Genomic DNA, 57671 nt, shown 5'->3' with positions numbered 1-57671 from the left:
CCTCGGCACCGCGCTGGACAACGTAGGAAACGCCGTTCATTTTCGTGGACTGACGTCTGTCCCAAAGCTTGTTCAGAGAAACGCCGTTGAACACCAGAGCCTTGGGAATAACGGTATAGGCGCAGCGGGTTCCGGTGAAGCCGGCCGTCTTGGAAAAGCTTCTGAACTCGATTGCGCACTTTTTCGCACCCTCTATTTCATAAATGCTGTGCGGCATATCCCCTTCTGTAATAAACGCCTCATATGCCGCGTCGTACAGAATGACAGACTGATTTGCAAGAGCGTAATCCACCCATTTTTTCAGTGCGTCCCGGCTGATGCCGACCCCGGAGGGATTGTTGGGGAAACAAAGATAGATTACGTCCACACGCTCTTTTGGCAGCTCCGGCAGAAAACCGTTTTCTTTCAGGCAGGGCATGTAAACGATTTTGCTCCACCCCTTGCCCTCGGTATACTCTCCAGCTCTTCCCGCCATGACATTGGTATCGACATAAACCGGGTAAACAGGGTCGCAAACCGCAACCACATTATCCACGTCAAAAATATCGCCGATGCTGCCGGTATCGCTTTTGGCGCCGTCGCTGACGAAAATCTCATCGATGTCAACCTGCACCCCGCGTTTTATAAAATCGTTTTCCGCAATAGCGGTACGAAGGAATTCATATCCGGCTTCCGGGCCGTATCCACGGAAGGTTTCCGCTTTGCCCATCTCTTCCGCGGCAGCCTGCATGGCTTTTACCACGGCCTTCGGCAGAGGGCGGGTAACATCCCCGATTCCCAGACGGATAATTTCCGTTTCCGGATGCTGTTTTGAAAATTCACTCACCTTTTTTGCAATATCTACAAAAAGATAGCTAGCTGGCAGTTTTACAAAGTTTTCGTTTACTTTAAACAAAACGCTACATTCCCTTCATTCATGATTTTCGTCAGACAGCGGCGGTGCTAAACATTCATCATCCCATCAAAGACGAACTCCGCCGGGCCGCGCATAAATACCTTATCTGTCTTATCATCCCACTTTATATGCAAATCGCCGCCCCTAAGATGGACGGTTACACTGCGGCCTGTTTTATGGTTCGCCGCACAGGCTACTGCCGCGGCACACGCTCCGGTTCCACAAGCCCAGGTTTCCCCGGAACCGCGTTCCCATACGCGCATATTCACTTCTTCGGCACTTAACACCTGAATAAACTCAATGTTTGCCCTGTGCGGAAAAATCCCATCGCACTCCAGCATGGGGCCGACTTTTTCTATTTCCACTTGATTGACATCATCGACAAACAGCACACAGTGCGGATTTCCCATGGAAACACAGGTCACGCTGTATTCCGCTTCGCCGAATACAACCGGCTCCCCAATCATCCGGTCTTTGGGATAAGTAACGGGAATTTTTTCAGTCTGAAACTCAGGGCTACCCATATCCACAGTAACGGATACGACCTTCCCATCCTCAATATCAAGATAAAGCGTTTTCACGCCGCTCATGGTATCTACTTTCAGAACATCCTTCTTTACAATTCCCCGTTCATATACATATTTACCGACACAGCGGATCCCGTTGCCGCACATCATGGCCTGCGACCCGTCCGCGTTATAAATGTCCATACGGCAATCGGCTTTGTCCGACGGTTCTATCAGAATAATTCCGTCCGAACCGATGCCGAAATGCCTGTCGCTGAGCTTAATGGAAAGCTCGGATGGATTTTGGACTTTTTCTTCAAAACAGTTGATATAAATATAGTCATTGCCGATGCCCTGCATTTTTGTGAACTTCAACAAAATCCACCTCCTATAAATTCAGAATAATCATTGCGGTTTCTATCATTTTCTTACACGCATCCATACTTTTCTTTTGAATGAAACGGTGAGCCTGCGGTTCTGTAAAGTTATTGCGTTCAATCAGAATGTTTTTCGCCTGTTCAATCACCTGTTTTTCATCAAAGTTACCCCCGGCGATTTTCTTTTTTATGGTCAGGCTGCTGTAATCTGAAATATTCAGAAGCATATTTACGGAAGAAATCAAATCCATCCGATTGATCGGCATAATTAAGCTGGCGCAGGACAGTGACTCGGAAATATCCATTTGCTGCGATTTTACAATAAACAGGAAATCGTAGTTGGAACCGACCATTCCGGGCAGGTTCAGCGCCGGCATATCCATCAGCTTAACGCTGCAGACCACAACGCCTCCATGATAATGTCTGTTTGCAAAATCGATTACCTGCGAGCCGGTTGTACACACACCACTGACATTCAAACCGCCGGTACGGAGTACGGCCGCTATTTTTTTAGCGTAATCCGCATTTGAATTCGCTACAAGAATACTGCTCATCTTTAACAACTCCGTAGAAAGGAATGTGGTGTTTTCAATTTAGCAAATCAGAATTTATTCAGATACTGATCCAGTTCCCACTCGGTAACCGCAGTGGAAAAATCATACCACTCTCTTTCTTTTGCTTCGGTGTACTTGTTAAACACATGATCCCCCAGTACCTTTTCAATAAAGGGGTCGGCCTTCATTTCACTGACTGCATTGCTGAGGTCTGTAGGCAGTGCTTCAATTCCCGCGGCCGCTCTTTCCACCACGTCAAAATCATAAATATTCGCCGCAACCGCATCCGGCGGCATCAGATCATTTTTAATTCCGTCCAGCCCGGCCGCGAGCAGCACCGCAAACTCCAGATAAGGGTTGCAGGCAGGATCGGGGTTGCGCAATTCTACACGCGTGCTTTCCCCTCTGGAAGCGGGCACACGGATCAGCGCGCTGCGGTTGCTTAAAGTCCACGCGATATTGCAGGGCGCTTCAAAACCAGGAACCAGTCTTTTGTACGAGTTGACGAGTGGATTGGTAATGGCGCACATGCCCTTGATATGCTTTAAGATCCCCGCAATAAAATTATATGCAATATGGCTCAGCCCGGTTTCGCTTTCCGGATCGTAAAACACGTTTTTGCCGTCTTTAAACAGGGACATATTGGTGTGCATTCCGGAACCACAGCGGCCATAAACCGGCTTTGGCATAAAGGTTGCACAAAGTCCGTGAGAGTCCGCACAGGATTTCACGACCATCTTAAATGTCAGGATGTTATCCGCCGCCGACATTGCCTCGCTGTATTTAAAATCAATTTCATGCTGCGCAAAGGCAACCTCATGGTGCGACGCTTCAATTTCAAATCCCATCTCCTCAAGAGTAAGGCAGATGTCGCGGCGGGCACTTTCACCCAGATCTGACGGTCCCAGATCAAAATATCCTGCTGTGTCATGGGTAACGGTTGTAGGGTGCCCGAATTCATCTGTGTTGAACAGAAAGAACTCGCACTCAGGACCCACGTTGAACGTGTAACCCATCTCCGCTGCTTCTTTCAGCGTTTTTTTCAGCACATAGCGGGGATCCCCTTCAAACGGCTCGCCGTTCGGTTTATAGATATCACAGATCAGCCGTGCAACGCGGCCGTGCTGCGTGTGCCACGGAAGAATAGTAAAAGAGTCCAGATCCGGACGGAGGTACATATCGGATTCTTCGATTCTGACAAACCCCTCAATGGAGGAACCATCGAACATGCACTTGTTATCAAGCGCTTTTTCAATCTGGCTGGTCGTAATGGCCACATTTTTCAAGGTACCTAAAATATCCGTAAACTGCATGCGAATAAATCTCACATTGTTCTCATCAATCATCCTGATGATGTCGTCCTTTGTATATTTACTCAAATCGATACCTCCCTAAAAATAAAAATAACAAGGGTGCTCTTTTACAGAACCTCCTTGTCTACATAATCTCGATAATAAATATATTCTATTATATTCTGTATGCAGTGTCAATCCTTTTCGAATTGAAAGGAGCTTTTCATTTTAATGCACAAATTTTCGATTGTTCCACCTTATTTTCCGTCTTTTTGCAGAATCCATACGTTTATCCTGCAAATTATAAGTCTTTTTTATTAAAAATGTAAAGAAATCATTGTTTCCCGGCTTTTGCTGTGCTAAACTGTTGAATTGAGAAGTATTGTTAAGTCGAATAATACCTTTCTCAATTATGTATAGGAGGATATACCCATGTCTTATGTTGACGAGCAACTCGCAAACGTAATCCAGCAAAACCCCAACCAGCCTGAATTTATTCAGGCGGTAACCGAAGTTTTAACGTCTTTAGCTCCGGTTATTGAGCAAAACCCGCAGTACCAAAAGGCCGGTATTTTGGAAAGGCTGACCGAGCCGGACAGACAGGTGAAGTTCCGTGTAGCCTGGGTGGACGACGCAGGAAACGTACGGGTAAACCGCGGTTACCGTGTTCAGTTTAACAACGCAATCGGGCCGTATAAGGGTGGTCTTCGCCTCCATCCGTCGGTAAACATCGGCATCTTGAAATTTCTGGGATTCGAACAGGTCTTTAAAAACTCTCTGACCGGTCTGCCGATCGGCGGAGGCAAAGGCGGTTCCGATTTTGACCCGAAAGGCAAATCCGACCGTGAAGTCATGGCATTCTGCCAGAGCTTTATGACGGAGCTGTGCCGTCACATCGGCCCGGATACCGACGTACCCGCCGGCGATATCGGTGTGGGCGGCCGTGAAATCGGCTACCTGTTCGGCCAGTACAAACGCCTCAGAAATGAATACTCCGGCATCCTGACCGGCAAAGGGCTTACCTACGGCGGTTCCCTTGCCCGTACGGAAGCAACCGGCTACGGACTGCTCTATTTCACCGATGCAATGCTCCGCAAAAACGGAAAATCCATCGAAGGCAAGATCATTGATATTTCCGGTTCAGGCAATGTCGCCATCTATGCCTGTCAGAAGGCACAGGAGCTTGGCGGAAAGGTTGTAACCATGAGCGATTCCACCGGCTGGATTTACGACGCTGAAGGAATCGACCTGAAGGCAATTAAGGAAATCAAGGAAGTCAAGCGCGGCCGCCTGTCCGAGTACAAGGCATACCGTCCGAACTCCGTCTACCACGAAGGCAAAGGCGTTTGGAGCACTCCGTGCGACATCGCTCTTCCCTGCGCCACTCAGAACGAGCTTCTGATTGATGACGCGAAAGAGCTTGTGAAAAACGGCGTGTTTGCCGTAGCGGAAGGCGCCAATATGCCGACGAGCATTGAGGCAACACAATACTTCCAGGCAAACGGCGTTCTGTTCGCTCCCGGAAAAGCATCCAACGCCGGCGGCGTCGCAACCTCCGCTTTGGAAATGAGCCAGAACAGCATGCGCCTTTCCTGGAGCTTCGAGGAAGTCGATGCAAAACTGAAGAGCATTATGGAAAACATTTTCACAAATGCCTCGGACGCCGCGGAAAGATATGGCTGCCCGAAGAATTATGTAACGGGCGCCAACATTGCAGGCTTTGTCAAGGTTGCTGACGCCATGCTTGCACAGGGTACCGTTTAATAACAAATACATTACTTTCAAAGAAGTGCCGACGGCCGGAACAATTCCGGTTGTCGGCACTTCTTTATTTATGGTACCTTCCGTGGTGGATGATCTGAAAAGCTCGGTAAATCTGCTCGCAGAGCATTACACGTGCCAGCTGATGAGGAAAAGTCATAGGTGACATGGAAAGCCGGAAAGCCGCATTTTGTTTTACGTCTTCACTCAGACCGAACGAGCTCCCGATCACAAAGCTGATTGCGCTGGTTCCGTTTACGGCGAGCATATCGATTTTTTCCGAAAGTTTCTCCGATGAAAGCTCTTTTCCTTCAATGCACAGCACGAACACAGCGGAATTCCCCACAGCAGAAAAAGCAGCCTCACCCTCAGCCTTCAGTGCGGACTTGATCTGAGCGGCTGACGGGTTGTCCGGCAGCCTGTATTCAGGAAGCTCAATAATCGAAAAATTACAGAACGCACGCAGCCTTTTTTCGTACTCCGCGCAGGCGTCCCTCCAATAGGCTTCCTTCAATTTTCCAATACAAATGATATTGACCGTAAGCATAATTCCACCTAAAAAATAATTCCTTTTCCCTCAATGTTTTCTTTCGGTGCCACAGAAAGCTGAAAGTCGATTTCTTCCTTCAAGCCCGCCAGGGTAAGAGAACACAGGGCTGTTTGAAACGCGAGCTCCGGCGTATTGTTTTCCGAACTTAAATGCGCCAGAACAAAACGAGTGGTGCCTTTCTGCGCAAGATCAGTCAGCTCGTCGGCACAGGCCTGATTGGACAAATGTCCCATGTCGGACAGAATCCTTTTTTTCAGCGGATACGGATAAGGTCCGTTTTTCAGCATACCGACATCGTGGTTGGATTCCAGCACCACCAGATCCGCTCCCGCCAGATGGTCGTGCACCGTGCCGGACAAAAAGCCTAAATCCGTTGAAAAGCCGACGGTTCGACCATCGTGGGTCTGTATCCGATACCCAACGCTTTCCGCACAGTCGTGGGAGGTGCGGAAGGGCTGAATAAACATACCCGCGCATTCCATTCCCTTGTCATCAATCACGTCCGCCTGAAAAGTCCCGTTGGCACACCCCAGATTCTCCAGTGCGCGCAAGGTTCCCGCCGAGGTATAAACCGGTATATGCTTACGGGAAGCCAGTACCCGCAGTCCCCGGATATGGTCAATATGTTCGTGCGTGATGAAAATCGCTTTCACCGACTCAATCCCTATCCCACAGGTTTCGAGCATATTGTTGAGCTGCTTTGCCGTTCTGCCCGTATCGATCAAAATGCCCGCGCAGGAAGAACCTATGTAATAACTGTTTCCGCTGCTGCCGCTGAAAAGCGGACATAATCTTGCCATTGACGAACCCCCAAATAAAGAAAAGGGAAAGACCGATGTCAATCCCCTTCAAATCGTTCCAAATATTCAGATTGCCTGTGCCACTGCCGGCTCAGGAACATGAATTCGCTGAATATCCGCCCCTAAATTTAAAAGCTTCTGCTCAACATTTTCGTAACCGCGCTCAATATGGTTGATATCTTCTATCTGAGTGGTACCCGAAGCAGCAAGTGCGGCAATCAGCATCGCCGCGCCGGCACGCAAGTCGGTTGCCTTTACAGGAGCCGCATTCAGATGATCCACGCCTTCAACGACAGCAAGTTTGCCGTCTACGGATATCTGCGCGCCCATTCTTCTGAGTTCTTCCACATAACGGAAACGATTGTCCCAGACGCTTTCATTAATGATGCTCGTTCCGCTCGCGATAGAGAGAAGCACCGCAATCTGCGGCTGCATGTCGGTCGGAAACCCTGGGTGAGGCATCGTCTTGATATTGCATTTATTCAAGGTTCCCGTTCTGCTTACGCGCACCGCGTCATCAAATTCTTCTACCTGAACCCCCATTTCCTCGAGCTTTGCGGAAATGGATTCCAAATGCTTGGGGATTACGTTTTTAACAAGAACATCACCGCCGGTTGCAGCGGCGGCAACCATATAGGTACCCGCTTCAATCTGATCGGGAATAATCGAATAAGTGGTTCCCGACAGCTGCGAAACGCCGTAGATTTTAATCACGTCGGTTCCGGCGCCTCTGATATCGGCACCCATTGAGTTCAAGAAGTTGGCAAGATCGACAATATGGGGTTCCTTTGCAGCATTTTCAATAACTGTCATCCCTTTTGCCTTTACAGCAGCCAACATAATATTTACGGTCGCGCCTACGGACACAACATCAAGGTAAATATTGGCTCCTGTTAAAGCCTGCGTATAGACATCCACCATACCGCCTTCCAGTTTGTAAGCCGCGCCAAGCGCAGCAAAACCCTTCAGATGCTGATCTATTGGGCGAACGCCGAAATCACAGCCACCCGGCATAGTGACGACCGCGTGGTTGAAGCGACCAAGCAAAGCGCCTAAAAGATAATAAGAGCCGCGTATATGCCGCGCCAGTTCATACGAAGCCACATGGGTATGGATGGGTCTTGGGTCAATTTCAATGGTGGATTTATTGATATTGCGAATTTTAGCTCCCATATCATACAAAATTCTTGTAATGGAAGCTACGTCAGTAATATTTGGAATATTTTCGATGCAGCACACACCGTCTGCTAAAATCGCTGCCGGAATGATTGCAATCGCAGCGTTTTTCGCTCCGCTGATGCTGACTTCACCGGTCAGACGATTGCCACCCTTAATAACGTACTTGTCCAATGCGGCACGCTCCAATCTAAAGTTAAACAATACTATTATTACATTTTTACGCAAAATATTAAGCGTTTCGGATGAATATATTGTTGTTAATATTTTGAAAGTAATCAACTAAAATATACGAAAAAAGCAGGAAGAAATAGCCAATTGTTTGTTTCATTGCACTCTAAATGATAATAATACACAATGATTGAAAAGTCAATAACTAACAAATCAAATAGACTGTTTTTGTAAATATTACTAAAAAACGCTCTGCTTTCCGTCCTGGAAAGCAGAACGCTTGCTGTATCTTTGAAAAAGCTACCGGCTGACGTAACTCAGAGGATTCACCTTGGTACCGTTTTTAATCACTTCAAAGTGACAGTGAGGTCCGGTAGAATTTCCGGTGCTGCCAACGAGGGCAATCGCCTGCCCTTTGGAAACCCTCTGACCGGAGGAAACCAAAATCTTGCTGGCATGGCCGTAAAGCGTCTGAATGCCGCCGCCATGATTGATTTTTACACAGTAACCGTAGCCGTTGCTCCAACCCGCCGATACCACAGTACCGCCGTCTGCGGCAACAATTGTTTTTCCATAGGCGCTTCCTCCGGAAATATCGATACCCGTATGGAAACTGCCCCAGCGCCATGTAAAATAGGTGGTAATCGTACGAAGGGACGGAACAGGCCACATCAGGCTGCCGCTGCTAACGCCGGAGCCACTGTATTTCGGGCGCTTTTTTGTTCCGGTAACAACAACTTTATCCGTTGAAGCAACAAGAACGGTTCTGCTGATGATATCGCGTTTCTGCTCCACACCGTTTACATAGTACACCTTATCAACGCATTTCTGCTTTCCGTTTACCCCCGCGGTTTTCACCTTAGAGTAATCGGTGTATTGGGAATCGTCTTTAATCGTGACCGTTTTATAGGAGAGCGGAACCTCATATGTTAGATTTTTAATCAGCTGAACGTTCAGCATTGGAACCGCAACCTCCAGGTTAATTAAGTCCCCCGGCATCAGGTTGTCCCCCAGCTGATTATTGTTGATCTTGTTCAACTCAGAAATAGTCGTATGATTTGCTTTCGCAATGGAAGTAACCGTGTCTCCATCCTTTACGGTATAGGTTACCGCGGCCTGAGAGGTACCGTTAATCAATTTATCCATTGACTCGGTTGCCATGATGGTCGTGGTGGGAAACAGTCCGTTGATAGTCTCCACATCCTGTGAAAAAGCCGCCGTGGCACTCGTATCACCGCTCTTTGCCTTGTTCAGAAGGTTCTGCAGCATATAGCGCAGATCTGCGCTGCTTTTCACCGCGCCGAGCAGTTCTCCGTTTACATACAAACCGCTGGCCTCTTCGATAATTCCGTTTGACTGCTGAATAATTTTATCGCAGACGGAATTAACCGCCATAAAGCTGTTGGCGTTGACCACTTCAAGCCGGAACGTCGGCGTAACGTTAAGATTGATATCACTGTCGGCTGTGTCGTGAACCATACGCTGGCTCACCATTTCGCTTGCCTCTTCAAAGGTCTTTTCATCCTGAATGGTAGCGACCTGCTGCCCGTCATAGGCAAGTACAAGGCCGTAATTCAATCCTGTCCAGAAGCGCACGGTGGCGCCTAAAAGAAGAATCGCTCCAATGGGAGCAACAATGTTCAAAACGGAAAACACAAAGCCCCTGTGACGGACAAAGCTTTTTCCGGTTACGGCAAGGTATTCCTTAATGACCCGTCCGTACCCCAGCTTTTTTGCTTGGGCGATTCTTGTGCGGGCAATGGAAAAACCTTCACGGATAGACTGAAATTCTTCCTTCAGGTTGGCAATCCGTTTGCCAACGGTAGCGGCATAGATTGATTTGCAGAGGTTTGTAAACGGTCTGAAAAAGCGTGAAAGCCTGCGCCCGACTCTCTTTAAAATCCTGACCGTCTGTATGCCGACAATATATAAATAATCCGCTGTTTTATTCAATAGGTCATGAGGGGAAGTTTTGCATGCACTTTTTGTTTTCTTTAGCTTTGGAAGCTGCATGAAACAAAATCCTTTCGGGTTGATAAATTGTTACAAGTTTGTAATACGTTTTTAATCATATAACAAATTCGCCCACTTTGCAACCCGTTGGCACCAAATTAACAAATATGCAACAATTTGGAAATAAAAATTCAGCTTAAATAACGGAGCTTTTCTTCGTTCCAGTCCGCAATAACGGTAAGAAAATCTTGAGCCTCTTTTTTTGCGCCGGCAAGATCGTGCTCAAGGTAATTTCCGCATTCTGCAGCCGCAGCACCCGGAATTTCGCCTTCAAAATCCGCTATAAAGGCAAAGGCGTCTTTCATCAGCTGAATCGCGCTTGGGTGGCTCAGAGCTCTGGTTAAAAAATAGAAGCCGGTACGGCATCCCATCGGTCCAAAATAAATGATATGGTCTTTGTATGCGCTGTTGCGTACAAAAGTCGCAAACAGATGCTCAATGGTATGCATGGAAGCGTTGGGCAGAAAAGGCGGAATATTCGCCCTTCTCATTCTGATATCATAGGTTACGATGTCGCCGTCTATACGGGAAGTGTAAATCCCCGGCATCAGTTTGGTATGGTCAACACAAAAGCTTGCGATTCTTTCCATTATAAATCTCCTTAAATAAAGAAAATATTGTCTGTCAATTGATCGTAGTCGTCTGTTTGTAAAAAGCCGCCGATCAGTTGAATACTATCCTTCACGGATTCCTCATAGAGATCCAGAAAGCTGTCATCACGCGCGGTTCCACTGTCAGCTGGCCAGTTCCACTCCTGATGCAGGATATTGGCGTAATCACAGTCATCGCCCTCACTGATCCCGCGGAAGTGGCAGGAAATCGTCCGTTTGCCGTTTCTTTCTCTTCGCTCAAGCAAAGCCTGTTTCAGAGTAGTACGGTCATTTAAAAGGCCGAATACTTTGCGGCAGTCCTTGGTCGCCTGATACAGGAGAAGTCCCGCGTCTTCAACCCCGAATAATCCGTGCAGCAAATACGCATACAGATCCGCAATGTGCAGCTGGACACTGCAGTCCTTCGGAACCGTTTGCTTCAGGTCAAATTCCGTTGGCAGTGCCGACTTTTCATACCGGAGCAGAATCACATCGAGCGCGGATTCTATCTGATTGTGAAGAATCTCTTCTCCCTGCGTGGCGTCCTGCGCAAGCAGCGCCAGAACACCCGACTGAACAAAGGGATGACAGATTCTGTCCAGAGAATAGTGACAAAGAAAACCGTCAATATAGGACAGGGTCATTTCCTTATTTGACTGCTTACGATAGCATTCCCGCATTAAAGAAAGGATTTTCGACGGGTTTGTCCGGTGCAGCTTTTCGGCGTAGGTTCTCAGATTTTCCCCCTTTTGCCAGGGAAAATAACGATGGCAGTACAGAAAATCCGGCCCCTGAGCTCCCCAAAAGAAGGCCTCGGGATTCCATTCCAAATTTGTTTCCGTCTTTTGCAAGTGTTCCAGAACTCTTTGCGCATGAAGAAAATGCGTAATTGCAGCAGGCATCGTTTCAGAACCACCTTCACAAAAATAAGAGCACAGTCATTACTGTGCTCTTTATTCTAACATATTCGCATTGTTTTTTAAAGAACTTTAGATAAAAAGTCCTGCAAACGTGGATTCTGAGGATTTGTAAAAAACTGATCGGGGGCGGCTTCCTCCACCACCTGACCGTCATCCATAAACAGCACACGGGTGGCAACCTCGCGCGCGAAGCCCATTTCATGGGTGACTACCACCATGGTCATTCCGTCGGCGGCAAGTTCTTTCATAACCTGTAAAACCTCTCCGACCATTTCGGGGTCCAGTGCGCTGGTCGGTTCGTCAAAAAGCATCACGTCGGGGTTCATGGCAAGCGCACGCACAATTGCGATACGCTGCTTCTGTCCGCCGGACAGCTGAACGGGGTATGCTTCCGCCTTATCTGCCAGACCGACACGCTCCAGCAGCTGTTTTGCCTGCTGCTCCGCCTGTTCCTGTGTCTTCAGTTTTAAGGTGATCGGCGCCAGCGTAATATTCTGAAGCACCGTCAAATGAGGAAACAAATTAAAATGCTGGAATACCATCCCCATTTTCTGACGGAGCTGGTTAATATCACAGTCCGGTACATTGATCTGTACTCCTTCAAACCAGACTTCACCGTCGGTCGGCTGCTCCAGCAGGTTCAGACAGCGCAGAAACGTGCTTTTTCCCGAACCGGAAGGACCGACAATAACGACCTTTTCGCCTTTTTCAATATTTTGATTAATGCCTTTTAAAACATCCAGTTTCCCGTTCAGGGTCTGAAATGTCTTGTGCAGATTTTTAACGGTTATCACTTCTGCGCAGCCTCCTTTCAAGCTTGCCGAGCAATGCGGTCAGGCCCATGACAATCAAAAGATAAATGCCCGCGACTGCCAGCAGGGAAGTATACGGATCATAGGTGATACTTCTGATGATGTCACCACCCTTGGTCAGATCCTGTATCGCAATGTAGCCCGCGACGGATGTTTCTTTCAAAAGGGCAATAAATTCATTGCCGATAGCCGGCAGAACATTTTTCAGAGCCTGCGGAAATACGATTTTCACCATGGTGTCGCGCTGGTTCAACCCCAGAGAGCGCCCGGCCTCAACCTGCCCTTTGTCCACGGACTGGATACCGCTGCGGATAACTTCCGCCACATAGGCGCCGGAGTTAATACCGAAAGCAAAAATTGCTGCGACAACCCGGTCCAAATTCACGGGCGGCTGAAAAACAATGTACCACATAATCATTAGCTGAACCACAACCGGAGTACCGCGTATAACGGTCAGATAGATACTGCACACCGCATTGAGAAATTTCAGCTTCGACTTGTCATTATTGTGCGTCACCTTGACAAGGGCAACAATGGTCCCCAGAATAATCCCTATAATAACTGCAAAGAAAGTAATCATAAGGGTATTGCCCAGACCAAACACTATGTTTGTATATCGGTTTTTCAATATAAAAGAATCATAAAATTTCTGCGGAAATTCCGAAAAATAAGCAAGCGGCAGTGCCGCCGTCAGTGCATACATAATTTACCCCCGTTTTTAAACTGAGAAAAGCAGGGCAGCCGATTTTTTCGCTACCCTGCATTTTGTTGTTAAGTGGGAAATCAGGCGCCCAGATTTTCTTTGTACTTTTCAACAATCTTGTCAAGCTCTCCGCTTGATTTCAATTCACTCAGAACGCTGTTCACTGTGTCAAGCATTGCCTTGTCGCCCTTCGGCACCGCAATGGCGTACTGCTCGGTAGTGAGCGCTTCCTCCAGCTTTGCAATCTTATCCGGATTTTTCTCAACAAATTTCTTAGCCGGGAAATCGTCAATAACAACAGCGTCGATCTTGCCATTAATCAAATCGGCAACAGCATCTACGCCTTTGGCATAACGCTCGGTAGAACCGACCTTAATTTCATTCTTTCCATCTTCGTTGGTGCAGTAGGTGTCGCCTGTTGTTCCCTGCTGTACACCGACTTTTTTGCCGTTCAGATCAGCGGGGCTTTTGATCGCGCTGCCCTTCAATACGATAATGGCCTGAGAAGCATCGAAATAGGTGTCGGAAAAGTCAACATTTTTCTTTCTGTCTTCGTCGGCTGTCATACCGGCCGCAACAAAGTTAGTTTTTCCGGAACCAAGCTCTGTGGTGAGAGCATCAAATGCAATATCGTTCACTTTCAGTTCAACGCCAAGCTTTTCCGCAATCTTATTGGAAATGTCAATGTCAATACCAATTATTTTGTCCCCGTCCTTGAATTCAAACGGCTCGAACTCCGCGTTGGTGGACATTGTAACAAATCCTGCCGCCTTAATCTTGTCTACACTGGTTGAGGCAGCCGTGCTGGCGGACTCACTGCCTGCCGCGCTTGCCGCCGCGGACGACGCGCTGCTGGACTGGCCGCATCCTGCTGCGGTAAACATCATTGCTGAAGCAAGTAAAAACGCTGCTATTTTAGAAAACTTTTTCATCTTGATTACCCTCCGTAAAAATGAAGTTTGATTTGTTTTGTTTAGTATGGTTTGTATTATAGCGCATAAATATGCAAAAATCAAGTATAATATAAATAAAAATTCATTTTAATGGAAATGTATGCAGTCAAGCTGTATTTTTAACCTGTTTTTGTGTATTATTCCATACCACATGTACCAAGCAGTGACCGCATATCTTCCGGAAGCGTACTGGAAAGATCTGTTCTCTTTCTAGTGATCGGATGAATAAAATGAATATTCATGCAGTGGAGTGCCTGCCTGGAAATTAACCGCAGATTTCCGCCGTATAAATCATCCCCCGCAAGAGGATGCCCAATATGCGCCATATGCACGCGAATTTGGTGCGTTCTGCCCGTTTTCAGCTGAAAAGAAACCAGCGAGTACCCGTTTCCGTTTTGCAGTGTTCTCCAGTGCGTGATTGCCCTTTCTCCCCGGTCGGTCACTTCCCGCTGAATACGGTGACCCTCTTTCAGACCGATCGGTTCATCAACTGTTCCCTCTCCGGTTAGGATTCCTTCGCACACGGCAACATATTCTTTCTCTATTCTTCCCGCAAGCTGCGCCGCGCAAAAAGAGTTTTTGGCTAATACAACCAGCCCTGTTGTATCTTTATCCAACCGGTATACAGGACGGAAGGAAAGCCGTTCCCCATGAGAAAGGAAATACGCAGCGGCGGCGTTGGCCAGACTGTCGCAATCATGGCCGGGCGTGGGATACATCGGCATAGCGGCAGGCTTATTGAGCACCAGCAGGTCGCTGTCCTCATAGACAACCGCAAGAGGAACGCTGAGCGGTTCTTGAAGCTTTGTGTCGTCAGGCATACGGATGCGCACCTCATCCTCCGCTTTCAGAATTTCCGTCACTATGGCGTGCTGACCGTTTCTGGTAATTCCCGCCGGTTCCCGTTTCAGCCGGATCATCAGCCGGGCGGAGATTCCGCAGTACGAACGCAGAAAGCTTTTTAGCCTGATTCCGTCATATTCTTTTGGCACTAAAAAAGAAAGCTCGCGCATAAATCCTCCTGCAAAAGAAAAAGACGGCGCAACCAACGCCGCCTTTCTATGCGAAACGGTTATTAGACTTCAACGGTCCAGCCGAATTCATCCTGAATCTTGCCCCATTGAATTCCCGTGAGGGTATCGTAGAGGCGCTGGGAAATCGGACCGATTTCTCCGTTGTTGATATTCATTACGTCGTCGCCCCATTTCAGATGCCCGATTGGAGAAATAACGGCGGCGGTGCCGGTACCGAAAGCTTCTTTGAGCTTGCCGTCCTGCGCGGCCTGTGCAAGCTCATCAATGGATAATTTCCGTTCCACGACGTTCATTCCCCACGATTTGAGCAGCTCGATAGCGGACATACGGGTGATACCCGGAAGGATGGAGCCCTGCAGCGCAGGGGTTACAATTTCATCGCCGATCACAAAAAATACATTCATGGTTCCGACTTCTTCAATATATTTGCGCTCCACGCCGTCCAGCCAGAGAACCTGAGTGTAATTCTGCTTTTCCGCCTCATCCTGTGCTTTTAGGGATGCCGCGTAGTTGCCGGCCGTCTTCGTATACCCCATACCGCCTTTGACGGCACGAACATAATTGGTTTCCACATAAATCTTTACCGGATTAAGACCTTCTGGATAATAAGCGCCGACCGGAGAGCAAAGAACAATAAAAAGGAGGTGCTGTGCCGGATGAACGCCAACATGAGGATCAATTCCGATAATAAACGGACGAATGTAAAGGGAAGTTCCCTCTGCGGATGGAATCCAGTCCTTTTCAATGGAAACGAGTTTTTCGATCGCTTTCTTGCTGAATTCTTCATCAATCAGCGGAATGCAAAGCCGGTCATTGGAAGAATTGAGGCGGGCCATATTTTTATCCGGCCTGAAAAGCAGGATCCTGCCGTCAACCGCTCTGTAAGCTTTCATTCCTTCAAAAACAGACTGGCCGTAATGCAGGCACATCGCCGCCGGCGATAGCTCAATCGGTCCAAACGGGACAATTCTGGCGTCGTGCCAGCCCTCTCCCTCATCATAGTTCATAATGAACATATGATCTGTAAAGATCGTACCGAATCCGAGTTTACTTGAATCGGTTGGCTTAGGTTGTGGATGTTCAGTCAATTCAACTCTGATTTCCTGCATTTCAAATGCCCTCTTTCAAATTAATTATCGACTATTATATCATCCTTTTCCAGTAATTTCAAGCTTTAGCATCTTAAAGTGACTTGAAAATAACGGGAAAAAGTCAGTTGTTGCGAAGCCCTTTCGGGTATCGGTTTTTCAGGCGTGCGTTGGAGCATTTTCCAAAGCCGGTCAGCACGCCGTCAACCGCAACGCCGGTAAAGCCATGACAGTCACCATCCGCCTCGATCTCTTCCCCACGCAGAAAAGCGCCAATCTGTTCCGAATCATGGGAAAAATTCATTACAGAATTCAGCTCCTGCGGCTTTGCGGACATAAACAGCGCATGAGCGGGTTCAATGCGGTTTTTCTTTGCCTCTCCAAGCAGCACACCGGCGCGGATAACCCCCAGCCCTTTCAGATACGGAAGCTCGTGCGGAAGCATCAAAAAAGAATCGCCTATCTGATCCACCGGGGAAGAAAGCGGTGCCTGAAAAATCTGATCATACAGGTCTTTTACCATTTCCAGTAAAACGGGTTTTTTCGGTGAATAAGGCGCGGGATAGGCGCTGTTAACGGAAACCCGCCGCAAAACGGCAACAAAGTGCCCTTCCCCTCCGTCCATGGGGAAAACTCTGCGAGCCTGCGGCAGCAAAGCGGGGCGTCCAAAGGATTCCCCCGAATCAGTCAGGATAAAATCGTTTCTTTCCTTCAAAAATTCGGATACCACACCCTCGTTTTCTTCAGGGGAAAAGGTGCAGGTGGAATAAACCAGGGTTCCGTTTTCCTTTAAGGCATGAGCAGCACTGCGCAAGATTGCCAGCTGACGGACGGCACAGGCTTCCACATGCTCCTGGCTCCAGTCCTGCAGCGCCTGTTCGTCACGGCGGAACATTCCCTCTCCCGAACAGGGAGCGTCCACCAGCACTTTGTCAAAATATCCGGCAAGGGCGCTGCAAAGGGTTTCCGGGTGACAGGAGGAAACGACCGCATTTTTCACTCCCATTCGTTCAATATTGGAAAGCAGAACATTGGCCCTGCTCTTGACGATTTCATTGGACCAGAGCAGCCCGTTTCCCTGCAGAAGAGCCGCAATCTGGGTGGATTTTCCACCGGGAGCGGCACATAGATCCAGTACCCTGTCACCCGGTTTGGGATTCAGCGCAGTCACCGCGCTGGCAGCGGAAGGCTCCTGAGAATAAAATGCCCCCGCGTGATGTAAAGCTAGGGAACCGATTTTCGGAGCGTGCGAAGGAATGTAATAGGACAGCGGAGAAAAAGGTGTCCTCTCCAAAGGAAACGGGAGCGAAGCTCTAAGCGTCTTTTCATCACATTTGAGTGTATTCAGCCGAATGCCGCGGTAATAGGGTTCACGGTAAGAAGCCAAAAAATCCTCATACTCCTCGCCAAGCATTTTTCCCATTTTGTTCTGAAAGCTCCCCGGCAATTCAATCAAAATCATCAACTCCTGTAAAATAATGTATATTCGTCGTAAAGATACTAATAATAGATGGCGAAGGGGGTGAATATCTTGGATAAACAAACTTCAAAACCGAGCAAGCAGAACTATTCTGCTACAGAGAGCACAAACCGCAGCTCTACCAATTCCACAAACGAGAGCACAAACCGTGGTTCTACAAGCGCTACCAATGAGACCACCAACCGTGCCAACAACAAAACCAATAACGGTACACAGGCAACAAACAAATCTTCCAATAATTGCAAATAACATCACAACAAAAAACAAATGTCCATTCACCAATGTGAAACAGGCGATTTTGTATAGAAATACAAGATCGCCTGTTTCTTATTTTTTTTTCGCGTTAGCGTGCGCAATCAATTCTTTCAGGGTTTTATCCTCCACTTTAACCTGGCGAAATCCCTCGCCGGAGATTTCACCCGCATCACCGATAATCATAAACGCGTCATGGTCGTGGGACCGGACAATATCCTTTACCTTAACTACCTCGTAACGGCGAACTGCGCAGAGCAGGACTTCTCCTTCGCGACCGCTGTACGCGCCGCGTGATTTCAGCACCGTGACGCCACGATCCATATCGGTTAAAATATCCTGAGCAATTTCGTCGTTTTTCACGGACATGATAAAAAGAAGTTTTCCGGTACCCGTGTCCGTACCGTAGAGCATAGCGTCAATCAAGCGGGTAGAAACGAAAATCGTTATCGTAGCGTAAAGCGCGCTTTCAATATTGCCATATACAAACGCAGAGGCAATTACAATCATCATATCAACACAGAGCATCAGCTTTCCCATGGAAAGATTGCGCAGCCGCCTGCCAAGCAGACGGGCCACAAGGTCGGTTCCGCCGGTGGTCCCTCCTCGCATAAAGACAAGGGAAAGCCCGATTCCTTCTATGATTCCGCCAAAGATGGCGGCAAGCATTTTTTCACCCGTATAAGCCGGCAGAATTTTCCCGACCATATCGATCGCAACCGACACAAACACCGTCGCCACAATGGTTTTCCCAACGAGCTTGTACCCGATTTCCATAATTGCCCAGATAAAGATTGGAATATTCAGCAGCAGGGCGGTCATACCGATCGGCCACTGGAACAGATAGTTAATCATGGTACTGACGCCGGTGATTCCGCCCGGTGCAATTTGGTTCGGAGCGGTAAACACATTGACGGAAACTGCGTAAATCAGGCTGCCGGCAACGAAAAACAGAATATCTTTTAAAATACCAATTGCTTTTTCCTTTGGAGTTTCGGAAAGCATAACAGCATCTCCCAAATCTTAATCGTCACACACCAAATTGAAAATCTCTCGCAGGCGTTCAATGTTACCGGAAAGATAAAGGTAGCCGAACAGAGCCTCAAAAGCGGTTGCGGCATGGTAATCCTCTACGGCCGCATTTTTGGGAACATGGTTCGTGTGCGCGTTGCGGCCGCGCTTAAAAACCTCCAGCTCTTCTTCCGTCAGAACGGAAAGAAGTTTCTGAGAAGCCTTTGACTGAGCACTGCAGCAAACCTGTTCAACCGATTTCTTATGAAGAGATTTGACCGGACAGTTCCCCTGGCACACGAGGCGTTCGCGCACAAAAAGCTCAAACACCCCGTCCCCGACAAAGGCAAGCGTCAATGGACTCAGCAACCTGGGATTACAGTCCGCAGGATATAATCGTTCCAAGTAAAGCACTCCTAGTCATTATAATGTCGGAAGTAACCGAAAATATTTATTCCATAAAGTCAAATTCGATGTCGTAAATACTGACGGTGTCGCCTTCCTCAACTCCGGCATCGCGAAGTGCTTCAATCACTCCGGAATTTATGAGTACGCGCTGAAAATACTGAAGGGATTCGTAGTCGTCAAAGTTCACTGAATTAATGACAGGGATCAGCCACTCGCCCTCTACCACAAAGACGCCGTCCTCCTTGGTTACCTTTACCTCATTGAGCCCGATTTCCTCCGCGGAAACCAGCGGCGCAGGATCCGGCTCAAATTGTCTGACCGGCGGCAGTTTACTGAGCATCTCTGAAATCTTGTTCAGCAGCGGGTCAACCTGGTAACGGATAGCCGCCATAATTGGGAAGAACTCATAGCCAAGTCCCTCTACATAATTTTTGAAATCCTCGATCTGTTCGTCTGTCGCGAGATCGCATTTGTTACCGGCAACAATCATCGGCCTTTCCGCCAAATCGGAATTGAATTTTTTTAATTCCGCGTTAATGGTCAGAAAGTCCTGTTTGGGGTCCCGGCCTTCGCTGCCCGCAATGTCGACAATGTGTACGAGCATTCTGCAGCGTTCCACATGCCGCAGAAACTGGTGCCCAAGTCCGGCACCTTCCCCGGCGCCCTCAATCAGTCCGGGAATGTCGGCAATAACAAACGATTTCCCCTCGCCCATGCGGACGACGCCGAGTACAGGAGTGATCGTTGTAAAATGATAGTTGGCAATCGTGGGTTTTGCTTCGCTCACAACGGACACAAGGGTCGATTTTCCCACATTCGGGTAGCCGACCAGTCCGACGTCCGCCAAGAGCTTCAGCTCCATGGAAAGTTCCATGGATTCACCCGGCATTCCGGCTTTGGCAAAGCGCGGAGTCTGCCGTGTTGCGGTGGCAAAATGAGTATTGCCCCAGCCGCCGCGGCCGCCCTTAGCAATGGTCTGCGGTTCATTGGTAGATAAATCCGCAACGATTCGTCCGGTAGCGGCATCTTTTAGCAAGGTTCCTCGGGGGACCCTGATAATCAGGTCGTCCGCTTTCCTGCCATAACAACGCTTCTGCATGCCGTCTTCGCCATTTTTGGCCACATATTTTCTCTTATAGCGGAAATCCGCCAGTGTGGAAAGATTGTCATCCACTTGAAAAACGATATTTCCACCCCGGCCGCCGTCGCCGCCGTCCGGCCCGCCGGAAGCGACAAATTTTTCACGGTGAAAGGAAACTTTGCCGTTTCCGCCGTCTCCCGCTTTGATTGTAATTTTCGCACTATCAATAAACATTCTAAGTTTTACCGCCATTTCTGTGAAATATTGCCTTCGAATTAGTATACCATATTTTGTTCAGAAAAGCCAAAAAATCCCGGGCGAAAACGGCCCGGGATTTTCATTCACCTGAAAATAGGCTTATTGCTCCACTGCGTAAACGCTGGCCTGCTTGCGATCGCGGCCAAGACGCTCAAACTTTACACGACCGTCAATCAAAGCAAACAGAGAATCATCGGAACCGATACCGACGTTTTCACCCGGATGAATATGTGTTCCGCGCTGTTTGACAAGAATGTTTCCGGCGAGTACAAACTGACCGTCGGCACGCTTCACACCAAGACGTTTGGATTCTGAATCACGGCCGTTCTTGGTGGAACCCATTCCCTTTTTATGAGCAAATAACTGTATATTGATTTTAATCATCATTTACACCTCCGTATAGCTTACATTAATATTTTGAGGATACTGTTCTTCAAGCTCCAGCATATGAAGTTTGAACCCCGCAAGAATACTGCGGCAGTCTTTTGCCTCATTCAACGAAATTCTGACGAGCATATATCCGTCTTCAACAGTGATCTGAGCGTTGGCTCTGACAATCTCCGTAATGGTATTGGCAGTCATATACGCCGCAGAAGAAACCGCCGCACAAATGATATCCCTGCCCGCTTCCCCATTGTGACCGCTCAGGGAAAATCCCAGAAGCGAGCCGTCAGGCCGGGTAAAAAACTCTGCACAAATCATGACAATTAAGCGTTAATTGCGGTAATCTGTACTTTGGTATAGGGCTGTCTGTGACCCATTTTGCGCTTTTCGCTCTTTTTGGATTTGTAAGTGAAGACTGTAATTTTCTTTCCCTTACCATTTTTGAGAACGTTACCGGTTACGGTAGCTCCCTCAACATAAGGTGCGCCCACTTTGAGTCCGTCGTCGCCGCCAAGTGCAACCACTTTAAAATCGACGGAAGAATTTTCTTCTGCTGCAAGCTTCTCAATATAAATGACATCGTCATTCTGTACCTTGTACTGCTTGCCGCCTGTTTCAATTACTGCAAACATGAATGAAAGGTCCTGCCTTTTCTCTAAACTCGCTATCATCGGGCGGGTTTCCCACTTATAAAGCCCGTAATATGCGGCTTAACAATATTATCATATTCCGTCAATTTTGTCAATAAATACGGTAAAATTCCTTACTTTCTGCGAACGGCCAGCTTTTTGGCAAACTCAATGAGATAATCTGCTTTTTCTCCAAAGCAGCTAAGCGCCTCCACTGCCTGTACCGTCAGTTCATCGGCGGCTTTCGCCGCGTCTTCCAGCCCCATCAGAGAAACATAGGTGCTCTTTTGATTTTCATTGTCACTGCCGACCGGTTTGCCCAGTGTTTCGGTATCCCCTGTTACATCCAGAATGTCGTCTACGATCTGGAACGCAAGGCCGATTGCCTTTGCGTAGCTTTCCGCAGCCTGCATCTGTTTGTTATCCGCGCCTGCAAGGGCACAGCCCATCTGTGCGGATGCCAGAATCAGCGCCCCGGTTTTATTCTCATCCATCTTTTTGAGGGTTTCCAGCGAAATGGCTCGCCCTTCGCTCATCAGGTCAATCACCTGACCCCCTACCATTCCGTACGCACCGGCAGCGCGTGCAAGGTATCCCGCCGCCTTCGCAGCGCGCCCGGCCCCGGCAAGCCGCACAGCTTCTTCGGAAAGCATCACTTCAAACGCCATGGTCAGCAGCGCATCTCCCGCCAGCAGGGCGGTGTCTTCGCCAAACACCTTGTGGTTGGACGGGCGTCCGCGACGCATGTCGTCGTTATCCATGCAGGGGAGATCGTCGTGAATCAGCGAATAGGTATGAATCATTTCAACCGCGCAGGCAAACGGCAGTGCGGCATTTTCCTCTCCTCCGCAAAGCCTGCAGAATTCCAGCACAAGAATCGGCCGGATTCGTTTGCCTTCTCCCAGCAAACTGTATCGCATGGCTTGAATCAGGTCGGCCTGTATGATATCTTCCTCAGGAAGATATTCCGCCAGTTTGGCGTCTATCCTTTCGAGCAGATGCTTCTCCCTTAAGTTAAGCATTTTTGTCACCGCCGGCTTCTTCAAATTCGGATATCTGTCTGATTTTCTGCTCGGCGCCTTCCAGTTTTCCGTAACACAGGGCAGCAAGTGCGGAGCCTTCCTCAAACAGTTTCAGGGAACTGTCAAGCGACTCATTGCCGTTTTCCAGCCGGTCAACGATTTCGCCCAGCTTCGTCATGGCGTCTTCAAAGGTCATTTTCTTATTCATGTTTTTCCTCCACGCTGTCAACTACACAGCCAAGTGTTCCTTCCTTCAGAAGCACCGAAATTCGCTCACCCGTTTTCAGATTAGAAGCGCGGGTGACAACATGTCCGTCCTGACCATATACAATCGAATATCCCCGGGAAAGAGTGGCCAGCGGGCTTAAGGCGTTCAGCCTGCCGCTGACTGACGAAAGCGCAGCCCGGGCATCCGCCGTTTTCCTGCTCATAGATCCGTTGAGCCTTGCAGTAAGCTGGTCGGTACGAATCCGCTCCAATTCAATCAAATTCAAAGGATTTTTAAAAATGTAGCCTGAGGTAAGCGCATTTAAATTCTGCTTCAGTTCGTCAAGCTTCTTATGCATAATTTTCTTCAGGCGCGAAAGATCATAGCGGATTGTGTATTCCAATTCCGCGCAATCGGGCACTGCGAGTTCCGCGGCTGCGGACGGGGTTGGCGCACGAAGGTCGGCCACAAAGTCACAGATGGTAAAATCGGTTTCATGCCCAACTGCGGAAATAACCGGAATCTTAGAAGCGACAACTGCCCGCGCAACCATTTCCTCGTTAAATGGCCAACGATCTTCCAGAGAACCGCCTCCTCGACCAAGAATGATTACATCGGCACACAAAAGCCGGTTGAACCGAGCAAGTGCGTCTACGATCTGGGGAGCGGCCCCTTCCCCCTGTACCAGCACGGGGCAGAAAACAATTTCCGCCAGAGGGTACCGGCGCGCGAGAATCGAGGTAATATCATGTACCGCCGCCCCGGTGGGAGAAGTGATGACGCCAATTCGTTCCGGAAAAACGGGAATCGGTTTTTTCCGTTCCGGGGAAAACAGTCCCTCGGCTTCCAGTTTTGTCTTCAGCTGCTCAAAGGCGAGGTTCAGCGCGCCAAGGCCATCCGGCTGCATATCGTCAATATAAAGCTGATACTGCCCCGTCGCCTCATAAACACTGACCCGTCCGCGCACAATCACCTTCATGCCATCCTGCGGTAGAAAGCGGATACGCCGGGCGCTTTGAGCGAACATCACCGCCCGGATTACGCACTTTTCATCCTTGAGGGACAAATAAAAATGCCCGGATTTGTAATGATTGGTGAAATTGGAGATTTCGCCGCCGACAAAGACGTGTGTCAGGTTCTCATCTCCGTCAAATTTAGACTTGATATAGGTGTTCAGCTGCGTAACACTCAGTACAACCGGAAAGTCCGCCATGGTGATTATGCCCCCTTTATCGAGGTTAAAACCGCAATTCCTGCGGCGTTGTCCGCTGAAAATTCCGGCGCGGCAAAAGCGGCACCGTATTTTTCCGTCATCGCACTGCGAATCAGGCTGTTGGACATCACTCCGCCCGCAAACAGCAAAGGAAGATTTCCGTATTGCTTCAGCAGTTCAGCCGTCATTCCGTCCAGCGCCGCCAAAATGGAGTACAGGCAGTAAGCAGCGATCTCTTCTTTCGGCATCCCTTTTTTCAGCATGTCGGCACAGCGGTTTTCCACACCGGAAAGAGAACAGTCCGCTCCTTTTAGCGACGGCTTGACACGAACTGCTTTATCAGTCTGTAAGGCCAGCTGTTCCAGAGCCTTCCCTGATGGAAACGCAAGGCCGAGCATAGCCCCTACCCTGTCCACTGCCTGTCCACCCTTCAAATCCAGTGACCGCGCAATGATCCGCGTGGAAAAGATCGCTTTTTCATCCGGCGTGACAAGGACTGCCTCCGTTGTACCGCCGGAAACATGGAACGCAATGAATTTCTCATGAAGCAGATTCAGTTTACCGGCGGAATACAACGCGGCGGCAATATGACCCGCCTGATGAGAAAAGGTATAAAAAGGTACTCCAAGAGAAAGCGCAATTGCCTTTCCGGTACCATATCCGACCGTAAAACACGGCATGTAGGAGCCTTCCAGGTCACGCGGACGGTCAGAAACACCGACCGCACCGACGGAAAGCTTGTCCTGAATCAGCGTTTCCAGCACCTGCGGAAGCTGCTGCACATGATGAAACACGGCGTCGCTCTGGCGAAGGCCCAGTTCCCCCTGTTTTACCGGAAGAAGCATTTTCTGCTGAAAAACCGCCCCATTCTGTAAAAGGGCAGCGGAGGTCGTATAATTGCTGGTGTCAATACCAAGTGTGTCAATCGGCTGTTTCATGGGCATCCTTCTTATCAAGCTCTTTTGCAACCGAACCCAGCACACCGTTTACAAACGGAGCGTCATCCGCCCCGCCGTATGTCTTCGCAAGATCGACCGCCTCATTGATGGAAACACTCACCGGAATATCCTTTTCAAACATTATTTCATAGATGGAGAGTTTCATGAGCGCCAGTGCCACCTTGGAAAGGCGGTTCATTTTCCAGCCACGAATATTTTTCTCTATCAGAGTGTTGAGGGTCTCTTCATTTTCCTCCACGCCAACGGCAACCTTTTCAGCAAAATCATCAATGATGATATCCCGTGACATCCCGGCTGCGTCTATCAGGTGTTCCGTTGTATCGTGATTGATGCTTCTTTCGAAAATCAGGGCAAACGCCTGCTCCCTCGCCTCGTGTCTTTTCATTTTCTTCCTCCGTTTTTCAGCCGTACTTTCCTGCATATGTCAGAATATTAAAAGAACCCCCCACTGGTTATGTGGAGGGTTTTAACCGCTGATTATATTTTCAAACATCCACGGGTACATTATACCACAATCTTTTTCAGAATCAAATATTTTATCTGAACAGAAAGGAATTGAAAATTCTATGTAGGCGATCAGGTCAAAAATTGCAGGCGCTATTTTACTTCAACGATTTTAATCTTGTCATAAGAGATGCCGGACTGTCCGGAAACAATATCTTTGATGACAATTGCGTTGTTTTGATTGGAATCGGTCGTCTTCACCACAACGTTGCATTCCGCGTTCTGCAAAAAGACAACACAGTCGGAAAAACCTTTAGCCTTAATCAAATTTTCAGCATTACTTTCTTTCAGAGTATTCTGCGCGATAACGGCCGCCTGAGCGACAGCGTCTTTTTTCGCCGCATCGTTGGATTTTGCGTCGGTCAGAACTTTTTCCAAAAGCTCAACCGCCGTATCCCTGGATTTTTGACGTGACAGACGCGCCTCGCTGAAATAGGTGGACGCAGGCGCGTTTGCCTGCACGGCCGAGGATGAGGATGAAGCGGCTTTGGACGAACCGGACACCGGAGCATCCGCAAGCTGGGCTTCCCCGAATTCATGGTCCGCCGTTGATGTAACCGCGTTGGTGGCAAGCAATTGATTGTTGCCCGAGAACTGCCAGTTTAAGTACACCGCCGCACCGAGCGCCACAATCAAAGCCGCAAGTACAAGCTGACGCTTTCCCATAGTCATAGAATGAATTCCCCCCGTTTAAAATTATTTTGCTTTTATAACGCATACCCGTACAGAAGTAATATCGAGCGCTGTTGTCACAGCGGAAATAATATCCTGCTGTACGACCGGATTGTCGCCGCCGTCACAAACAACGACAACACCCTTTATGATCGGCTGAACCTCAGTTACCGCTAGCGCTTTTTGGGCACCGTCGGCATCCTTAACAAGTATGTAAGTGGTCTCCGTGTTATCATTCGCTTCATTTTTAGTGGTGGAACCGTCGGATTTGTCCTCAGTAGTCTGATTGCTTTTTTTCTCTTCCGTAGCGTACACATACTGTGTGCTCCGTTCCAGTGTTACCAGAACCTTCGCCGCTCCCGCTCCCTGAATCCGGGTTACAAGATCCGTCAGGCTGGTTTCCAGCTCTTCGGCATACTGCTCGGCCGTAACCGTTGGCTGGGAAGATACGGTTTTGGTATTGTCGGTATGGTAATTGTTCAGATAGCTTGAAAGGAAGATAAAGGCAATTCCTACCAGGCCGGCTACAATGATAATCTTGCGGTAAAAATCGTTTCCCGCCAGCTTGGAAAGAATCGTCTCCTTTTCTTCCTTTAAGCCGCTGTCATTCGCTTTCATCGGAAGATACCTCCATTTTCAGTCCTAATGTTTTTTCCAGTTGGGCCGAAGCCTTTTCACAGTCCGCTCCATATCCTTTTGCCAGAATGACAACCACCTTGTTAATTGATATGCTGCCATCTTCGTTTGTATCCATAATCACATTAACATTTTTGCATTTTATATTGATATTATTTAACTCTGTCACCACAAGATTCGTTATGCTCTCCTGTGCGGCAGCGGAATACTGTTTTTCCACCGTTTTTTCAAGCTGTGAATTGGCCGGGCTGCCTGCATCCTCCTGAAAACTCATGGAAATCTTGGGCGCAATTTTTGCAAGCGGAACGATCAGCGCACAGATAACAAAGGCGCCGATTACGAATTTCACCATACGCTCCATAGAACCGTTTGGAACCAGTCCCTGCAGCATTGCGGCGACAAGGGCCGCCATGCAAATTGCGGCCGACCATTCCCTGACCGCATTCATGACGACGCACCTCCGATAATCAGCAGTATCACCGTGGAAACCATCAGGATCATCATGCAGCACAGGATGATGCTGAGAAGAGTCTCGATCACTTCACCGGAAGCTTTCAGCAAAGAGCTGATTTCCTTCAGCTCGAAGATGTCTCCGATTCCCACGCAGACCTGCAGGGTCAGCAGCCAGACAAGACATTCAATCAAAATCGGCAGGAACACAAAAAGACCTGCTAGCAGTCCGAAAGCGCTGACGCCGGATTTCAGCATCTTGACACATCCGTTGATGGTATGCAGCGCTTCCCCCAGTGCATTTCCTACAATGGGAACAAAACTGCTGACAACAAATTTTGCCGCACGGGTACCCGTCGTGTCCAGAGCGGTGGCAACAATACCGTGCATGGTGAGCAGCCCGGTGAAAATCGTCATACAAAAACCCATGATCCATTTTACAGACTTGCTGAACGCCTCGCACAGTCCGTTCAGGTTGATATTCGGAGATACCGCGGAGACAATGGAAAGCGCCAGAAAAATGTTCATCATCGGCACCAGAATACTGGAGGACAGCAAAGAAATTACATTGCCCGCCCCCATCATCAAAAGATTGTAGGAACCCGCTGTAGCGGGCTGCCCGGCTACAATCATAATGCCCGCAAGTACCGGAATACAGGCCAACAGAAACCCGGCCGCCGTCTTGATGATCGTTGCCGCGCTCGCAATACACGACACAATCGGATTTACGACAATCACACAGATACAGAGTGTGGAAACCATACCGATCACTCCGCCCAGCGGCTTTTCCCCGAAGGAGAGCTTCATCCCGTTCAAAAGCGCGCACAGAAGCATGACCGCGATTACCGAAACCGCCGCCCGGAGCGGTTCCCCCGTTTTCCCCGCTACTACGGAAAGAATTTGATCGAACATGTTTTTTGGCGTGATTGAGGTGATATTTTTCCAGTTGGTGTCTTCAATCCCCATGTTTTCCAGCGCTTTTCTGGTGTCGCTGGGCAGTTTGTCCGCAAGGTCCGCCGCGCCGCTCTCCTGCAGCTGACGGGTATAGTAATCATCCTGTTTTGCTGCGGCATGCACCGGCAGGGAAAAAACCGCCGCAAGAAATACCAGAACAGCGATACAGATTATTTTTTTCATCCTTATCCACCAATCAGTCCTACGGCTGTGCCGGCAATTTTTTCGAAAAGCGGCAGCGACAGCACCACAATTGCAATTTTCCCGGCGAGTTCCACCTTAGAAGCCAGCGCGCTTTCCCCGGCATCCCGGCAGGAATCGGCAGCGAACTGCGCCAAAAAACAGATTCCGAGGGATTTGAATAAAATCGCAGCGTACTCTGCGGAAAGCCCCGCCGATGCAAGAAGGGTATTGATCTGCTGGATGGCGGGTGTAATATTCTCCAGTATTGCAAACAGGAGGAGAACCCCGGCGCAGATACTGACGACAATGGAATATTCTTGGTGGTACCGTTTCAGCATCACGGCTAGAATCGCCGCAATGACCGCAATCCCTGCTACGGCTATCATATTCATGGCTATAAACCAAATATGGATTTAATAGACTTAAACAAAGTGTCTATTTGCTGGATAATCATCATGAGCACTACGATCAAACCGGCAATGGTCGTCATCATTGCCTGATCTTCCCTGCCCGAACGAATCAGCAGCTGGTTCAGCACCGCAACAATAATGCCGATTGCCGCTATTTTAAAAATCAAATCCACATCCATTTCTGATTCCTCCATCCTCAACATAACAGGAGTGCCGCCGCCATTCCGGAAAACACGCCGAACATTTGATACAGCCTTGATTTTCGTTCCTTTTCGCCCCTTGCCTCTTTCAGGTTTTGGGTTGTTAATTCATAGTAAAGGGCACAGTGTGAAAGCTGCCCGTCAATATCGCTTACTCCGAACCCGCTTCCAAATCCTTCCAGCAATTTTGTATCTCTCTCGTTGAAACCGCTGCTTCTCGCGCAGCTGCCGACCCCGCTCCTCCATGCTGACTGAAAATCACCGCACTTCTGAAAGGATTCTCCGCACTTTCGCAGAAACTCCAAATCGCCGCCGTGTCTCTGCACAATCTGCTCTACCGGAAGCGCGGAAAAACGGATCTCCGTCTGTGCGCAGGAAACGAAGCGAAGAAACCGCTCAAGCTGTTCCACCCGCATGGCAAGCCTATGCGACTCCATATACCCCGCAAGAGCTCCTGTGGCTATCAGAATCAACGCGCCCGTCAATTTTAGCAAGCAAATCACCTGCCTTGTAAATTCCTTGTATTGTACCCGGTTCCCTGTGCCCGTTGAGCATCGCCACATAGCCGAAGGCACCGGTTTTTAAAAGACGCACCGCCTGGTTTTTCATTAGAAACTCATCGATACTGCCTGAATGAATGGTAGAAATCATACTGACCCCGGCATTCAGGCATTGTTCTACCGCGATCACCTCATCATTCCCGCCAAGTTCATCACAGATAATAAATTCCGGGGACAGGCAGCGGATTGCCTGCATAATCCCCTCCGCTTTTGGGTATCCGTCCAGCACATCGCTGCAGACCCCAAGGTCGTTTTGCGGCACCCCCAGACAGGTACCGGCAAGTTCTCCGCGCTCATCCACCACAACGACCTTTCGGATATCCCCGCAGGTACCGCTGGACAGCTGGCGGGCAAGATCGCGGAGGATGGTTGTTTTTCCGCTTGCCGGCGGGCCGACAATCAAAAGTCCGGAGGAGATCTCTTTTTTCAGTGAATGAAACAGCTCGGTAGCTGACCCGGTGATCTCCCGCGCGATACGGATATTGATAGAGGAAATATCCCGTATACCGGTGATCTCCCCGTTTTGAAACACCGCGGTTCCGCTGATGCCAACCCTGTGTCCTCCGGCCAGCGTGACAAACCCGTTTTTAATTTCATTCTGATGGCTGTATATCGAATAGCTGCAGATATTTCGGAAACATTCTTCAATATCCTCCTTGGTGGAAAGCATGGTCTCGCCACCCGGATAGCACGCCAGTCTGCCGGTTTGATTCAAAAAGTAGATTCCGTTGGTACAGCAGATAGAAATCGGTTTGTTGACGCGGAGCCGGATCTCCTGCGCCTGTTTTTTTATATCGCCCGGCAAAAGCGAGAAATATTTAGCGATTCTGCCGCAGATTGCTTTTGCCGCCGAATCAAATCTTGAGTCACTGTAGTTATCCATATCCCTTGTCCTCTCTTTCAATAACATAGATATGGACAACTTGGCCGGGTTAGAACCAAAAAAATAACTCCGCAGGAGGATTTCCTGCGGAGCCGATTAGACATTTTTATTCTTTTGGAAGACGGAGTGCCGTCCATTTCTGCAGATTCATCTGCTGAAATTCGTCTTTGTCCGGGCTTTGTTCCCTTAGAAATACCCCCAGGTTATTTTTAATATTGGAATCTTTTACATTTCTGTATAATTTCAGGGCATAGGGTTTTGCAGCGTCCGGAGCGCCGTAAAGGATATCCACATCCACGCTTTCCAACGTACCGCTTTGATACCGGTCTATATTGTACTTCACGATTCTTCCGTCGATATTAGAATAACAGAGCAGTAAAAAGCTAACCGCACAGGTCAGCACGACACCGCGCGCCAGATTGATCTTCCGGAACCGTGAAAGGATAATGAGAACAAAAATCACCGCCAATACCACCATAAACCAACTGGTGTATACCCGTTTGGGAGTCAGTCCGTAACGGGTGATATACAAAACCATTTTACTGAGAGCGGACGCAATCAGCAGCAGCGTTTCCACTGAAAGTATCACATGAATTACTCTCATCAAACGGGATTCTTCTCCCTCCAGCCGAATCAGTACGGAAGAAACCGCAATTACGGCAAAATTTATCATGACGACTTTGCAGAGCTCAAAGAACCCCCTCCGCGCAAATTCCGCGAGCGTAAGCCCGTTCTGACCCTGTCCTGAAAAAGCGCTGAACAGCGAGGCTGTCTGCGCCCCGAAGAAAACCAGATACAAAAGACAAAGAAGCACTGTTCCCGTAACGGCAGCAGCCACGGGCACCACTTTGCATTTCTGAGAAAACCTTGCGGATTTTTCAGCCGTAATGGAATCCACCTGCCTTTTCTCAATATTTCCATACAGCAGTCCGAACAGATAACTCCCGGTCAGGAAGGCCGGCAGAAGCCGGAAGAGAAAGTTAACAACATGGGTATCTACATCAGCGGAAAACTGCTTCACCAAATTTTGAAATGCCCCATCCGCCTGCATCAGCAGCGAAAGAACGATCCCAAGGATCGGCAGCGCCGCCACCGCCCCGCAGAGGGAAGACAGAAGCACCCTGCTCTTTCTGTTCTTCACAGACGAACGCCGGATAATTTTAGAGGCGCAGCCGAAATTTAAAAAAGGAACCCTTAGCAATTGATTTACCATATCTGGCAAAAAGTATGTTCCGAGGGTTCCTTCCATTCTGCCGGAGGTCAGTACCGCGACCCAATAGACGGCGCAGCCCATCAGAAACAATAAATTAAGAAATTGCAGAGAAACATTGGTGAACAGGGAAAAGCTGACGGAGTCCAGCAAAACCAGTGCCAGCCAGAACCAGCTGTTCCGTGGAACCTTTCTTCCCCGGCTTTTTGTATACAGAAGCACCAGCGTACAAAACACGGCGGTAAACAGGGTAACACCCATTCCCAGGCCTTCCGGCGTAATCAGCCAGACAAAAAGATAACCGCACACCAGAAAAAGCAGGGCAAACACGGAATCCGCACCGGTAAACGGGATCGGGATTTCCGGCTTTTTGGCGGTGGGGATCTGGCTGTATCCCAGAGTGGGTGGCAAAACAGGCGCACCAGTGGTTACGGGTACCGAAACGGCCCCGTTTTCTTCAGCGATATTCATAGTAATCTCCTTTAATCCGTATCGGTATATTCCAAAATATCCGCGGGCTGACAATTCAGCTCACGACATAAAGCTTCTAAGGTGGAAAAGCGGATTGCCTTCGCCTTGTTGTTTTTTAAGATGGATAAATTTGCGGGTGTAATCCCTATTTTTTCTGATAGCTCGCCGGAAGTGATTTTCCGTTTCGCCATAATGACGTCTAAATTAATGATAATGGGCATATTTTTCCATCCTTTAAATCGTGAAATCATTTTCACTTTTCAGTTCGATCGCCTGTTCAAAGACGTTTTTAATCACCCGGATAATCAGTGCAAAAAAGGCACAGGCCACGGCCACGATGAAAAACGACGCGTAATAAAAGCCCGAACCAAAAGTGATGACGCCGACGGCAATACAAGTCCACGAGATCATTCGGAGCATTTTTGTGTTTACCAGCACAAATACACTGCCCGCGCGGATGTTTATGAGCAACGTGTTCAGACAGTAGAGCAGGAAAAATCCCGGCACCGCGCAAAGATAGATGGTAATGCGAAACGGCAAATGCAAAGCTTGAATTGCCGGTGCATCCCCGAAATACCAGCTGACAATCGTTGGCGCGGCACATACGCCCACCGCCAACAAAACAGCGAACAGTCTGGTACAAAAGATGGAAAGCGTCAATGATTTCGAATAATTCCACATACAGCAGAAGCCTCCTCTGTGATTTCATTTGTATTATATCACAGCGATTACTAATTATCAATATTAATTTATTGTTTATCGATATATTTTATTTGTTATTCAATAACTCATGTTGCAAATCAAACTATTGATACCAAATTCCTTTTCTGCGAATATAAAAACAGAAAGCAATTCTGATTACCGGAAAATGGCCGAAAAAAGCCGCGGAACACAAATCAGTGCTCCGCGACTTTCAAAGTTTTTTATTAAAATTCAGTCTTGAATCATATTGTTAAATTCTTCTTCGGAAATGACTGTTACCCCCAGCTGCTGCGCCTTTGTCAGCTTACTGCCGGCATCCTCTCCCGCCAATACATAGTCGGTCTTTTTGGAAACGCTGCCGGAAACCTTTCCGCCCATCTTCTCGATGATGGCACCCGCCTGTGTCCGGGTCATGGTCGGCAGAGTTCCCGTGAGCACAAAGGTTTTGCCGTAGAAACGGTTGTCATCCACCACTGTTTTACAGAGCATATTGACCCCCGCGTCACGCAGACGGCCAATCAGATGGGCTGTGTTGTCCAGTGTAAAAAACTGAACCACACTGTCCGCCATAATCTGGCCAAAACCGTCAATCGCGGCAATTTCCTCCGCGCTGGCGTGAAAAATGGCGTCCATATTCTGAAAATAGGAAGAAAGAAGCTTCGCTGCCTTTAATCCGATATGAGGAATTCCAAACGCATAGACAAGACGGTACAGGTCATTGTCCTTCGTCTTTTGGATCGCGTCGATCAGATTTTGGGATGATTTTTCGCCCTTTCGCTCCAAAGAAGCAATCTGGTCAAAACGAAGGGTATACAGATCTGCGGGCGACGTGAGCAGTCCCTGTTTAATCAGTTGCTCGATTACCGCCGGACCCAGACCGTCAATATCCATGGCGTCGCGGCTGGAAAAATGGATCATATGGCGCAAAAGCTGCGCCGGACATTCCGGATTGGTGCATCGCGTAGCGGCTTCACCCTCTTCACGGGCAACCTTCACACCGCAGGACGGGCAAACCTCGGGCATTTCATATGGTACGGAGTCTTGCATATGGGATACAACGGAAACGACTTCCGGAATGATCTCTCCGGCTTTTCTCAGAATTACCGTATCGCCGATACGGATATCCTTTTCACGGATAAAATCCTCATTGTGAAGCGTGGCACGGCTCACCGTCGTCCCCGCTAGGGTAATCGGTTCAAACACACCCGTCGGAGTTAAAACGCCGGTACGGCCGACATTGATTTCAATGCTGAGCAGCCGGGTTTCCTTCTCTTCCGGAGGATACTTAAACGCTTCCGCCCATTTGGGGAATTTGGAGGTACTCCCCAAAACCTCGCGCTGGGCAAAGGAATTCACTTTAATCACTGCGCCGTCAATGGAATAGTCCAGTGAGCCGCGCAGCTCGCCGATTCGATTGACTTCGGCTACCACTTCGTCTACCGTGGAGCAAGCTGTAAAGAAGGGTGGTACGGCAAAGCCGAGTTCTTTCAAAAAGTTCAATGCGTCGTCATGATTGTGAAGCTCTTTCCCCGTTACCTGCTGCACATTAAATACAAAGATGTCCAGCGTACGGGACGCGGTAACCTTTGAATCTTTCTGCCGGAGAGAGCCCGCCGCCGCGTTGCGGGGATTTTTAAAGGGCTTTTCGTCGTTGAGCTCCTGCCGCTCGGAAAGACGGAAAAAGCTTTCATGCGACATATAAACCTCGCCGCGAACTTCCAGAAACGGCAGCGCTCTGGTAAGCTGTTTCGGTACGGTACGAATCGTTCTGAGGTTATCCGTTACATCCTCCCCCACTGTACCGTCGCCGCGGGTGGAGCCCCGTACAAACAGGCCGTCACGGTACTCAAGAGAAACGGAAAGGCCGTCAAATTTGGGTTCTACAATGTATATGGGATTCTCTACAGCAGAACGCACTCTGCGGTCAAAATCAATCAACTCCTGCTCCGAAAAGGAGTCGTGCAGGCTTTCCATAGGAACGGTATGCACAACAGGCTGAAATTTATTGAGAACCTCCGCACCGACCTTCTGCGTGGGAGAGTCGGGCGTAACCAGCTCAGGGTACTGCTCCTCAAGCTGCTGCAGGCGGCGGTACATCATATCGTACTCATAGTCGTCAATTTCCGGCGCGTCTTCCGTATAGTATTTTTTATTATGATACTCAATTTGTTTTCTCAGTTCTTTTAACTGTTTTTTCGCTTCTTTAACATCCATCATAATCAATCCTCTCGCTACTAATAATAGCAGATTAACTAATATTTGCAACTACCTGAGGCACCTCGCCCACAATGATTGTTTCTGCAACGGGCACATTGGTTTCCACCTCCGTGGTCGTGTCAAATCCGGGCAGAAAAGAATACACGCTGGTATGTACGTTGAGAATGATCTGATGCTTGGTTTGGTTGATGCCGGCGGACTCAAAAGTACTTTTAAAATCCGCGTTCACGTTACCGGAAAGCGTCAATCTGAGCGGTACCTTCGGTCCCCAGCCGTGCAAAAGATCTCCCCCTGTGAGCGAGCCCAGAGGAACCCCAATGTCCAAGTGGCCGTCGTCGCCGATATCCTTCTGGACATCAGCAATAATTGCGGATTTCAATTCATTCATTTTTATCATTTGCGTCGTAATCGCCAAAACTTTGCCTTCGCCGTCCCGTTCCACCGTAACCAGATCTTTATAGGTGATACCGTTTTTGTTCAATTCCTGTGTTATAGCATTGTTGATGGTATCGACGGATTTAATCCGCGCCTGATTGGCGGTAATGGATTTGATAATGGGACGGAACTGGGAATCAATTAATATTATAAACGCAAAAAAGCAAACTATGACAATCAGCAATTTCCAGGAATTCCGCGTATGTGAACGGCTGCCATAGCCGAATCTATGCCACCTTCTCATAGCAACACCTCCCAAATCTTATATCTCCATAATACTCAGGAGGAATCAAAATGTGAAAAGACAGAAAAAAGGCGCAAAGAAACTTGAGTTCCTTTGCGCCTTCAATAAACAAAAATTACTCGGCAGGTACTTCTTCTGTCTGCTCAACAGGTTCGAGCAAAGCTCTGATGGAAAGGCTGACGCGTTTCTTGTCAAAATCAACTTCCGTAATTTTGGCTTTCACAACATCGTTCACCTTTAAAACATCCTGCGGCTTTTCGATTCTGTGGTCGGCGATTTGAGAGATATGTATCAAACCGTCGATACCAGGAATAATTCTTGCGAAAGCGCCGAAAGCGGTCATACCGACAATCGTAGCGTCACAGACTGTGCCAACAGGATAATCACGTTTAAGGACTTCCCACGGGTTGTCCTCCGCGCGCTTGTAGCCAAGGGAAATTTTTCCCTTCTCCTGATCGAGACCCTTAATATAAACCTTAACCGTATCGCCAACGTTGACAACTTCGGAAGGATGCTTGATTCTGCCCCAGGAGAGCTCGGAAATATGAATCATGCCGTCAATGCCGCCCAAATCCACGAACGCGCCGTAAGCGGTCAGGGACTTCACAACACCGGTATATTCCTTGCCTTCCTCAGCGGTCTCCCAGAATTTCTCTGCCTGTGCTTTTCTCGCGTCCTTCAGTACGGAACGGATAGAGCCGACAGCACGTCTGCGGCCGCGGTTTACTTCGATAATACGGAAATTTACTTCTTTCTTCAGCAGGTCTTCCAGCGCGTCGCCGCGGGAAGCAGTAGCCTGAGAAGCGGGGATAAATATGCGCACACCGTTTGTAACAGCGATAACGCCGCCCTTAATGACTTCAGTGACAACACCGGTCAGAACAGCCTCGTTCTCTTCCGCTGCGGTAACGGTTTCCCAGCCCTTTGCGGCGTCCAAACGCTTCTTGGAAAGCATGATGGTGCCTTCCTGATCGTTGGTACGCATGATGAGAAGATCCATCTCATCGCCTACTTTTACAACATCCTCAGGACGGACGTTGGGGTCCGCAGAAAGCTCTGCCGCCGGAATAAATCCAGCCTGTTTTCTGCCTACATCGACATAAACTTCACTGGGAGTAATGCCGACAACTACACCGTGTACCTTTTCATCTGTATTTAAATTCTTTAGGGATTCCTCAAGCATCTCCTCGAAGTTTCCCTCGGCATTATTCTCCATTAAGTTTTGACCAGCACCCTCGTTGATTTCTGACATGGTATCAAGTACCTCCTTTATAATGCTTGCCGGCGTTGAAGCACCGGCAGTAATGCCAATACATTCGGATTCTTTTAGAGCCGCCAGCGGAAGCTCGTCCGCTGTTTCTATAAGATAAGTGGTGCAGTTTTTCATGCACACATCACGAAGTTTTGCTGTATTGGAGCTTTCCCTGCCGCCGATCACAATCATCGCATCGCATTGTCTGGACAAAAACTCCGCTTCTGATTGACGCTTAGCAGTCGCATTACATATTGTATCAAAAATTGTTGCATTTGTATATACCCTTTTTATGATTTCCAAACAATTTTCCCATTCAGAGACGCTAAAAGTTGTCTGAGCTACCACACAAAGGGATTCTTCCCGGTTAATCGGAAAATGATCCATCATATTCTGCAGTTCGGCGGCATTTTTGAAAACATAACAGTTCCCCGAACAGTGCCCCCGGATACCCTCTACTTCCGGATGGTGGGAGTCCCCCGCAATCAGTACGGTTTTTCCTTCAGCTGAAGCTTTTGAAACAATATTGTGTATTTTTGTGACGAAGGGACAGGTCGCGTTGGCAAACTCTGTTTTTTTCTCCAGAAGACTGTCATAGACTGCCTGTGAAACCCCGTGAGAACGGATGACCATCGTTGAATCAGCGGGAACAAAATCCGGCGACTCCACGATCGTCACGCCGCGTGCGGCAAGCTGCTCCAACGTCTGAGGATTATGAATGATTGGTCCCAGAGTACAAACTTTTTTGCCCTGATCCAAAAGCTCGTTTACCATTTCCACTGCCCGGTTCACGCCAAAACAGAATCCCGCGGAACGGGCAACCATGATTTTCAATGTTTTTCCTCCAGCATTTCATTTATCTTATCCGCAATTTTCCCTGCCGCCGCGCGCAGAGAAGCGGAGGAGTGATCCGGCATATCAAGTTCCTCAAAAGGAATAAGCTCCCCAAAACGGACGGTAACCTGACAGAAAGGCTTTATCACGCCGTCGCAATAAATGGCTACCGGCAGTACGGGAGCCTGCGCTTTGTAAGCCAACATAGCTGCCCCCGCTTTCGGCCGAAAAGGCGAGTTGTCAAAAACACATTTCCCCTGCGGAAAAATCCCCAAAATCCCCCCGTCCTGCAGGATGTGAACGGCGGTTTTCAGCGACTGCGCGTCGGCACTGTCCCTCACAACCGGAAACGCGCCCATGCGGTACAGCCACCAGCGCACCAGTTTTCCGTGATTGTCAAAAAGTTCGGATTTCCCCATATAGCGAATCTGCCGCCGGAAAGGCGCGGCGAGAAAAAGCGGATCAATCACCGATTTGTGATTACTGCAAAGAATCAGTTTTCCGCTCTCCGGAATATTGTCCACTCCCTTGTACCGCACCCGATAAATCATGCGGGCAAAGGGAGCCGCCAGACGAAGGCAGAAAAAATACAGACTCATTTCAGACTCTCGCGGCAAGGAAAGTGTCCAGATCCCGTTCGCGCAGTTCCGCTATTTTTTCCATTACAAAGCGGGAAGCGTTGCGGTATTCGCTGCCGGAGCCGTTTTCAATGCCGAGTTCCTCCGGTTGAATCAGCTTTCCGTACGAAACGATGCATTTATGGAACATTTTCGGCACCCCGCCGTCCTTAGCGGTAATACAGCATGGCAGAATCGGAGCGTTGTATTTATAGGCAAGCATCACAGCGCCTGCCTTGGGCTGAAGAAACTCCCCCGTTTTGGAGCGTGTTCCCTCGATAAAAACACCGAGAGCCTGTTCGTTTTGAAGCAGTTCCGCGGCCTTATTGATCGCCGTCTTGTCACCCCTGCCCCTCTGTACGGGGAAAGCGCCCAGCGAAGAGAGCAGCAGACCCAAAGCCTTATTTTCAAACAGCTCCGCTTTGGACATAAAAAAGATCTGACGGTGCTGTGTAAAAGCCAGACGAACCGGATCCGAAATGCTGACATGATTACAGCACACAATTACTCTGCCGTCCTCCGGCATATATTCCGTGTTGTTAACCTTATAAGGAATAAAATATTTCAAGAATCCCTGAACAAAAATCTTGCCAAAATTATAAAGCGGCGTACGTTTCATAGTCTCACCAGTTTCATTTATTATATTGCAGATTTTTTTTAATTATGGAAGTCAGCTGCTCCACCGACTGTTCGAGCGTATTGCCTGTTGTGTCTACGATAATAGCGTTTGCGGCGGGAACAAGGGGCGCGACGGCACGATGAGAGTCGTTGTAGTCCCGCGTCTTCAGATCGCTCAGCACCTCGCTGTAATCAGCCTGTTCCCCTTTTTTAATCATCTGCTCGTACCTTCTTCTGGCGCGCTCCTCAGGCGAAGCAGTCAGGAAGATTTTGACCTGAGCGTCCGGCAGCACCACTGTTCCAATGTCGCGGCCGTCCATGATAACATCGTTGGTCTTCGCAATGTCTTTCTGCAGGGAAAACAAAAAATCCCTGACAGCGGGAATTGCCGAAACATTGGACGCCGCCATAGAGACCTCCGCCGTGCGAATGTCACAGGAAACATCCTCGCCGCACAAAATTACTTTTTGTTCGCCATTTTGAAAGGCGAGCGTAACATGAACCTGTTTAAGAAGCGGGGTCACAGCCTGAGAGTCCGATGTGTCCACTCCCTGTTTCAACATATAAAGTCCAACAGCACGATAAAGTGCGCCGGTATCTACATAAATATAGCCGATTTGTCTGGCTGCACGGCGTGCAATTGTACTCTTGCCCGCTCCTGCAGGCCCGTCAATGGCAATTGCAGTCATTCGTGATCCTCCTGCCTATTCAGTGAATTTGCCGCGAGGCGGCCGGTGCAAAAAGCAATCTGCAGGTTAAAACCGCCGGTGTACGCATCCACATCAAGCACTTCTCCGGCAAAATAAAGACCCTGAACCAGTTTTGATTCCATAGTCTTTGGATTTACTTCACTGGTTTTCACGCCGCCGGAAGTGACAATTGCTTCCTCAATCGGGCGAAAGCCGGAAATGGAAATCTCGTAAGCCTTCAGCAAGTTCACAAAAGCCCTGCGCATCTCTTTGGTAATCTGGTTGCATTTCGTTTCAGCGGGAATGCCCGATTTTTCGACCATAACCGGAATCATTTTGCTGGGAAGCAGCGCGGACAAAGAATTTGAAAAATCCTTGTTGCGGTTCAATTCAAAATCGCGCTGAATCCGGGCGTCAAGCTGCTCCGGGGTAAGCGCAGGCTTCAGATCGACGGAAATACGGTAACGTCCCGGTGACATTTCGCCCATATGGGCGCTGGCACTTAAAATCATAGGGCCGGAAACACCGAAATGCGTGAAGAGCATTTCCCCGAAATCTTCATATATATTTTTCTTTTTTACGGTATCAAATACTTTCAGGGCTACATTTTTTAACGAAAGTCCCATCATGCTCCGGCATTCTTCACCGTAAGCGACCAGCGGTACCAAGGAAGGACGCAGCTGGGTCACGGTGTGGCCGGCCTGTCTGGCCAAGCGATAACCGTCGCCGGTGGAACCGGTGCCGGGATAGGAAGCGCCGCCGCAGCAAACCACTACGGAGCTCGCCAAAATCTGAGAACCGCCCTGCAGTTCTACACCGAAAACCGTATGATCCTTTAAAATCAGCCTTTTCGCTTCGCCGGTTATAAGGTTGACCCCGCCGCTCCTGACAAATCCAACCAGCTTATCAACCACGTCTACCGCCTTGTCGGACTGCGGAAACACCCGGTTGCCGCGTTCCGTTTTGACAGGGAGACCCAAATCTTCAAAAAAGCGGATGGTGTCCTGCGGGGTAAACTGGTTGATGGCACTGTAAAGGAAACGGCCGTTGGACGGAACCGAAGAGATGAAGGTCTGTACATCGCAGCTGTTGGTAATATTGCATCTGCCCTTTCCGGTAATCATCAGCTTGCGGCCGGGCCGGGCGTTTTTTTCAAGCAGGCAGACACGCAGTCCGTTGCTCGCGGCAGTTCCGGCGGCTATCAGGCCGGCAGCTCCTCCGCCAATAATCAGCGCGTCATAAGGCCGGTTCAATGGATTTATCATCTACCTTTTCGTATACTCCGTATTCATCCCAAATATCTTCCAAACGCTTAAACACCTGAGATACCTCTTCGGATTTTTTCAGCGTAGTTGTAACAATCAGCGCATTAATAAGGCTGAGCGGGGCCACCAGTGAATCGACAATGGACGCAATGTCGCTCCGGGCCAGCAGAAGGTTATCCGCCTCGAGCGCCAGTGGGGACAGCGCGCTGTCCGTAATGGCTACGACCGTAGCACCCCTGTTGTGGGCAAAATTCAGCGCCTTCACCGCTTTTTTAGAATACCGCGGGAAACTGATGCCGATAACGACGTCCTGCTCGTCCACGCGAATCATCTGCTCAAAGATCTCGCCTTCACTGGTCGACTGCACCAGAAGGACGTTTTCAAAAATCAGATTAAAGTAATAGGATAAAAAAGTTGCCAGAGCCAGAGAGCTTCTCGCACCTAAAATATAAATTTTGCGCGCTTTAATAATGGCATCCACCGAACGATAAAAATCTTCGTGAGGAGTTTCTTCCATAGTCCTGCGGATAATATCGATATCCTGATTAAAAACGGAATCGAGGATGTCGTTATTGCCGATGCGGCCCGCCGTTACTTCCATTCTCTGAACGGAGGTAAGTTTGTTGCGGATCATCTCCTGCATAGCCTGCTGAAGCTCCGGGTAACCGGTGTACCCTATTTCCGTCGCAAAACGGACGACCGTTGACTCACTGACACCGACGGTAGCACCGAGCTTGGAAGCAGTCATAAACGCCACTTTGTCGTAGTGTTCCTCAATATATTTTGCAATCAGTTTTTGCCCTTTTGAAAAATCGCCCATCCTGTTTCTGATTCTGACGGCTAAAAGATTATTCATTCTACCAACTCCTGTTATTCATATTAATTCGAAACGGCGTAAAAATCAAGTGTCTTTATATGTTTTTGCAGGAAGTAATTCCCTTCAATTCATTTTTCTGTCTGTTACAAAAAAAATTCCCCTTTTCAGGGGTGGTGCAAATATGTCCGTATTTTACTTCAGCCATTTGCCTACAAACCGGTGAAACCTCTGAAAATACATTCCCACCAAAGATGAAATTGCGTAATCATACACAACAAACACGCAATTACCTGCTGCCAGAAAAGCCCACGGCAAATACACGCCAAAAACGGTAAAACTGTCTTCCGGTACACCCAGCACTTTAATACTGAGAAAAAATCCCAGAATCATAGCGGCGTTAAAAACGGCAAATTTCAGCAGCCAGGATAAAAAACGCTGATGAATTCTTTCAAAATACGCTTTCAAAATCGGGTAATATCCGAAAAATATTATAAACAGCATGGCGGCTTCCTTGTCCCCCGCGAGCAGCAGGGAAAGCAGTGAAGACGCCAGGTAGACCGGCCACGCCCAGCCCGCGCCCAGTTCTATCACAACCACAATCAGCAAAATGCCCGCGAACGCGGGCAAAGCATAGGTTCCTATGGAGATCAGCCCGGTCAGGAACATCGCCATCGTGCAAATCGCAGTGATAATTCCGCAAAACGCCAAACGAACAGTTTTGCTCAAATCGATCCCTCCCCGTAAAAGGTCAGCAGCAGGGGATTAAGTCTCCGCCCATACATTCACAGCAGCAGTCCGCGCAAATCAGCGACGAGCACATGTCACATCCGCTGCAGCTTCCAGTACGGGGCATGTTGGGATTGTAGCCGCCGTAAACACCGTTTCGCTGACTGGTAACCTGATTCATCGCCGCGCGGTATTCTCCATTGTAGGGGTCTATCTGACAGGCTCTGGCAAAATTGTTGTATGCCTCTTCCAGCCAACCCCTTTTATAGAGGACAGTCCCTTTTAAGAAATACCATTCGGCATTCCTGTTTTCCGAAGGGACACCGTTTAAAATCTGTTCCGCATCCGCAATACGGCCCAGCATAATCAGATTTCTCACGTCGTTGAAGCCGGAGTAGGAATTGGTTTGGTTCGGGCCGGTATAACCCGTATTGGGTGCCGTGTAACCACCGCTGTAGCCGCCGTTTTTCTGCTGTTTTCTTTGCGCAACAACCGTGTCGTAAGCCTCGTTAATTTCTTTCATTTTCTCACCGGCAAGGTCGGCGATAGGACTTCCGGAATAATTATCGGGGTGATATTTTTTGGCTAATTCACGGTAAGCGGTTTTAATTTCTTCATCTGTCGCGCTTGGAGATACTCCTAATATTTTATAAGGATCAGACATGCATTTTCTCCTTTTTAAAAAGTAATTCTTTTTGTATATCCGGCAAGCCTTTCAAAACAACGTTTTGAATGATCTCATTAAAATGATCCAAATCCAAAATATTCAAAGCAGCCGTCAGTTGGGAAAGCGTGAGGTTGAGCACTTGATTCGCGTAGTTTCTTGCCTTGTCCAAATCTTCGGGGCTGCTGGAATCGTCCAAACGGAATTTGATAACAAACGGATTGAACGACGCTGTTTTGAGATCCTTTTCCATATCGTCCGCGGCGTCAATCAAATATACCCAGCGGCCTAAAAAGTAGCCGAACTGACGCAGGATCCGCGCTTTGGGATCGTCTGGTTCCGTATCTGTTCCGGCAACGGACTCAAACACCTGCTGAAGCATTTTTGCCGTAGGCTCCGCACAGGAATCGATGGATGAATCGGGAGCCTGCTCCGCAGCTTTCTGTTCATCGACGGAAGCGGCAACGATGGCGTCAAGTTGGGGAAAATCAGCAGCCGCTTTTCGGTGTGCCCGTGCCGCAAGAAGCAGCATGGCGTACGCACGGATTTTTCCCCAGAAACGGGAATCCACTATATCGTCCCTGATTTTATAGTAAGTCATAATCACGGAAAGTGCAGAAGCGGCAACAAATTCCTGTTCCCCGGAACTGCAAAAGGTGCATTTTTTCATCGGGTTTACAACACAGCGTCCGCTGTGAAAGCCGGGGCACTCCGGACGGAACGAAAGCAGCAGCATCGCGTAAAAAGTACAGTCATAGCTTAAAGTAAGCCGCGACAAACCCCCGTAGCTTTTGCCCAGCTGACGGCACAGGGAACAGTATACCCCCTTGTACTGTTCATACTCACGAACAAGCAACTCAGATTTTTGCGGTCTTACATAACCAAACACAGAATCATCCTTATTATCATAGCATATCCAGAAATATTCATATATTATTTTACTATATTTAACACCACAATTTAATGAACGATATGTAAATTTTATTAATTTCTAATCCAATGGAAACAGATAGACAAATAAAATCTTAATTCTTCCATTTTGCTATGTTTTTGCATAAAATATAGCACTTGCAATTGTGCACTATGTATGATATTATTGTAATAGAAATGTAAATCCTGTTATTTTTTCTACCGATGGCACATAAAAAGATAGATTCCAGATTATTGTAATTACGAAAGCAACATGCTATAATCTGCTCAGAAGGAAATCCCATTTTTAGGAGGTTAAGAATATGAAACTGTACGACATTGATGTAGTAAAACTGATCGAACTTCTGGATAAGGCAAAAGGAAATGTCTATCTCATCACTGAGGACGGCAATACGCTGAATCTGAAGAGCAAACTTTGTCAGCTGTACGGTGTGAGAGCACTTTTGGAGAGCGCGAAAAACTCAACGGTTTCTGCGGAACTGAACGTAGAAAACCCTGAAGATGAACTGATGTTTATCAATTATATGATGAGCAAATAAACTTTTAATCATGATGACCGCCGCTGTAGGTTACAGCGGCGGTTTTTGCATACCTCTATGGATTCCTGTTACTTTTTCAGCTCGAACCGTGCCACCCTGTCGCGGAGCAGTCCCGCCTGAGCGGAAAGTTCCTCCGCAGAGGCCGCACTTTCTTCCGCAGTTGCCGAGTTGGTCTGAACAACCGCAGAGATCTGAGAAACACCCGCGTCGATCTGCTCTATGAAATTAGCCTGTTCGCTGGAAGCCGATGCAATCTGCGTTACCAGAAGATTGATTTCTGTGGATTTCCGAACAATCTGGTTAAGCAAATCCGCCGTTTTACCAGCGATTTTTGTTCCGTTGTCCACCGCACGGACAGAATCCTCAATCAGAGCGGTGGTGTGTTTCGCTGCTTCGGCACTTTTGCTGGCCAGATTCCTGACTTCTTCCGCAACAACCGCAAAGCCTCTTCCGGCCGCTCCCGCCCTTGCTGCTTCCACAGCGGCGTTCAGTGCCAGTATATTGGTCTGAAACGCAATGTCGTCAATCGTTTTAATGATCTTCGTAATTTCATCCGAAGATACCCGAATCTGATCGATGGCCCCGATCATTTCTCCTATGGTCTGCTTGCCAGAATCCAACTGCCGCTCTGCGTCCTGTGCAGCCTGCCTTGCGTTTCCTGCGTTTTCCGCATTCATTTTAACCTGCCGTGAGATTTCGTTGATGGAAGCGGACAACTCCTCAATGGAGCCAGCCTGTTCCGCGGCGCCGCTGGACAGTGCCTGTGCGCCATTGGCGATTTCACCCGCCCCGGTAGCCACCTGCTGCGCCGCAACCTCAATTTCCCCGAATACCGTGTTCAGGGAATCGATGATTTCCAGAAGCGCTTTTTTGATTGGAGCAAAATCACCGGTGTAGTCGCGTTTTACTTCCAGCCTCAGGTTTCCACTGGACATATTCACAAGCACGTCGGATATTTCCTCGATGTAGCCGCTCAGCTTTCCGGAAGTATCCTTAAATATAGCCGCCAGCTCACCCAATTCATCTTTGGTATGTACTTCAATATTAGAATGGAGGTTGCCATTGCCCATATCAGTGGACAGCGCAAAAACGCTGGCAATTGGAGAAAGTGACCGCCTGATTTGATAAAAGACGATCAACCCGATTACAATAATCCCGATCATCCCGGCAATGCCCACAAGAACAATCAGCACGGTAATTTCGCTCAGAGCTTCCGATTTTTGAACAACGAAGGTACTGGTCCAGCTTTCGTCGATTCCCTCAATTTTCAGCGGCTGGATAACTTTGAACTCATGACTGTTTGTTTTTCCGTCATACTTCGTTCCCGCTTTTGCTTTGTCCGCCGTATTGGATATATAGTTGGAGCCGGCGGAAAGGATATAGTTGCTGGAGGTTGAATATCCGCCCAGATCATAGCTGAGTTTGTTGATGGTATCAGTCAGAATATCCGTGTTGGCAACACCTAGGAAATTCCCTCCTTCATCTAAAATCGGATTGCTTATGGTAATCAGCCAAACCATTTCGCCGGAGCTGAGCTGATAGGAGTATGGTTCCGAGATGTGCGGTTTCTTTGTTTGCTTACTGACCGCGTAATATTCTCCATCTTTGTAAGTACTGTAGTCGCTCAGTACATCCAGTTTTTTCTGTGTGCCGAATTTATAGGCATAGTATGACCGGCCGTCCGCGGTTTTTTCAAACATGGCATTCGGTTCAAACGCCACATAAGCCGAAAAAATCCGTGTATCATCCAAATAGGCGGACAGGTCTTTCTTGATGAACTGATCGCGCGTATAGGAATCCAGCTCTTTATAGCGATAAACTTCCAAAGCCAGCGACTTTGAAAGGGTTTGCATATTGTTTAAGTAAGACGAAGCTAAATAGGCGTTATTTTCCGCAAGATTATTAATATTGTTTACAACCGTTTTTTCCTGTGCCGCGGAAAGGTAAATGTTCAGAAACACACATAACGCCACCATCATGACGGCAACGGCAGAAATAATTCGTAGCGGGATTTTAAATGCCAGCTTGTTTTTGTCGGCTTTCAGATGAATCTTACGCAACTGAATTTTACTAAACTGAATTTTTTGAAACTTCATTTTGGGGATTTTGAAAGTATGCAACTTCATCTTTTTCATTATTTTCTCCTCTCAACCGCATTGATCTCTGATCTGCCGCATCAGTGCTTTTAACTCAGCCGAATGATTAATGTTATATATCGACATTTTTTGCATAAAATGAAGCAAATCAATATTAAAAAAGCATTGTTGTAAAAACTCACAACAATGCTTTGTTTTTGAAATAATTTCTATTAATAAGCGGCACTCAGGGGATTCAGCACGCCGTACCCCTTATTTTGTATGTCATCTATAAACTGAATGGCCTTGCCCGCACCAAGCGCTACACAGATCTGAGAATCCTCGGCGATCTTCACCGGCATTTTCGCCTTTTTGGAAATCAATGTGTCCATTCCGTAAAGCTGAGCGGAACCACCCGTCAGAATAATCCCATCCGAATAAACGTCACCCATCAGTTCCGGCGGCGTTTTTTCCAGCATTTCCTGAATCGTGCGAACAATCTGCATAGCCGGTTCAATCAACGCCTCCAGCATTTCGTCACAGGAAATATCTGCCCACTGCGGGAGCCCGGTCATCGCGTTCCTTCCCTTGATTCTGTGGCTGCAAAGGTCTTTTCGTGGATATACGCAGCCAATTGCGATTTTTGCTTCCTCAGCCATACGCTGACCGATGATCAAATTGTATTTTCTGCGGATATATTTCATAATTGCCTCATCAAAGGCATTCCCGGCGACCTTGATGGAACGGGAGATTGCAATACCGCTCAGGGAAAGCACTGCCATGTCCGAAGTACCGCCGCCAATGTCCACAATCAAAGTCCCGTGCGGAGTAGAAATGTCTACACCAGCTCCCATAGCGGCAGCCACGGGTTCCTCAATCAGACAGATTTTGCGCACTCCCGCCGCGCTGATTGCATCCACTACCGCACGTTTTTCCACTTCTGTAATCTGACACGGCACACTGACAACGACACGGGGCATAAACACCTTGCTCGCGCTGATTTTTTTCAGATAAGTGCTAATCAGATACTGCGCCAGATCAAAATTAGAAATAACGCCGTTGCAGAGCGGATGGGATACGGAAATTTTGTCCGATGTACGCCCAACCATTTTGTAAGCTTCCGTTCCGATGGCCACAACTTCGTCCGTTTCCACGTTAACGGCAACTACTGCCGGTTCATTAAGTATAATGCCTTTCCCGTCAAGGTAGATCTTGACGGCTGATGTACCAAGATCTATGGCAATGTCAGTACCCAGCACATAATCACATCCAATCTATAATACTTTTTATTATATAATAAAATAAGGACTTTTTCAACTTAAAGTGCGTGAGCCGCCGCCGCGCAGATCACCTTTTTTGCCCCCGCGTCCAACAATACGGAGGCACATTCGCCCAGTGTGGCGCCGGTAGTCACAATATCGTCTATCAGAAGGATCCTTTTTCCCGCTGCTTGCTCCCCTTCATTGATACGGTAGACCCCGCGAACGTTTCTGCGTCGATCCTTTTCGCTCAGTTTGTGCTGTTCCGGGTTGTCATGAGTCTTAATCAGGTACTCCCGGTATGGCAGGCCAAGACATTTTGCAACCGCCTTTCCCAAAAGCTCCGACTGGTTGTAGCCTCTTACCTGATACCGTTCCGCAGAGATCGGGACGGACGTTACGGAATCGAACAGCTCCTGAGGAAATTTTTTTCCGATCTGCGCGGAGAGGCTTTCCGCGTAAAAGCCGGTATATTCATTATGACCGTAAAATTTAAAGCGGATGATGGATTCCCGGATTTTTCCCGTATACGGATAAGGGGCGAAACATAAAATAGTTTCACCGGAATTTGGCAAATAAATGCATTTTATGGCAGAGGCATGTAAAATTTCTTTTGAGCATTTTTCGCATACGCTTTGTCCGGGTAAAGCAATTTCACGGCAGAAAATACATTTCGGCGGAAAAATCAGATCCAGGAACACGGAAAAAAGCTTAGAGCTCATTCTGCGCGCCTCCGGTCAGAAAATAGTAAAGTCCGGAGTACCGGCGCATTTTTCTGTCATTTTCGACCATCTGCTGGATTGCCTTCTGCGACCCGACAAGAATCAAAAGGGATTTTGCACGCGTAATCGCGGTATACAGCAGGTTTCTGTACGAAAGCTGCGGCGCACCCTGAAACATCGGCATTACAACGGCGGTAAATTCATTTCCCTGGCTCTTATGTACTGTCATCGCATACGCAAGTTCCAACTCCGCCGCAGATTCCAGCTCATAAAGCACCACGCGGTCGTCCATCTGCACCGTAACGGTGGAGGCCCTTCGGTCGATCCCGCACAAAATGCCCAGATCCCCGTTAAAGACCCCTTCCCCGCTGGTTCCGTCCAGTTTGACCCAGCCAAGGTTATAATTGTTTTTGATCTGCATCACCTTGTCGCCTTCGCGAAACAGGATTCCGTTGATAGTGATTTCCTTTTTGGTCTTTTCCGGGGGATTAATGACCGCCTGCAATTTTTTGTTCAGCTCCACCGTCCCCAGTTCCCCTTTTCTGGAGGGGGACAACACCTGGATGTCCGACAGAGAGGAATACCCATAGCTTGCGGGCAGGCGGGCAGCGCACAAATCAACAATCGTTGAACTGATTTCAGCCGGACTTCCATAAGGCAGGAAGAAAAAATCGCTGTTTCTGACGGCGAGCTCCGGCATCTGCCCTTTTACAATTCTGTGCGCGTTCATTACAATCAGACTCTGCATGGACTGACGGAAAATCTGGTTGAGCTGAACAACGGGTAACAGCCCGGTGGCAATCAAATCTCCCAAAACGTTGCCCGGTCCGACTGAGGGCAGCTGGTCACAGTCGCCCACCATAATCAGACGGCAGCCCAGCGGCAGTGCGCGAAGAACCGCTTCAAAAATATTGGTGTCTACCATGGAAAGTTCGTCAATGACCAATGCGTCGCATTCCAGAAGATTCTTTTCGTTCTTGGCGAACACGGGCAGATCATTTTCGTCCCACTCCACCTGAAGCAGACGGTGGATGGTTTTTGCTTCCTGACCCGTCAGCTCCGACATCCGTTTGGCAGCTCTTCCGGTCGGTGCGGCAAGCAGCACCTTCTCGCCCTTTGTCTCAAGAATCTTGATGATTGCGTTGAGCGTGGTGGTTTTTCCGGTTCCCGGCCCGCCGGTCAGAATCAGCATGCCTTTGGAAAGGGCCTCTTTAATCGCCTGTTTCTGTCCGTCGGCGTACTGAATTTGAAACGTATCCTCAATATTTGAAATATAATTGTCTATTCCCACAATGGACTGCGCCGGAAAACGAAGCATCATGTTCAGCCTTCCGGCGGTATACAGCTCAGAACGGTACAGCTTTGGCGTAAAAATATATTCCCGGCCCTCAAAAAGAACCGCAGAAACGGATCTTTCCGCTTTCAGCGCCTCCAGTGTTTCCAGAGTCTGGTCCGCTTCAATACCGAGCATGCGCTGCGCGGCGGACAGAAGCTTGTCCGTGGGCAGGCAGGTATGCCCGTTGCTGATATTGTGCTTCAGAACGTGCAGAATCCCCGCACGCACCCTGCAGCCGTCATCCTGCGGCCGTTCCAGTGAAGCGGCAATGTCGTCGGCACGTTCAAATCCGATTTCCAGTCCGTCCTCACACAGGCAGTAAGGGTCCTCCTGCACACGCTCCGCGGACTGGGGGCCGTAGAGCTTCCAAACTCGGACGGCTTCGTCGGGCGAAATGCCGAAGCTGCTGAGATACAGCATAATTTCCCGTATCCCGTGTATTTTTTTGAACTCGTCGCTCATTTTGTTTGCTTTTGATTTTGTAATGCCCTTGATGGCACAGAGACGCTCCGGCTCTTCTTCCAGCACCTGAAGCGCGTTCATCCCGAACATGTCCACAATTTTCCCCGCGGTTCCCGGGCCGATCCCCCGTATGGCGCCCGAGGAAAGGTATTTCAGCATAGCGGCCGCGGTGGACGGCTTTGAACGCTCAAAACCATCCACCTTAAACTGGGTTCCGTAATTGGGATTGTTGACCCAGCTGCCGACCACGCGCACTTCTTCGCCGGCGCTGACCAGCGGCATGGTACCGACAGCCGTAACCAGTTCTTCGCCGTTATTTATTTCTATAATCGCATATCCGTTTTTTTCATTTTTAAAAATGACCTGTTCCACAGAACCGGTCATTTCCAGCATTTGATCTTCCCGCATGAAACTCCCTCATAATTGTTATTCATAAATCCAGTATAATACATGAGCTATGTATTTGCAAATTTATTGACATAGAATATCCGGAAGTTCCTCCGGTGTGCAGATCTCCACCCCGGGGTTGCGGTTGGAAATGATTCTGCATACCACATTTGTTTCTTCATCCATTCCTTTGTCAAGACAGATCAGCATTTTTTCACCGCCACTAATCCATTTCAGTCTTTCGATTGCGCTTTCCATCAGCATTTCGGCGCCTTCATCATGACCTTCCACAGAAACGACCAAATAAAGCTTGCCCGGACGGGAGGGCCTGAGCATCCAGAAAATGATATTCCTGACGACTTCAGCGGCACCGATGATGGCCAGAAGAACAAAGAAGGTTTTTGCCAGGATCTCAAGCATAAAAAGTCACCTCAGCACAGTTTATGTGCCGAGGTGACCAAATGCTATGCTTATTTTGCCAATGCGGCTTTTAAAGCGTCTACCTTGTCGCGTTTTTCCCACGCAACATTCAGGTCTTCACGGCCCATATGGCCGTAGTTGGAGATGGAACGGTAAATCGGACGGCGAAGGTTCAGGTTATGAATAATTGCTGTTGGACGGAGGTCAAACACCTTTTCTACTGCCGCCGCAAGCTCGTCGTTGCTGTATTTGGAAGTCCCGAACGTGTCCACCATAATGGAAACAGGTCTTGCCACACCAATGGCATATGCAATCTGAATTTCACACTTTTTAGCCAAACCCGCCGCAACGACGTTCTTTGCCGCGTAGCGTGCCGCATAAGCCGCGGAACGGTCAACCTTGGTGGGATCTTTCCCCGAGAAAGCGCCACCGCCGTGTCTGCCGTAGCCGCCGTATGTGTCAACGATAATTTTTCTACCGGTCAGTCCGCTGTCGCCCACAGGGCCGCCGATAACAAAACGCCCGGTTGGGTTGACAAAGAACTTCGTCTTGCTGTCCAGCCATTTTTCAGGAACAACCGCTTTAATCACATGCTCTATAATATCTTTTCTGATCTGCTCCAGTGTGGCGTCGGGGTCATGCTGAGTAGAAACAACAACCGTGTCTACTCGTACCGGATCATCCCCGTCATACTCAACAGTTACCTGTGTTTTTCCGTCCGGTCTTAAATAGGAAAGCGTACCGTCCTTTCTCACCTGGCTCAGGCGTTTGGACAGCCTGTGTGCCAGCGAAATGGCCAGCGGCATCAATTCAGGCGTTTCATCACAGGCATAACCGAACATCATGCCCTGGTCGCCGGCGCCAATTACATCGTTTGCATCCGTCGCGCCCTGCTTTGCTTCATAGGACTGGTTGACGCCCATTGCGATATCAGGGGACTGAATGTCAATGGAAGTGATTACACCGCAGGTGTTGCCGTCAAAGCCGCAGGCGGGGTCATCATAACCGATGTCCTTGACTACCTGACGTGCTACCGATGCAATGTCCACATAGCAATCGGTTGAAATTTCGCCCATAACATGGATGACACCGGTAGTGGCTGTCACCTCACAGGCAACATGTGCTTCCGGATCCTGTGCAATAATTTCATCCAGCACGGCATCTGCAATCTGGTCGCAAAGTTTATCGGGATGCCCCTCCGTCACTGATTCAGATGTAAAAAAATGTCTCGCCATAGAAAAATCCTCCTAAAAATATAAAAATCATAAAAGAAAATGCCGTCCGGAAAATCCGAACGGCGTGTATTAATTACCTCATCTTTCGGCTTTACCGCAGGATTTGGCACCTTACACTTTGTAGGTTGCCGGACATCATAGGGCCTGTTCCCTCCGTCACTCTTGATAAGGGCATATTCAATTTTACGCCATCATTATAACATAAATTAGTTTGATCGTAAATACATAAAATATGCAAAGTCTCTGCCGTCAGGCTATCATAATCTGTGCTGTTTGAATAAGTTCCTATTTTCTGCCCATTTTGTTATGTAAAATGGGACTTACATGCTTATAGACCAGCATGGTGACAGCTGATACAAGAACACCCTTTAACAGGTTGAACGGCGCCACGGCAAGCATCACAAAAGAATTAAGGTCATTAATGGAAGGGTTGACCGCATGACCCATACCAATCAGCGCATCCAGCGGCATGTTGAAAACCTTCGCATAAAACGGCAGCAAAACGAAAGCGTTCAGCAGGCTGCCGACCACAATCAGCGTAAGGGTGCCCACTGCCATACCGAACATCGCGCTTTTTTTAGACTTATGATATCTATAAATCATTGCACTGGGGATAATAAACGAACAGCCGATGACAAAGTTCGCAATATCGCCGACTCCGCCCGTGGAGCTGCCGTGGATAATCAGATAGAGAAGAACTTTTACCAGCTCAATGATAACACCGGCAAACGGCCCCATGGCAAAGCTACCGATCAACACCGGAAGCTCACTCAGATCAATTTTATAAAAGCTTGGCGCAAACCAGAGGGGTATTTCCACGACCATCAGAATGGCGGCGATAGCAGATAAAATTCCGATTTGAGCAATTCCTCTGGTATCTAATAATTTCGTTGACTTTTTTGCGTTCGTAATTGTATTCATGATTTTCTCCTATCTACTTCATAACAGTATTTTTGATAACAAAGCGGGAAAATAATGCCGAGAACACACAACCTGCTACTTCTTCATCAGTAAAACTCCCTTTTTTAGCTGCCAACGAAAAAAAAGTCCCGCAGAAAACTGCGGGACGAAAGCATACGCAAATACGCGCAATCTTCTTCCATCCGGACTATACCGTCGGCTTTGGAATTGAACCAAATCAGCTTTCGCTCGCGGGCTCGTCGGCTTTCGCCGCTTTACCGCCGGTGGGGAGTTGCACCCCGCCCCGAAGACAACTATTTAATTAATATGATTATAACACCGAATCATCAGGGTGTCAATCTTTCTGCAGATATTCTTCCGGAATACTCTGATTGACAATCTTGTTGATGTATTTCAAACTGAACGCCGGAGTATAGCGTTTTACGCCATGTACGGCCGCCAGAGCGTCCGTATACTGACTGAGCGGATAAATAGTGATACCCGCACACCGCTTGCCGTAGTGCGTCACAATCGGTTTAAACTTCATATCCGTAAACGCCGTTTTGTTTGTGGCAAAATCCTTTGTCATCGTAACGGTCAACATGCCGCTGACCATATTGTCCCCGCTTTGCTGGGCGGAAACAAGATTGCCAAACGCAAAAATGACCGGGCATTTCGTCCCGTCCTTTCGGGTAAGAACCGTCAGCTTTTGTAAAACATGGGGATGGTTCCCAAAAATGATATCAGCACCCCAATCCACCATATTCTGTGCCAGCGTTTTTTGCTTTTCAGAAAGTGTATAAGTATTCTCGTTGCCCCAGTGGACAGAAATAACCACGACGTCCGCCATGGATTTTGCCTTTTTGATAAGTTTCTCAATCAGCTCCGTATTATTCGCGTAGATCAACCGGTAATCAGAATTTTTGGGTAAAAACAAGCCGTTCGTCATTTCCGTAATACCGATATGGGCGGTTTTGATTCCCTTTGATTCCACAATACGGATATTCTGCAAGTCTTCATCGTTACGGTAGGCACCGACCACTTTGACAGACGGTTTGGTTGCCCAGTAGTCCAGTGTGGCTGCAAGTCCTGCTTCATTCCTATCCAGAACATGGTTGTTGGCGTGATTGATAACGTCAAACCCCAAATTTACCAGCTCGTCACCCAGTTCGGTGGGGGAGTTGAAGCGCGGGTAACCCGACGGAGGCGCAATCTTTCCTGCAATCGGTGTTTCCTGATTGATTACGGAAATATCGGCATTTTTAATATCCTTGGCTATGCGCGAATAAACCGGTGAAAAATCATATCCTTTTCCCCCTGCCCTGCTTTGTGCCTGTTTATAAATCACATCGTGAATCAAATCGTCACCGACACCTAAAATTGTTATGGAAACCGGCTTGGGTACAGGTTTTGATTCCGGCTTTGATTCCGCTTGCAGCGAAACTGCCGTATGCACGGAGGAGGATGCTCCCGATAACGGCTGTTTTGTCCTGTTTCCCTGATTCTGCAGGAATAAAACCATGGAAGCTACGCAGGTGCCTACCAAAACCACAGCCAGACATACACGGAAAATGATCGGAGACAGCTTATTTTGGCCCTTCTTCATGTAAATACCCCTATTTCGTTATTTCAGCGTAAGTTTGTAGAATTTTGCTGAACTTACACATGCTATGTCTATATTATAGCACAGAGCAGGTAAAAAGGAACAAAAACATAAAAGGCCTTGTCCCCAAGGGGACAAGGCCTTTTGATACAAAGAGTTACAGATTACTGAGCGTTAATTTTAATAACAACGCCGGAGCCAACTGTGTGGCCGCCTTCACGAATAGCAAAGCGGAGGCCCTCTTCAATAGCGATAGGAGTAATCAGCTCAACGTCCATTTCAACGTTATCGCCAGGCATGCACATCTCTGTGCCTTCCGGCAGGGAGATAACACCTGTAACGTCAGTTGTTCTGAAATAGAACTGAGGACGGTAGTTGTTGAAGAACGGAGTATGACGGCCGCCTTCATCTTTGGTCAGAACGTAAACCTGGCCACGGAACTTTGTGTGCGGATGAATGGTTCCCGGCTTTGCAAGAACCTGGCCGCGCTCGATTTCAGCTCTCTGAATACCACGGAGAAGAACACCGACATTATCGCCGGCCTCTGCAAAGTCAAGAGTCTTCTTGAACATTTCAAGGCCTGTGATAACGCATTTTCTGCGCTCATCAGTCAAACCGATGATTTCGACTTCTTCGCCAACCTTAGCCATACCACGCTCAACTCTACCGGTAGCAACAGTACCACGGCCGGTAATAGTGAAAACGTCTTCAACAGGCATAAGGAAAGGAAGGTCGGATTTACGCTCAGGAGTCGGGATGAAGCTGTCAACAGCGTCCATCAGCTCATGAATGCATTTGTACTCAGGAGCGTCTGTATCTGTGGAGCTGGACTCAAGAGCCTTCAGAGCAGAACCACGAACGATCGGTGTGTCGTCGCCCGGGAACTCGTACTCATTGAGCAGGTCACGGATTTCCATTTCAACAAGATCAAGCAGTTCCGGATCGTCAACCTGGTCAACCTTGTTCATGAATACTACGATATAAGGCACGCCAACCTGACGGGCAAGAAGGATGTGCTCTCTGGTCTGCGGCATCGGGCCGTCAGCAGCAGAAACAACAAGGATTGCACCGTCCATCTGAGCAGCGCCGGTAATCATGTTCTTTACATAGTCGGCATGGCCTGGGCAGTCAACGTGAGCATAGTGACGGGCAGCCGTCTGATACTCAACGTGGGCAGTATTGATTGTAATGCCGCGCTCTCTCTCTTCAGGAGCCTTATCGATATTTGCATAGTCAACGAAATCAGCTTCACCGCTGAAGTTAAGAACTTTGGTGATAGCTGCAGTCAACGTGGTCTTGCCATGGTCAACGTGGCCGATGGTACCAATGTTTACGTGGGGTTTTGTTCTGTCAAATTTTGCTTTTGCCATTGGAATTCCTCCTTTTTATTTATACGATAATAATTTTTATGATTCAGCTATGCCTATCATTTTATCAATAACATCAACAAAAATCAAGCATATTTTTACAAGTTATTCGGACTTTTTGCTGCGTGAAGAAATAATGTTTTCCGAAACCGACTTCGGCACCTCTGTAGAGGTGGCGGGCTCCATGACGTACTGGCCTCTGCCCTGTGTCTTGGAACGCATATCGGTTGCGTAACCAAACATTTCAGAAAGCGGAACATGCGCTCTGATCTGCTGTGCACCCGGAATCGCATCCATACCTTCAATCATGCCACGGCGGGAGTTCAGGTCACCAATGATGTCGCCCATGTACTCCTCAGGCACCGTAACGGTAACCTTCATGATCGGCTCCAGAATGACCGGGTTCGCCTTTTTCATAGCCTCTTTGAAAGCCATGGAACCGGCGATCTTAAACGCCATTTCAGAGGAGTCAACCTCATGGTATGATCCATCATATAGAGTAACCTTAACGTCGATGACAGGATAACCTGCAAGCACGCCGCTGAGCATTGCGCCCTGAATACCCTGATCGACCGGAGCAATGTATTCCTTCGGAATAGAACCACCCACAACAGCATTGACAAACTCGTAGCCTTTGCCCGGATTCGGCTCAATGCGGATCTTTACATGACCGTACTGGCCGCGGCCGCCGGACTGACGAGCATATTTGGTGTCAACATCTGCATTTCCGCGGATGGTTTCCTTATAGGATACCTGCGGTTTACCGACGTTTGCTTCTACATGGAACTCACGCAGAAGTCTGTCAACAATGATTTCAAGGTGAAGCTCACCCATGCCCGCGATGATGGTCTGACCCGTTTCTTCATTGGTGTAAGCCTTGAAGGTAGGATCTTCTTCCGCAAGCTTTGCAAGGGCAATGCCCATCTTTTCCTGGCCGGCCTTTGTCTTCGGCTCAATTGCGACTTCAATAACCGGATCCGGGAACTCCATGGATTCAAGAATAATCGGATGCTTTTCATCGCAGAGTGTATCACCTGTGGTGGTGTTTTTCAAACCAACCGCAGCCGCAATATCACCGGCATAAACAACATCAATATCCTGACGGTGATTGGCGTGCATCTGA

At 48.4% G+C, this 57671-nt stretch carries 62 protein-coding genes and 2 riboswitches (2 of these 64 only partly in view); of the genes, 3 read left to right on the top strand and 59 right to left on the bottom strand.

The genetic code is table 11. The features are described 5' to 3' along the window. The 4 genes in view from J5W02_RS11820 to glnA are tightly spaced (at most 47 nt apart) and all read right to left on the bottom strand, a layout consistent with a single transcriptional unit that may run on beyond the window. Positions 1-895, bottom strand: the 5' portion of a protein-coding gene (locus J5W02_RS11820) for an LL-diaminopimelate aminotransferase (RefSeq protein ID WP_219965888.1). 326 nt of this gene lie to the left of the window's left edge; only the first 895 of its 1221 coding nucleotides appear in the window; the start codon lies at positions 893-895; the stop codon falls past the left edge of the window. Between the two features lie 47 nt (positions 896-942). Continuing rightward, positions 943-1776 (bottom strand): diaminopimelate epimerase, encoded by an 834-nt coding sequence (dapF, locus tag J5W02_RS11815; RefSeq protein WP_219965887.1) that lies wholly within the window; start codon positions 1774-1776, stop codon positions 943-945. Between the two features lie 13 nt (positions 1777-1789). Next, complete coding sequence (locus tag J5W02_RS11810; RefSeq protein WP_219965886.1) at positions 1790-2332, bottom strand: ANTAR domain-containing response regulator; 543 nt, start codon at positions 2330-2332, stop codon at positions 1790-1792. Positions 2333-2379: 47 nt separating this feature from the next. Further along, on the bottom strand, positions 2380-3711 hold the full coding sequence (gene glnA / locus J5W02_RS11805; protein ID WP_219965885.1) for a type I glutamate--ammonia ligase: 1332 nt from the start codon (positions 3709-3711) through the stop codon (positions 2380-2382). A 345-nt stretch (positions 3712-4056) separates the two neighbouring features. Here glnA and gdhA point away from each other — a divergent pair, with 345 nt between their 5' ends. After that, positions 4057-5388 (top strand): NADP-specific glutamate dehydrogenase, encoded by a 1332-nt coding sequence (gene gdhA, locus J5W02_RS11800; RefSeq protein ID WP_219965884.1) that lies wholly within the window; start codon positions 4057-4059, stop codon positions 5386-5388. A gap of 64 nt (positions 5389-5452) precedes the next feature. Here the strand turns inward: gdhA and rlmH are convergent, their stop codons facing one another. The 12 genes from rlmH to J5W02_RS11740 form a co-directional block, all read right to left on the bottom strand. Then, entirely contained in the window at positions 5453-5932 is a 480-nt protein-coding gene (gene rlmH / locus J5W02_RS11795) for a 23S rRNA (pseudouridine(1915)-N(3))-methyltransferase RlmH (RefSeq protein ID WP_219965883.1), read from the bottom strand. Positions 5933-5940: 8 nt separating this feature from the next. Beyond that, a complete protein-coding gene (locus J5W02_RS11790) occupies positions 5941-6735 on the bottom strand; it encodes an MBL fold metallo-hydrolase (RefSeq protein ID WP_219965882.1) in 795 nt (264 codons plus the stop codon). Between the two features lie 66 nt (positions 6736-6801). Then, complete coding sequence (locus J5W02_RS11785) at positions 6802-8085, bottom strand: UDP-N-acetylglucosamine 1-carboxyvinyltransferase (RefSeq protein ID WP_219965881.1); 1284 nt, start codon at positions 8083-8085, stop codon at positions 6802-6804. Between the two features lie 297 nt (positions 8086-8382). Next, positions 8383-10035: a peptidoglycan DD-metalloendopeptidase family protein gene (locus J5W02_RS14810; protein WP_304518478.1), complete on the bottom strand. Its 1653-nt coding sequence runs from the start codon at positions 10033-10035 to the stop codon at positions 8383-8385. 191 nt (positions 10036-10226) lie between these two features. Further along, positions 10227-10685: an S-ribosylhomocysteine lyase gene (locus J5W02_RS11775; RefSeq protein WP_219965880.1), complete on the bottom strand. Its 459-nt coding sequence runs from the start codon at positions 10683-10685 to the stop codon at positions 10227-10229. A gap of 11 nt (positions 10686-10696) precedes the next feature. Continuing rightward, complete coding sequence (locus J5W02_RS11770; protein ID WP_219965879.1) at positions 10697-11587, bottom strand: zinc dependent phospholipase C family protein; 891 nt, start codon at positions 11585-11587, stop codon at positions 10697-10699. A 77-nt stretch (positions 11588-11664) separates the two neighbouring features. After that, entirely contained in the window at positions 11665-12399 is a 735-nt protein-coding gene (locus J5W02_RS11765) for an amino acid ABC transporter ATP-binding protein (protein WP_219965878.1), read from the bottom strand. Further along, a complete protein-coding gene (locus J5W02_RS11760; protein ID WP_219965877.1) occupies positions 12386-13120 on the bottom strand; it encodes an amino acid ABC transporter permease in 735 nt (244 codons plus the stop codon). The genes J5W02_RS11765 and J5W02_RS11760 overlap by 14 nt, the downstream gene beginning before the upstream one ends. Before the next feature lie 80 nt (positions 13121-13200). After that, positions 13201-14052: a transporter substrate-binding domain-containing protein gene (locus J5W02_RS11755; RefSeq protein WP_219965876.1), complete on the bottom strand. Its 852-nt coding sequence runs from the start codon at positions 14050-14052 to the stop codon at positions 13201-13203. A 158-nt stretch (positions 14053-14210) separates the two neighbouring features. Beyond that, positions 14211-15086 carry an RluA family pseudouridine synthase gene (locus J5W02_RS11750; protein ID WP_219965875.1) on the bottom strand — a complete coding sequence of 292 codons (876 nt, stop codon included), beginning with the start codon at positions 15084-15086 and terminating at the stop codon, positions 14211-14213. 62 nt (positions 15087-15148) lie between these two features. After that, positions 15149-16216, bottom strand: coding sequence for a branched-chain amino acid aminotransferase (locus tag J5W02_RS11745; protein WP_219965874.1), 1068 nt, complete (start codon positions 16214-16216; stop codon positions 15149-15151). 103 nt (positions 16217-16319) lie between these two features. Beyond that, positions 16320-17651 (bottom strand): RsmB/NOP family class I SAM-dependent RNA methyltransferase, encoded by a 1332-nt coding sequence (locus J5W02_RS11740; protein ID WP_219965873.1) that lies wholly within the window; start codon positions 17649-17651, stop codon positions 16320-16322. A 75-nt stretch (positions 17652-17726) separates the two neighbouring features. On the opposite strand from J5W02_RS11740, the gene J5W02_RS11735 reads away from it, so the two are divergent. Then, positions 17727-17924, top strand: coding sequence for a hypothetical protein (locus tag J5W02_RS11735; RefSeq protein ID WP_219965872.1), 198 nt, complete (start codon positions 17727-17729; stop codon positions 17922-17924). Positions 17925-18002: 78 nt separating this feature from the next. On the opposite strand, the gene J5W02_RS11730 is transcribed toward J5W02_RS11735, so the two are convergent. From J5W02_RS11730 to J5W02_RS11570, 33 genes are all read right to left on the bottom strand, one after another. Beyond that, positions 18003-18932, bottom strand: coding sequence for a YitT family protein (locus J5W02_RS11730; RefSeq protein ID WP_219965871.1), 930 nt, complete (start codon positions 18930-18932; stop codon positions 18003-18005). Positions 18933-18950: 18 nt separating this feature from the next. Further along, positions 18951-19352: a Mini-ribonuclease 3 gene (locus tag J5W02_RS11725; RefSeq protein WP_407928377.1), complete on the bottom strand. Its 402-nt coding sequence runs from the start codon at positions 19350-19352 to the stop codon at positions 18951-18953. A 37-nt stretch (positions 19353-19389) separates the two neighbouring features. After that, on the bottom strand, positions 19390-20661 hold the full coding sequence (obgE, locus tag J5W02_RS11720; protein WP_219965869.1) for a GTPase ObgE: 1272 nt from the start codon (positions 20659-20661) through the stop codon (positions 19390-19392). A 123-nt stretch (positions 20662-20784) separates the two neighbouring features. Continuing rightward, a complete protein-coding gene (gene rpmA / locus J5W02_RS11715; RefSeq protein WP_219965918.1) occupies positions 20785-21069 on the bottom strand; it encodes a 50S ribosomal protein L27 in 285 nt (94 codons plus the stop codon). Between the two features lie 3 nt (positions 21070-21072). Next, complete coding sequence (locus J5W02_RS11710; protein ID WP_219965868.1) at positions 21073-21387, bottom strand: ribosomal-processing cysteine protease Prp; 315 nt, start codon at positions 21385-21387, stop codon at positions 21073-21075. 5 nt (positions 21388-21392) lie between these two features. Next, positions 21393-21701: a 50S ribosomal protein L21 gene (gene rplU / locus J5W02_RS11705; RefSeq protein ID WP_219965867.1), complete on the bottom strand. Its 309-nt coding sequence runs from the start codon at positions 21699-21701 to the stop codon at positions 21393-21395. Between the two features lie 131 nt (positions 21702-21832). Continuing rightward, positions 21833-22720 carry a polyprenyl synthetase family protein gene (locus tag J5W02_RS11700; RefSeq protein ID WP_219965866.1) on the bottom strand — a complete coding sequence of 296 codons (888 nt, stop codon included), beginning with the start codon at positions 22718-22720 and terminating at the stop codon, positions 21833-21835. Next, on the bottom strand, positions 22713-22928 hold the full coding sequence (gene xseB / locus J5W02_RS11695) for an exodeoxyribonuclease VII small subunit (protein WP_219965865.1): 216 nt from the start codon (positions 22926-22928) through the stop codon (positions 22713-22715). Before xseB ends, J5W02_RS11700 begins: the two co-directional genes overlap by 8 nt. Continuing rightward, positions 22921-24141, bottom strand: a complete 1221-nt coding sequence (gene xseA / locus J5W02_RS11690) for an exodeoxyribonuclease VII large subunit (RefSeq protein WP_219965864.1) — start codon at positions 24139-24141, stop codon at positions 22921-22923. The genes xseB and xseA overlap by 8 nt, the downstream gene beginning before the upstream one ends. A gap of 5 nt (positions 24142-24146) precedes the next feature. Continuing rightward, positions 24147-25079: a tRNA (adenosine(37)-N6)-threonylcarbamoyltransferase complex transferase subunit TsaD gene (locus J5W02_RS11685; RefSeq protein ID WP_219965863.1), complete on the bottom strand. Its 933-nt coding sequence runs from the start codon at positions 25077-25079 to the stop codon at positions 24147-24149. Continuing rightward, entirely contained in the window at positions 25063-25485 is a 423-nt protein-coding gene (gene nusB / locus J5W02_RS11680; protein WP_219965862.1) for a transcription antitermination factor NusB, read from the bottom strand. Before nusB ends, J5W02_RS11685 begins: the two co-directional genes overlap by 17 nt. Before the next feature lie 212 nt (positions 25486-25697). Further along, positions 25698-26276 (bottom strand): SpoIIIAH-like family protein, encoded by a 579-nt coding sequence (locus tag J5W02_RS11675; protein WP_219965861.1) that lies wholly within the window; start codon positions 26274-26276, stop codon positions 25698-25700. Positions 26277-26300: 24 nt separating this feature from the next. Then, positions 26301-26894 carry a stage III sporulation protein AG gene (locus J5W02_RS11670; protein WP_219965860.1) on the bottom strand — a complete coding sequence of 198 codons (594 nt, stop codon included), beginning with the start codon at positions 26892-26894 and terminating at the stop codon, positions 26301-26303. Further along, positions 26881-27360, bottom strand: a complete 480-nt coding sequence (locus tag J5W02_RS11665; RefSeq protein ID WP_219965859.1) for a stage III sporulation protein AF — start codon at positions 27358-27360, stop codon at positions 26881-26883. The genes J5W02_RS11670 and J5W02_RS11665 overlap by 14 nt, the downstream gene beginning before the upstream one ends. Continuing rightward, positions 27357-28499, bottom strand: a complete 1143-nt coding sequence (locus tag J5W02_RS11660) for a stage III sporulation protein AE (RefSeq protein ID WP_219965858.1) — start codon at positions 28497-28499, stop codon at positions 27357-27359. The genes J5W02_RS11665 and J5W02_RS11660 overlap by 4 nt, the downstream gene beginning before the upstream one ends. A 2-nt stretch (positions 28500-28501) precedes the next feature. Then, the gene (locus J5W02_RS11655) at positions 28502-28885 is read right to left on the bottom strand and encodes a SpoIIIAC/SpoIIIAD family protein (protein ID WP_255575715.1); all 384 of its coding nucleotides are present in this window, start codon (positions 28883-28885) and stop codon (positions 28502-28504) included. Positions 28886-28893: 8 nt separating this feature from the next. Continuing rightward, on the bottom strand, positions 28894-29088 hold the full coding sequence (gene spoIIIAC / locus J5W02_RS11650) for a stage III sporulation protein AC (protein ID WP_219965917.1): 195 nt from the start codon (positions 29086-29088) through the stop codon (positions 28894-28896). Positions 29089-29105: 17 nt separating this feature from the next. Beyond that, positions 29106-29546 carry a stage III sporulation protein AB gene (locus J5W02_RS11645; RefSeq protein ID WP_255575714.1) on the bottom strand — a complete coding sequence of 147 codons (441 nt, stop codon included), beginning with the start codon at positions 29544-29546 and terminating at the stop codon, positions 29106-29108. After that, on the bottom strand, positions 29533-30552 hold the full coding sequence (locus J5W02_RS11640; RefSeq protein WP_219965855.1) for a stage III sporulation protein AA: 1020 nt from the start codon (positions 30550-30552) through the stop codon (positions 29533-29535). Before J5W02_RS11640 ends, J5W02_RS11645 begins: the two co-directional genes overlap by 14 nt. Positions 30553-30658: 106 nt before the next feature. After that, entirely contained in the window at positions 30659-32233 is a 1575-nt protein-coding gene (locus J5W02_RS11635) for a DUF4153 domain-containing protein (RefSeq protein WP_219965854.1), read from the bottom strand. Between the two features lie 11 nt (positions 32234-32244). Beyond that, complete coding sequence (locus tag J5W02_RS11630) at positions 32245-32454, bottom strand: helix-turn-helix domain-containing protein (RefSeq protein ID WP_219965853.1); 210 nt, start codon at positions 32452-32454, stop codon at positions 32245-32247. 13 nt (positions 32455-32467) lie between these two features. Next, positions 32468-32914 (bottom strand): DUF2975 domain-containing protein, encoded by a 447-nt coding sequence (locus tag J5W02_RS11625; protein WP_219965852.1) that lies wholly within the window; start codon positions 32912-32914, stop codon positions 32468-32470. 252 nt (positions 32915-33166) lie between these two features. Further along, positions 33167-35149: an NAD-dependent DNA ligase LigA gene (ligA, locus tag J5W02_RS11620; RefSeq protein ID WP_219965916.1), complete on the bottom strand. Its 1983-nt coding sequence runs from the start codon at positions 35147-35149 to the stop codon at positions 33167-33169. A 34-nt stretch (positions 35150-35183) separates the two neighbouring features. After that, positions 35184-35831, bottom strand: coding sequence for a sporulation protein YunB (gene yunB, locus J5W02_RS11615; RefSeq protein ID WP_219965851.1), 648 nt, complete (start codon positions 35829-35831; stop codon positions 35184-35186). Between the two features lie 115 nt (positions 35832-35946). Further along, the gene (locus J5W02_RS11610; protein WP_219965850.1) at positions 35947-37917 is read right to left on the bottom strand and encodes a bifunctional 4-hydroxy-3-methylbut-2-enyl diphosphate reductase/30S ribosomal protein S1; all 1971 of its coding nucleotides are present in this window, start codon (positions 37915-37917) and stop codon (positions 35947-35949) included. Next, the gene (locus J5W02_RS11605) at positions 37914-38516 is read right to left on the bottom strand and encodes a lysophospholipid acyltransferase family protein (RefSeq protein ID WP_219965849.1); all 603 of its coding nucleotides are present in this window, start codon (positions 38514-38516) and stop codon (positions 37914-37916) included. Before J5W02_RS11605 ends, J5W02_RS11610 begins: the two co-directional genes overlap by 4 nt. A gap of 1 nt (position 38517) precedes the next feature. Continuing rightward, positions 38518-39153 carry a lysophospholipid acyltransferase family protein gene (locus J5W02_RS11600; RefSeq protein WP_219965848.1) on the bottom strand — a complete coding sequence of 212 codons (636 nt, stop codon included), beginning with the start codon at positions 39151-39153 and terminating at the stop codon, positions 38518-38520. 13 nt (positions 39154-39166) lie between these two features. Next, on the bottom strand, positions 39167-39841 hold the full coding sequence (gene cmk / locus J5W02_RS11595; protein WP_219965847.1) for a (d)CMP kinase: 675 nt from the start codon (positions 39839-39841) through the stop codon (positions 39167-39169). After that, on the bottom strand, positions 39838-41106 hold the full coding sequence (locus J5W02_RS11590) for a BaiN/RdsA family NAD(P)/FAD-dependent oxidoreductase (RefSeq protein WP_219965846.1): 1269 nt from the start codon (positions 41104-41106) through the stop codon (positions 39838-39840). The genes cmk and J5W02_RS11590 overlap by 4 nt, the downstream gene beginning before the upstream one ends. Next, a complete protein-coding gene (locus J5W02_RS11585) occupies positions 41078-41962 on the bottom strand; it encodes a MurR/RpiR family transcriptional regulator (protein WP_219965845.1) in 885 nt (294 codons plus the stop codon). Before J5W02_RS11585 ends, J5W02_RS11590 begins: the two co-directional genes overlap by 29 nt. Positions 41963-42115: 153 nt before the next feature. Further along, positions 42116-42649, bottom strand: a complete 534-nt coding sequence (locus tag J5W02_RS11580; RefSeq protein ID WP_255575713.1) for a hypothetical protein — start codon at positions 42647-42649, stop codon at positions 42116-42118. A 22-nt stretch (positions 42650-42671) separates the two neighbouring features. Continuing rightward, entirely contained in the window at positions 42672-43313 is a 642-nt protein-coding gene (locus J5W02_RS11575; protein ID WP_219965844.1) for a J domain-containing protein, read from the bottom strand. Continuing rightward, positions 43306-44202 carry a DUF5685 family protein gene (locus tag J5W02_RS11570; protein WP_219965843.1) on the bottom strand — a complete coding sequence of 299 codons (897 nt, stop codon included), beginning with the start codon at positions 44200-44202 and terminating at the stop codon, positions 43306-43308. Before J5W02_RS11570 ends, J5W02_RS11575 begins: the two co-directional genes overlap by 8 nt. A gap of 343 nt (positions 44203-44545) precedes the next feature. Here J5W02_RS11570 and J5W02_RS11565 point away from each other — a divergent pair, with 343 nt between their 5' ends. Next, positions 44546-44782 (top strand): hypothetical protein, encoded by a 237-nt coding sequence (locus tag J5W02_RS11565; protein WP_141825118.1) that lies wholly within the window; start codon positions 44546-44548, stop codon positions 44780-44782. Positions 44783-44850: 68 nt separating this feature from the next. Here the strand turns inward: J5W02_RS11565 and J5W02_RS11560 are convergent, their stop codons facing one another. From J5W02_RS11560 to fusA, 10 genes are all read right to left on the bottom strand, one after another. Beyond that, the gene (locus J5W02_RS11560; RefSeq protein ID WP_219965842.1) at positions 44851-46878 is read right to left on the bottom strand and encodes a methyl-accepting chemotaxis protein; all 2028 of its coding nucleotides are present in this window, start codon (positions 46876-46878) and stop codon (positions 44851-44853) included. 212 nt (positions 46879-47090) lie between these two features. Continuing rightward, positions 47091-48116, bottom strand: coding sequence for a rod shape-determining protein (mreB, locus tag J5W02_RS11555; RefSeq protein WP_219965841.1), 1026 nt, complete (start codon positions 48114-48116; stop codon positions 47091-47093). Positions 48117-48175: 59 nt separating this feature from the next. Then, positions 48176-48838: a ComF family protein gene (locus J5W02_RS11550; RefSeq protein WP_219965840.1), complete on the bottom strand. Its 663-nt coding sequence runs from the start codon at positions 48836-48838 to the stop codon at positions 48176-48178. Further along, positions 48828-51044: an SF1B family DNA helicase RecD2 gene (gene recD2 / locus J5W02_RS11545; RefSeq protein ID WP_219965839.1), complete on the bottom strand. Its 2217-nt coding sequence runs from the start codon at positions 51042-51044 to the stop codon at positions 48828-48830. The genes J5W02_RS11550 and recD2 overlap by 11 nt, the downstream gene beginning before the upstream one ends. 63 nt (positions 51045-51107) lie before the next feature. Beyond that, positions 51108-51443, bottom strand: a complete 336-nt coding sequence (locus J5W02_RS11540; protein WP_219965838.1) for a hypothetical protein — start codon at positions 51441-51443, stop codon at positions 51108-51110. 50 nt (positions 51444-51493) lie between these two features. Continuing rightward, entirely contained in the window at positions 51494-52678 is a 1185-nt protein-coding gene (gene metK, locus J5W02_RS11535; RefSeq protein WP_219965837.1) for a methionine adenosyltransferase, read from the bottom strand. Between the two features lie 75 nt (positions 52679-52753). Next, positions 52754-52850: riboswitch (SAM riboswitch) on the bottom strand. 113 nt (positions 52851-52963) lie between these two features. After that, positions 52964-53599, bottom strand: coding sequence for an ECF transporter S component (locus tag J5W02_RS11530; protein WP_219965836.1), 636 nt, complete (start codon positions 53597-53599; stop codon positions 52964-52966). Between the two features lie 166 nt (positions 53600-53765). After that, positions 53766-53894, bottom strand: a riboswitch (FMN riboswitch). A gap of 39 nt (positions 53895-53933) precedes the next feature. Next, positions 53934-55184, bottom strand: a complete 1251-nt coding sequence (locus tag J5W02_RS11525; protein ID WP_219965835.1) for a CapA family protein — start codon at positions 55182-55184, stop codon at positions 53934-53936. Between the two features lie 161 nt (positions 55185-55345). Beyond that, positions 55346-56551, bottom strand: a complete 1206-nt coding sequence (gene tuf, locus J5W02_RS11520) for an elongation factor Tu (protein ID WP_219965834.1) — start codon at positions 56549-56551, stop codon at positions 55346-55348. Between the two features lie 102 nt (positions 56552-56653). After that, a protein-coding gene (gene fusA / locus J5W02_RS11515; RefSeq protein ID WP_219965833.1) for an elongation factor G crosses the window boundary here: on the bottom strand, positions 56654-57671 show its 3' end. It continues 1064 nt past the right edge of the window; 1018 of the gene's 2082 nt are visible here — the last part of the coding sequence; its start codon lies off the right edge, out of view; it ends in the stop codon at positions 56654-56656.

It is taken from the genome of Caproiciproducens faecalis (assembly GCF_019448085.1).
GTDB lineage: Bacteria > Bacillota > Clostridia > Oscillospirales > Acutalibacteraceae > Caproiciproducens > Caproiciproducens faecalis.
This window is presented reverse-complemented; position numbering and strand designations above follow the sequence as displayed.

Coding starts and splice junctions, on each gene's coding strand:
- J5W02_RS11810 (WP_219965886.1), bottom strand. CDS start 2,332: ATGAGCAGTATTCTTGTAGCGAATTCAAATGCGGATTACGCTAAAAAA.
- gdhA (WP_219965884.1), top strand. CDS start 4,057: ATGTCTTATGTTGACGAGCAACTCGCAAACGTAATCCAGCAAAACCCC.
- rlmH (WP_219965883.1), bottom strand. CDS start 5,932: ATGCTTACGGTCAATATCATTTGTATTGGAAAATTGAAGGAAGCCTAT.
- J5W02_RS11790 (WP_219965882.1), bottom strand. CDS start 6,735: ATGGCAAGATTATGTCCGCTTTTCAGCGGCAGCAGCGGAAACAGTTAT.
- J5W02_RS11775 (WP_219965880.1), bottom strand. CDS start 10,685: ATGGAAAGAATCGCAAGCTTTTGTGTTGACCATACCAAACTGATGCCG.
- J5W02_RS11770 (WP_219965879.1), bottom strand. CDS start 11,587: ATGCCTGCTGCAATTACGCATTTTCTTCATGCGCAAAGAGTTCTGGAA.
- J5W02_RS11760 (WP_219965877.1), bottom strand. CDS start 13,120: ATGTATGCACTGACGGCGGCACTGCCGCTTGCTTATTTTTCGGAATTT.
- J5W02_RS11755 (WP_219965876.1), bottom strand. CDS start 14,052: ATGAAAAAGTTTTCTAAAATAGCAGCGTTTTTACTTGCTTCAGCAATG.
- J5W02_RS11750 (WP_219965875.1), bottom strand. CDS start 15,086: ATGCGCGAGCTTTCTTTTTTAGTGCCAAAAGAATATGACGGAATCAGG.
- J5W02_RS11745 (WP_219965874.1), bottom strand. CDS start 16,216: ATGCAGGAAATCAGAGTTGAATTGACTGAACATCCACAACCTAAGCCA.
- J5W02_RS11730 (WP_219965871.1), bottom strand. CDS start 18,932: ATGCTTTCCGAAACTCCAAAGGAAAAAGCAATTGGTATTTTAAAAGAT.
- obgE (WP_219965869.1), bottom strand. CDS start 20,661: ATGTTTATTGATAGTGCGAAAATTACAATCAAAGCGGGAGACGGCGGA.
- rpmA (WP_219965918.1), bottom strand. CDS start 21,069: ATGATTAAAATCAATATACAGTTATTTGCTCATAAAAAGGGAATGGGT.
- J5W02_RS11710 (WP_219965868.1), bottom strand. CDS start 21,387: ATGATTTGTGCAGAGTTTTTTACCCGGCCTGACGGCTCGCTTCTGGGA.
- rplU (WP_219965867.1), bottom strand. CDS start 21,701: ATGTTTGCAGTAATTGAAACAGGCGGCAAGCAGTACAAGGTACAGAAT.
- J5W02_RS11700 (WP_219965866.1), bottom strand. CDS start 22,720: ATGCTTAACTTAAGGGAGAAGCATCTGCTCGAAAGGATAGACGCCAAA.
- xseB (WP_219965865.1), bottom strand. CDS start 22,928: ATGAATAAGAAAATGACCTTTGAAGACGCCATGACGAAGCTGGGCGAA.
- xseA (WP_219965864.1), bottom strand. CDS start 24,141: ATGGCGGACTTTCCGGTTGTACTGAGTGTTACGCAGCTGAACACCTAT.
- J5W02_RS11685 (WP_219965863.1), bottom strand. CDS start 25,079: ATGAAACAGCCGATTGACACACTTGGTATTGACACCAGCAATTATACG.
- nusB (WP_219965862.1), bottom strand. CDS start 25,485: ATGAAAAGACACGAGGCGAGGGAGCAGGCGTTTGCCCTGATTTTCGAA.
- J5W02_RS11675 (WP_219965861.1), bottom strand. CDS start 26,276: ATGACTATGGGAAAGCGTCAGCTTGTACTTGCGGCTTTGATTGTGGCG.
- J5W02_RS11670 (WP_219965860.1), bottom strand. CDS start 26,894: ATGAAAGCGAATGACAGCGGCTTAAAGGAAGAAAAGGAGACGATTCTT.
- J5W02_RS11665 (WP_219965859.1), bottom strand. CDS start 27,360: ATGAATGCGGTCAGGGAATGGTCGGCCGCAATTTGCATGGCGGCCCTT.
- J5W02_RS11660 (WP_219965858.1), bottom strand. CDS start 28,499: ATGAAAAAAATAATCTGTATCGCTGTTCTGGTATTTCTTGCGGCGGTT.
- J5W02_RS11655 (WP_255575715.1), bottom strand. CDS start 28,885: ATGATAGCCGTAGCAGGGATTGCGGTCATTGCGGCGATTCTAGCCGTG.
- spoIIIAC (WP_219965917.1), bottom strand. CDS start 29,088: ATGGATGTGGATTTGATTTTTAAAATAGCGGCAATCGGCATTATTGTT.
- J5W02_RS11645 (WP_255575714.1), bottom strand. CDS start 29,546: ATGGAGTCGCATAGGCTTGCCATGCGGGTGGAACAGCTTGAGCGGTTT.
- J5W02_RS11640 (WP_219965855.1), bottom strand. CDS start 30,552: ATGGATAACTACAGTGACTCAAGATTTGATTCGGCGGCAAAAGCAATC.
- J5W02_RS11635 (WP_219965854.1), bottom strand. CDS start 32,233: ATGAATATCGCTGAAGAAAACGGGGCCGTTTCGGTACCCGTAACCACT.
- J5W02_RS11630 (WP_219965853.1), bottom strand. CDS start 32,454: ATGCCCATTATCATTAATTTAGACGTCATTATGGCGAAACGGAAAATC.
- J5W02_RS11625 (WP_219965852.1), bottom strand. CDS start 32,914: ATGTGGAATTATTCGAAATCATTGACGCTTTCCATCTTTTGTACCAGA.
- ligA (WP_219965916.1), bottom strand. CDS start 35,149: ATGGATGTTAAAGAAGCGAAAAAACAGTTAAAAGAACTGAGAAAACAA.
- yunB (WP_219965851.1), bottom strand. CDS start 35,831: ATGAGAAGGTGGCATAGATTCGGCTATGGCAGCCGTTCACATACGCGG.
- J5W02_RS11605 (WP_219965849.1), bottom strand. CDS start 38,516: ATGAGTCTGTATTTTTTCTGCCTTCGTCTGGCGGCTCCCTTTGCCCGC.
- J5W02_RS11600 (WP_219965848.1), bottom strand. CDS start 39,153: ATGAAACGTACGCCGCTTTATAATTTTGGCAAGATTTTTGTTCAGGGA.
- cmk (WP_219965847.1), bottom strand. CDS start 39,841: ATGACTGCAATTGCCATTGACGGGCCTGCAGGAGCGGGCAAGAGTACA.
- J5W02_RS11590 (WP_219965846.1), bottom strand. CDS start 41,106: ATGATAAATCCATTGAACCGGCCTTATGACGCGCTGATTATTGGCGGA.
- J5W02_RS11585 (WP_219965845.1), bottom strand. CDS start 41,962: ATGAATAATCTTTTAGCCGTCAGAATCAGAAACAGGATGGGCGATTTT.
- J5W02_RS11575 (WP_219965844.1), bottom strand. CDS start 43,313: ATGTCTGATCCTTATAAAATATTAGGAGTATCTCCAAGCGCGACAGAT.
- J5W02_RS11565 (WP_141825118.1), top strand. CDS start 44,546: ATGAAACTGTACGACATTGATGTAGTAAAACTGATCGAACTTCTGGAT.
- J5W02_RS11560 (WP_219965842.1), bottom strand. CDS start 46,878: ATGAAGTTTCAAAAAATTCAGTTTAGTAAAATTCAGTTGCGTAAGATT.
- J5W02_RS11550 (WP_219965840.1), bottom strand. CDS start 48,838: ATGAGCTCTAAGCTTTTTTCCGTGTTCCTGGATCTGATTTTTCCGCCG.
- recD2 (WP_219965839.1), bottom strand. CDS start 51,044: ATGCGGGAAGATCAAATGCTGGAAATGACCGGTTCTGTGGAACAGGTC.
- J5W02_RS11540 (WP_219965838.1), bottom strand. CDS start 51,443: ATGCTTGAGATCCTGGCAAAAACCTTCTTTGTTCTTCTGGCCATCATC.
- metK (WP_219965837.1), bottom strand. CDS start 52,678: ATGGCGAGACATTTTTTTACATCTGAATCAGTGACGGAGGGGCATCCC.
- J5W02_RS11530 (WP_219965836.1), bottom strand. CDS start 53,599: ATGAATACAATTACGAACGCAAAAAAGTCAACGAAATTATTAGATACC.
- J5W02_RS11525 (WP_219965835.1), bottom strand. CDS start 55,184: ATGAAGAAGGGCCAAAATAAGCTGTCTCCGATCATTTTCCGTGTATGT.
- tuf (WP_219965834.1), bottom strand. CDS start 56,551: ATGGCAAAAGCAAAATTTGACAGAACAAAACCCCACGTAAACATTGGT.